52 protein-coding genes (2 of these 52 cut by a window edge) are annotated in these 57,671 nt (G+C 59.0%); 44 read left to right on the top strand and 8 right to left on the bottom strand.

The window, feature by feature from the left end; genetic code table 11:
* From MHJ63_RS03095 to nadD, 8 genes are all read left to right on the top strand, one after another.
* Positions 1-363, top strand: the end of a protein-coding gene (locus tag MHJ63_RS03095) for an Rne/Rng family ribonuclease (protein ID WP_239446153.1). It extends 2,244 nt beyond the left edge of the window; the window shows 363 of its 2,607 coding nt (coding positions 2,245-2,607); its start codon lies beyond the left edge, outside the window; the stop codon is at positions 361-363.
* Between the two features lie 304 nt (positions 364-667).
* Positions 668-976 (top strand): 50S ribosomal protein L21, encoded by a 309-nt coding sequence (gene rplU / locus MHJ63_RS03090; RefSeq protein WP_035755090.1) that lies wholly within the window; start codon positions 668-670, stop codon positions 974-976.
* Between the two features lie 42 nt (positions 977-1,018).
* On the top strand, positions 1,019-1,270 hold the full coding sequence (gene rpmA, locus MHJ63_RS03085) for a 50S ribosomal protein L27 (protein WP_035755092.1): 252 nt from the start codon (positions 1,019-1,021) through the stop codon (positions 1,268-1,270).
* A 184-nt stretch (positions 1,271-1,454) separates the two neighbouring features.
* Positions 1,455-3,011 (top strand): GTPase ObgE, encoded by a 1,557-nt coding sequence (obgE, locus tag MHJ63_RS03080; protein ID WP_239446152.1) that lies wholly within the window; start codon positions 1,455-1,457, stop codon positions 3,009-3,011.
* Complete coding sequence (proB, locus tag MHJ63_RS03075) at positions 3,012-4,190, top strand: glutamate 5-kinase (protein ID WP_239446151.1); 1,179 nt, start codon at positions 3,012-3,014, stop codon at positions 4,188-4,190.
* Between the two features lie 27 nt (positions 4,191-4,217).
* Positions 4,218-5,489 carry a glutamate-5-semialdehyde dehydrogenase gene (locus tag MHJ63_RS03070; RefSeq protein WP_035755096.1) on the top strand — a complete coding sequence of 424 codons (1,272 nt, stop codon included), beginning with the start codon at positions 4,218-4,220 and terminating at the stop codon, positions 5,487-5,489.
* Positions 5,490-5,665: 176 nt separating this feature from the next.
* Complete coding sequence (locus tag MHJ63_RS03065; RefSeq protein WP_035755098.1) at positions 5,666-5,890, top strand: hypothetical protein; 225 nt, start codon at positions 5,666-5,668, stop codon at positions 5,888-5,890.
* A 3-nt stretch (positions 5,891-5,893) separates the two neighbouring features.
* A complete protein-coding gene (gene nadD, locus MHJ63_RS03060) occupies positions 5,894-6,535 on the top strand; it encodes a nicotinate-nucleotide adenylyltransferase (protein WP_256276357.1) in 642 nt (213 codons plus the stop codon).
* Positions 6,536-6,648: 113 nt separating this feature from the next.
* Here the strand turns inward: nadD and MHJ63_RS03055 are convergent, their stop codons facing one another.
* Positions 6,649-7,287, bottom strand: coding sequence for a hypothetical protein (locus tag MHJ63_RS03055; RefSeq protein ID WP_239446149.1), 639 nt, complete (start codon positions 7,285-7,287; stop codon positions 6,649-6,651).
* Here MHJ63_RS03055 and MHJ63_RS03050 point away from each other — a divergent pair.
* The 8 genes from MHJ63_RS03050 to MHJ63_RS03015 all read left to right on the top strand — a co-directional run bounded on the left by MHJ63_RS03050 (position 7,251) and on the right by MHJ63_RS03015 (position 15,144).
* Positions 7,251-8,180 (top strand): hypothetical protein, encoded by a 930-nt coding sequence (locus tag MHJ63_RS03050; RefSeq protein WP_239446148.1) that lies wholly within the window; start codon positions 7,251-7,253, stop codon positions 8,178-8,180. The two genes, MHJ63_RS03055 and MHJ63_RS03050, sit on opposite strands and share 37 nt — an antisense overlap.
* A gap of 37 nt (positions 8,181-8,217) precedes the next feature.
* Positions 8,218-8,595, top strand: coding sequence for a ribosome silencing factor (gene rsfS, locus MHJ63_RS03045; protein WP_035755105.1), 378 nt, complete (start codon positions 8,218-8,220; stop codon positions 8,593-8,595).
* A gap of 579 nt (positions 8,596-9,174) precedes the next feature.
* Positions 9,175-9,420: a glutaredoxin-like protein NrdH gene (nrdH, locus tag MHJ63_RS03040; protein WP_035755327.1), complete on the top strand. Its 246-nt coding sequence runs from the start codon at positions 9,175-9,177 to the stop codon at positions 9,418-9,420.
* A gap of 131 nt (positions 9,421-9,551) precedes the next feature.
* A complete protein-coding gene (nrdI, locus tag MHJ63_RS03035) occupies positions 9,552-10,031 on the top strand; it encodes a class Ib ribonucleoside-diphosphate reductase assembly flavoprotein NrdI (RefSeq protein ID WP_035755106.1) in 480 nt (159 codons plus the stop codon).
* A complete protein-coding gene (gene nrdE, locus MHJ63_RS03030; protein ID WP_035755108.1) occupies positions 10,028-12,175 on the top strand; it encodes a class 1b ribonucleoside-diphosphate reductase subunit alpha in 2,148 nt (715 codons plus the stop codon). Before nrdI ends, nrdE begins: the two co-directional genes overlap by 4 nt.
* 132 nt (positions 12,176-12,307) lie before the next feature.
* Positions 12,308-13,279, top strand: coding sequence for a class 1b ribonucleoside-diphosphate reductase subunit beta (gene nrdF / locus MHJ63_RS03025; protein WP_239446147.1), 972 nt, complete (start codon positions 12,308-12,310; stop codon positions 13,277-13,279).
* Between the two features lie 171 nt (positions 13,280-13,450).
* A complete protein-coding gene (locus tag MHJ63_RS03020) occupies positions 13,451-14,206 on the top strand; it encodes a lipoate--protein ligase family protein (RefSeq protein WP_232219250.1) in 756 nt (251 codons plus the stop codon).
* A 56-nt stretch (positions 14,207-14,262) separates the two neighbouring features.
* A complete protein-coding gene (locus tag MHJ63_RS03015) occupies positions 14,263-15,144 on the top strand; it encodes an SOS response-associated peptidase (protein WP_052048304.1) in 882 nt (293 codons plus the stop codon).
* 45 nt (positions 15,145-15,189) lie between these two features.
* Here MHJ63_RS03015 and relB read toward each other — a convergent pair whose 3' ends face one another.
* The 3 genes from relB to zapE form a co-directional block, all read right to left on the bottom strand.
* Positions 15,190-15,405 (bottom strand): type II toxin-antitoxin system RelB family antitoxin, encoded by a 216-nt coding sequence (relB, locus tag MHJ63_RS03010; protein ID WP_035755112.1) that lies wholly within the window; start codon positions 15,403-15,405, stop codon positions 15,190-15,192.
* 142 nt (positions 15,406-15,547) lie between these two features.
* Positions 15,548-17,746, bottom strand: coding sequence for a S9 family peptidase (locus MHJ63_RS03005; RefSeq protein ID WP_035755338.1), 2,199 nt, complete (start codon positions 17,744-17,746; stop codon positions 15,548-15,550).
* Between the two features lie 20 nt (positions 17,747-17,766).
* On the bottom strand, positions 17,767-18,948 hold the full coding sequence (gene zapE / locus MHJ63_RS03000) for an AFG1/ZapE family ATPase (protein ID WP_035755114.1): 1,182 nt from the start codon (positions 18,946-18,948) through the stop codon (positions 17,767-17,769).
* 215 nt (positions 18,949-19,163) lie between these two features.
* On the opposite strand from zapE, the gene MHJ63_RS02995 reads away from it, so the two are divergent.
* The 6 genes from MHJ63_RS02995 to pdxS all read left to right on the top strand — a co-directional run bounded on the left by MHJ63_RS02995 (position 19,164) and on the right by pdxS (position 27,432).
* Positions 19,164-19,484 (top strand): DUF6504 family protein, encoded by a 321-nt coding sequence (locus tag MHJ63_RS02995; protein ID WP_035755117.1) that lies wholly within the window; start codon positions 19,164-19,166, stop codon positions 19,482-19,484.
* A gap of 33 nt (positions 19,485-19,517) precedes the next feature.
* Positions 19,518-23,081, top strand: coding sequence for a DNA polymerase III subunit alpha (gene dnaE / locus MHJ63_RS02990; protein ID WP_239446146.1), 3,564 nt, complete (start codon positions 19,518-19,520; stop codon positions 23,079-23,081).
* Positions 23,082-23,186: 105 nt separating this feature from the next.
* Positions 23,187-25,208, top strand: a complete 2,022-nt coding sequence (thrS, locus tag MHJ63_RS02985; protein ID WP_035755119.1) for a threonine--tRNA ligase — start codon at positions 23,187-23,189, stop codon at positions 25,206-25,208.
* A complete protein-coding gene (locus tag MHJ63_RS02980; protein WP_035755121.1) occupies positions 25,201-25,797 on the top strand; it encodes an HIT family protein in 597 nt (198 codons plus the stop codon). Before thrS ends, MHJ63_RS02980 begins: the two co-directional genes overlap by 8 nt.
* 2 nt (positions 25,798-25,799) lie before the next feature.
* Positions 25,800-26,471 carry a phosphatidylinositol phosphate synthase gene (pgsA, locus tag MHJ63_RS02975; protein WP_035755123.1) on the top strand — a complete coding sequence of 224 codons (672 nt, stop codon included), beginning with the start codon at positions 25,800-25,802 and terminating at the stop codon, positions 26,469-26,471.
* A 67-nt stretch (positions 26,472-26,538) separates the two neighbouring features.
* A complete protein-coding gene (gene pdxS, locus MHJ63_RS02970; RefSeq protein ID WP_239446145.1) occupies positions 26,539-27,432 on the top strand; it encodes a pyridoxal 5'-phosphate synthase lyase subunit PdxS in 894 nt (297 codons plus the stop codon).
* 116 nt (positions 27,433-27,548) lie between these two features.
* Here the strand turns inward: pdxS and MHJ63_RS02965 are convergent, their stop codons facing one another.
* A complete protein-coding gene (locus MHJ63_RS02965) occupies positions 27,549-29,561 on the bottom strand; it encodes a M3 family metallopeptidase (RefSeq protein ID WP_239446144.1) in 2,013 nt (670 codons plus the stop codon).
* Between the two features lie 116 nt (positions 29,562-29,677).
* Between MHJ63_RS02965 and MHJ63_RS02960 the strand changes: the two genes are divergently transcribed.
* From MHJ63_RS02960 to MHJ63_RS02925, 8 genes are all read left to right on the top strand, one after another.
* Positions 29,678-30,439, top strand: coding sequence for a YebC/PmpR family DNA-binding transcriptional regulator (locus tag MHJ63_RS02960; protein WP_035755130.1), 762 nt, complete (start codon positions 29,678-29,680; stop codon positions 30,437-30,439).
* Positions 30,440-30,486: 47 nt separating this feature from the next.
* Positions 30,487-31,110 (top strand): crossover junction endodeoxyribonuclease RuvC, encoded by a 624-nt coding sequence (gene ruvC, locus MHJ63_RS02955; protein WP_052048306.1) that lies wholly within the window; start codon positions 30,487-30,489, stop codon positions 31,108-31,110.
* 171 nt (positions 31,111-31,281) lie between these two features.
* Positions 31,282-31,920 (top strand): Holliday junction branch migration protein RuvA, encoded by a 639-nt coding sequence (ruvA, locus tag MHJ63_RS02950; RefSeq protein WP_239446143.1) that lies wholly within the window; start codon positions 31,282-31,284, stop codon positions 31,918-31,920.
* A 59-nt stretch (positions 31,921-31,979) separates the two neighbouring features.
* Complete coding sequence (gene ruvB, locus MHJ63_RS02945) at positions 31,980-33,050, top strand: Holliday junction branch migration DNA helicase RuvB (RefSeq protein ID WP_052048307.1); 1,071 nt, start codon at positions 31,980-31,982, stop codon at positions 33,048-33,050.
* A gap of 205 nt (positions 33,051-33,255) precedes the next feature.
* Positions 33,256-33,642, top strand: coding sequence for a preprotein translocase subunit YajC (gene yajC / locus MHJ63_RS02940; protein ID WP_052048308.1), 387 nt, complete (start codon positions 33,256-33,258; stop codon positions 33,640-33,642).
* 97 nt (positions 33,643-33,739) lie between these two features.
* Positions 33,740-35,485: a protein translocase subunit SecD gene (secD, locus tag MHJ63_RS02935; RefSeq protein WP_239446142.1), complete on the top strand. Its 1,746-nt coding sequence runs from the start codon at positions 33,740-33,742 to the stop codon at positions 35,483-35,485.
* A gap of 1 nt (position 35,486) precedes the next feature.
* Positions 35,487-36,482, top strand: a complete 996-nt coding sequence (secF, locus tag MHJ63_RS02930) for a protein translocase subunit SecF (RefSeq protein WP_035755136.1) — start codon at positions 35,487-35,489, stop codon at positions 36,480-36,482.
* A 179-nt stretch (positions 36,483-36,661) separates the two neighbouring features.
* Positions 36,662-38,944 (top strand): RelA/SpoT family protein, encoded by a 2,283-nt coding sequence (locus MHJ63_RS02925; RefSeq protein WP_070508010.1) that lies wholly within the window; start codon positions 36,662-36,664, stop codon positions 38,942-38,944.
* Here the strand turns inward: MHJ63_RS02925 and MHJ63_RS02920 are convergent.
* Together MHJ63_RS02920 and MHJ63_RS02915 are read right to left on the bottom strand one after the other, a co-directional pair.
* Positions 38,904-39,704, bottom strand: coding sequence for a hypothetical protein (locus tag MHJ63_RS02920; protein ID WP_141739888.1), 801 nt, complete (start codon positions 39,702-39,704; stop codon positions 38,904-38,906). The two genes, MHJ63_RS02925 and MHJ63_RS02920, sit on opposite strands and share 41 nt — an antisense overlap.
* A gap of 126 nt (positions 39,705-39,830) precedes the next feature.
* Positions 39,831-41,309 (bottom strand): DUF349 domain-containing protein, encoded by a 1,479-nt coding sequence (locus MHJ63_RS02915; RefSeq protein WP_070492237.1) that lies wholly within the window; start codon positions 41,307-41,309, stop codon positions 39,831-39,833.
* A 330-nt stretch (positions 41,310-41,639) separates the two neighbouring features.
* On the opposite strand from MHJ63_RS02915, the gene hisS reads away from it, so the two are divergent.
* Positions 41,640-43,001 carry a histidine--tRNA ligase gene (hisS, locus tag MHJ63_RS02910; RefSeq protein WP_070492234.1) on the top strand — a complete coding sequence of 454 codons (1,362 nt, stop codon included), beginning with the start codon at positions 41,640-41,642 and terminating at the stop codon, positions 42,999-43,001.
* A 145-nt stretch (positions 43,002-43,146) separates the two neighbouring features.
* Positions 43,147-44,937: an aspartate--tRNA ligase gene (aspS, locus tag MHJ63_RS02905; RefSeq protein ID WP_035755147.1), complete on the top strand. Its 1,791-nt coding sequence runs from the start codon at positions 43,147-43,149 to the stop codon at positions 44,935-44,937.
* Positions 44,938-44,946: 9 nt separating this feature from the next.
* On the opposite strand, the gene dtd is transcribed toward aspS, so the two are convergent.
* On the bottom strand, positions 44,947-45,387 hold the full coding sequence (gene dtd, locus MHJ63_RS02900; RefSeq protein WP_070508012.1) for a D-aminoacyl-tRNA deacylase: 441 nt from the start codon (positions 45,385-45,387) through the stop codon (positions 44,947-44,949).
* 145 nt (positions 45,388-45,532) lie between these two features.
* Here dtd and MHJ63_RS02895 point away from each other — a divergent pair, with 145 nt between their 5' ends.
* From MHJ63_RS02895 to MHJ63_RS02840, 12 genes are all read left to right on the top strand, one after another.
* On the top strand, positions 45,533-46,942 hold the full coding sequence (locus tag MHJ63_RS02895; protein ID WP_070508014.1) for a replication-associated recombination protein A: 1,410 nt from the start codon (positions 45,533-45,535) through the stop codon (positions 46,940-46,942).
* Between the two features lie 235 nt (positions 46,943-47,177).
* Complete coding sequence (gene rpsD / locus MHJ63_RS02890; RefSeq protein ID WP_035755153.1) at positions 47,178-47,801, top strand: 30S ribosomal protein S4; 624 nt, start codon at positions 47,178-47,180, stop codon at positions 47,799-47,801.
* Positions 47,802-47,933: 132 nt separating this feature from the next.
* Entirely contained in the window at positions 47,934-48,281 is a 348-nt protein-coding gene (locus MHJ63_RS02885) for a DUF948 domain-containing protein (protein WP_035755155.1), read from the top strand.
* A gap of 98 nt (positions 48,282-48,379) precedes the next feature.
* Positions 48,380-48,619 carry a hypothetical protein gene (locus MHJ63_RS02880; protein WP_239446141.1) on the top strand — a complete coding sequence of 80 codons (240 nt, stop codon included), beginning with the start codon at positions 48,380-48,382 and terminating at the stop codon, positions 48,617-48,619.
* A gap of 109 nt (positions 48,620-48,728) precedes the next feature.
* On the top strand, positions 48,729-51,422 hold the full coding sequence (gene alaS, locus MHJ63_RS02875) for an alanine--tRNA ligase (RefSeq protein WP_239446140.1): 2,694 nt from the start codon (positions 48,729-48,731) through the stop codon (positions 51,420-51,422).
* A complete protein-coding gene (gene ruvX, locus MHJ63_RS02870; RefSeq protein WP_232219252.1) occupies positions 51,415-51,942 on the top strand; it encodes a Holliday junction resolvase RuvX in 528 nt (175 codons plus the stop codon). Before alaS ends, ruvX begins: the two co-directional genes overlap by 8 nt.
* Positions 51,943-52,056: 114 nt before the next feature.
* Entirely contained in the window at positions 52,057-53,661 is a 1,605-nt protein-coding gene (gene mltG, locus MHJ63_RS02865; protein WP_052048309.1) for an endolytic transglycosylase MltG, read from the top strand.
* Entirely contained in the window at positions 53,612-54,613 is a 1,002-nt protein-coding gene (locus tag MHJ63_RS02860; RefSeq protein ID WP_156961774.1) for a shikimate dehydrogenase family protein, read from the top strand. The genes mltG and MHJ63_RS02860 overlap by 50 nt, the downstream gene beginning before the upstream one ends.
* Before the next feature lie 7 nt (positions 54,614-54,620).
* Positions 54,621-55,850, top strand: a complete 1,230-nt coding sequence (gene aroC, locus MHJ63_RS02855; RefSeq protein WP_083285574.1) for a chorismate synthase — start codon at positions 54,621-54,623, stop codon at positions 55,848-55,850.
* Positions 55,834-56,463 (top strand): shikimate kinase, encoded by a 630-nt coding sequence (locus MHJ63_RS02850; RefSeq protein WP_239446138.1) that lies wholly within the window; start codon positions 55,834-55,836, stop codon positions 56,461-56,463. Before aroC ends, MHJ63_RS02850 begins: the two co-directional genes overlap by 17 nt.
* A gap of 14 nt (positions 56,464-56,477) precedes the next feature.
* Entirely contained in the window at positions 56,478-57,566 is a 1,089-nt protein-coding gene (gene aroB / locus MHJ63_RS02845) for a 3-dehydroquinate synthase (RefSeq protein ID WP_239446137.1), read from the top strand.
* On the top strand, positions 57,563-57,671 hold the 5' portion of the coding sequence (locus MHJ63_RS02840; RefSeq protein ID WP_035755164.1) for a tetratricopeptide repeat protein. The gene runs 434 nt beyond the window's last position; the window shows 109 of its 543 coding nt (coding positions 1-109); it begins with the start codon at positions 57,563-57,565; its stop codon lies off the right edge, out of view. The genes aroB and MHJ63_RS02840 overlap by 4 nt, the downstream gene beginning before the upstream one ends.

Below are 57,671 nucleotides of genomic sequence, written 5' to 3'. Positions count from 1 at the left end.
AACGTGCGCAGCGAAAACAACGGGTGCAGCAACGAGAAATCGGAAGCTGAAGCTAAGCCGGCGTCGAAATCGGCGAAACGCTCTGAAGCTGCCGAACAGAAAGCGGCAGCGACTACTCAGCTTGCCCAGAAGGCTTCGGGTAGCGATACAGACTCGACGCAAGCGCGCGCTGGCGGCCGGCGTCGTCGACGTGCTGCCGGTTCGGCACAAGGCTCTAGCACCACCTCAGCTGTCGAAGCGCGTGTGAACTCCGGTGCCCGTGTGAGCTCGAGTGATACCGCGAACAACACGCCAAAGCAAAAGGAGACAGAAGTCACGATGCTGGGTGTCGGTGTTTCCGCGGATCAGATTAAGCGCGGCTAATACACGGGACACATCCGTCTTGCTAAGAGCGGCTAGCAAACAAACAAGAGCAATTGCGCCACGCACGCAAGCGCCTATTTGCTTGTAACGCCGTCTAAACGTAAGATGGACTGTCGGTGCGTGTGCCCGGGTCAGGTCTTTATAGTGACCTCGAGTCGAGATCCGTTTGTGATTCAAGGATCGTGTTAGAGGCTCAAGGGTTGTTCTGGTCGGGTAGTGCACGTTTCGAACGTTCATGTGGATGAGCTGTATTGCAGCAGGGATCCACTTTGCATTGTCCAAAGTCGAGAGAAGTGAGTACCAAGTGGTCTACGCGATTGTTCGCGCTGGTGGGCGCCAGGAGAAGGTCGCTGTTGGCGACATCGTGACCCTCGACCGCGTCCGCGATGAGATCGGTGACACGATCGAGCTCCCCGCGGTGCTGCTGGTCGACGGCGACAACGTGACGTCGGATGCCGACAAGCTTGCCAAGGTCAAGGTTCAGGCTAAAGTCCTGGAGAACCTACGTGGCAAGAAGATTGTCATCCAGAAGTACAAGAACAAGACCGGCTACAAGAAGCGTCAGGGTTTCCGCGCTGCATTGTCGCGCGTCGAGATCACCTCGATCGCCTGATACCCGGAAAACCATAACCCTCAAGCTCTAAGGTAGGCAGAAATGGCATCAAAGAAGGGCGTTGGCTCGACTCGTAACGGTCGCGACTCCAACCCGCAGTACCTGGGCATCAAGCGCTTTGGCGGCCAGACCGTCAAGGCAGGCGAGATCCTGGTTCGCCAGCGTGGCACCCGTTACCACGCAGGCGCCAACGTTGGCCGCGGCAAGGACGACACGCTGTTCGCACTTGCCGCAGGCTCGGTTGAGTTCGGTACGCGTCGCGGTCGTAAGACCGTCAGCATTGTCGGCGAGTAATCCTCGTCGCATCAATATCTTTCACCGGAAGCGGGGGAGACCTACGGGTCTTCCCCGCTTTCTTTTCCAAGCGGCAATAGCATTGGTATATCCGGCAACCGCATTGCAGTTACAGCCGTAAAGCTTCCGGCTTGAACCGGTCAGTGCAGACAGCTGCCCACGAGGTGGGCAAAGGGAGGTCATCATGGCTACGTTCGTTGATCGCGTGACTGTCTTTGCGCGCGGTGGAAACGGAGGCCACGGCTGTGTTTCCGTGCATCGTGAAAAGTTCAAGCCTCTTGGCGGCCCGGATGGAGGCAACGGCGGTCACGGAGGCGACGTGATCGTGCGCGTGGATCCGCAAGTGAGCACACTGCTGTCTTTCCACCATGCTCCACACCAATCGGCTGAGAACGGTGAACCCGGGAAAGGGAGCCTGCGCCACGGCAAGCATGGCGAGCACCTGGTTCTTCCGGTGCCAGAGGGCACCGTGATCAAGAACGAATCAGGCGAGATCAAGGCTGACTTGATGCGGCCGGGGCAAGAGTACATCTTGTCTAAAGGCGGTCAGGGCGGCCTCGGCAACGCGGCTTTAGCCTCAACTAAGCGTAAAGCCCCGGGTTTCGCTCTTTTGGGGACGAAAGCCGAAGAAACCCGGCATGTTCTGGAGCTGAAGACCGTAGCAGATATTGCGTTGGTGGGCTACCCATCGGCTGGTAAGTCCTCGCTTATCGGTGCGCTTTCAGCTGCGAAACCGAAGATCGCTGACTATCCGTTCACAACCCTGGTGCCTAACCTCGGGGTGGTTCAAGCAGGGGATGTGCGGTACACGATTGCCGATGTCCCGGGCCTGATCGAAGGGGCAGCTGATGGCCGCGGGCTAGGGCTTGAGTTTTTGCGACACGTTGAACGGTGTGCCGCGCTGGTCCATGTGCTTGATTGCGCGTCCCTGGAAACGGACCGTGACCCTGTTTCTGATCTTGACATCATCTTGGCTGAGCTTGAACGGTATAAAGCTGATGCGGACTTCGAAGGAACCGAGTCCGGTGCGGTTCCATTGATTGACCGTCCCGCGATCATCGCTTTGAACAAGGTCGATGTCCCAGACGGTAAAGACATGGCTGAGATGATGCGGCCAGAGCTGGAAGCGCGCGGGTATAAGGTCTATGAAGTTTCGGCCGTGAGCCGTGAAGGACTCAAGGAACTGTCCTTTGCGATGGCCGAGTTGGTTGAGCAGGCTCGCGCTCAGGTAGTTCATGACGCCGATGTTGTTGACGTTCCACAGGTCGTGCGGCCTCGGGCGGTCAACGTTGAAGAGTTCACCATCAAGCGTGAGGAACGCTCAGGGGAGCCGTTGTATCGCATCCGTGGTGAGAAGCCTGAGCGTTGGGTAGAGCAGACGGACTTCCGAAACGATGAAGCGATCGGTTACCTCGCTGACCGTCTAGAGAAGCTAGGCATTGACAAAGCCTTGTTCGAAGAAGGCGCTGAACCAGGGGACGCGGTCGTCATCGGTGGTGATGGAGGCGTGATCTTCGATTGGGAGCCAACCATGACGACCGGCGCCGAGCTACTTGGTAACCGCGGTGAGGATCCACGCCTGGATACCAACGAGCGGCGCACCACAGCTGAGCGCCGAGCCCAGTATCAGGCGCGCAAGGACCGCCGTGCCGCTACCCGTGAAGCCATGGATGCTGAACGAAAGTCTGGTCTCTGGACCGATCATGAAGATTTTTCCGCGACTGTAGAAAGGGATCACTGAGTGTCTTCAGACAACATCGAACACGCCAAGGTTCAACAGCGCGCCGATATTCCACACGCTCATCGGATCGTTGTGAAGATTGGTTCATCTTCGTTGTCCGATATCAAAGGCGGGCTCAATACCCAGGCTGTTATCGACTTGGTGGATGCGCTGGGTGAGGTTATTCAACGCGGAAACCAGGTGGTTTTAGTTTCTTCAGGTGCTATTGCTGCTGGGTTGGCACCTATGGGACTGAGTTCGCGCCCTAAGGACCTTGCAACTCAGCAGGCCGCCGCTGCGGTGGGCCAGGTGGTTTTGGCTGCACAGTATTCGAAAGAGTTCGGCCGTTATGGTGAGACCGCGGCCCAGGTTCTCTTGACCGCTGATGACCTGATCCGCAGGGGACACTACGCGAACGCTTTTCGCTCCCTCTCCAGGCTACTTTCCTTAGGAATTGTGCCGATCGTGAATGAGAACGACGCTGTGGCGACCCGTGAGATCCGCTTTGGCGATAACGACCGGCTGGCCGCTTTGGTTGCCAACCTGGTTAAAGCTGACGCGTTGGTGTTGCTCTCTGACGTTGATGCGGTTTATACCGCTCACCCTGAGCGCGGCGGTAAAGCTATCGATTCGGTAAGGCACCCCAGCGATCTGGCCGGAGTTGAGCTAGGGTCTGCAGGTAGCGCGGGTGTGGGTACCGGTGGCATGCAGACCAAGGTAGCGGCAGCGACGATCGCCGCACAGTCCGGTATCCCAACGCTCGTGACATCGGCCGCCAACGCCTCGCGTGCACTCAGCGGCGAGGACGTCGGAACGTTCTTCGCGGCCCAACGCGGGCGCCGCTCACTCAAACGGTTGTGGCTCGAACACCTCGCTGAAGGTCGGGGTCGGCTTGTGCTCGACGATGGCGCCGTCACCGCGATCGCGAGCGGAACCAATTCACTCCTGGCGGCAGGCATCATCGACGTTCGCGGTGAGTTCATCGAAGGCGACCCCGTGGACATCACCAACAGCAACGATGTGGTGATTGCCCGCGGCTTCTCATCGTTCGCTTCCGATGAAATTCCGGACATGTTGGGGCTGACAAGCGAACAGTTACGCGAGAATCTAGGGGAACGCTTCGAACGCCCCGTAGTTCACGCCGATGAACTCGCAGTGTTCGGCTCAGTTTTCGCTAAAGCTAAACCCGAGACTGACTGAACCGCTGGAATGGACGGAGGAGAACATATGGCAACAGATGTTGATGCAACCGCCCTAGTGACCGAACGTGCTGATCAAGCGCGTAAGGCCTCACACGTCATGGCGAGCCTGCCGCGAGTTGCTAAAGATGAAGCACTACGAGCGATCGCTACAGCTATCGACGCGGCCCGCGCTGAGATCCTGGACGCCAACGCCGCCGACATGAAGGCCGGACAAGACAACGGCACCTCGAAAGCGCTACTGGACCGCACCAAGCTGGATGACTCCCGCATCGACGGGCTCATGAAAGCCTTGGAAGAGCTAGCGAACCAATCAGACCCCGTGGGCGAGGTCATCGGTGGCCGCTTGCTACCTAACGGAATGCGGCTTCGTCAGGTGCGCGTCCCGTTGGGCGTGGTCGGCGTGATCTATGAAGCTCGCCCGAACGTGACAGTGGACATCGCCGGCATCGCGATCCGTTCCGGTAACGCTGTTCTTCTGCGCGGGGGAAGTGCAGCGGCACACACGAACAAGGTGCTCGTACGCCTCATCCAGGAGGTCCTCGAGAAGCAAGGTCTTCCTGTTGCCGCAGTTCAGTCAGTCGATGACGGCGGACGGCCAGCGGCGACCGCGATGATGGAAGCAGTCGGCAAGATCGACATCCTGATTCCCCGCGGCGGTCGAAACCTGATCCAGTCTGTGGTCAACAACGCCAAAGTCCCGGTCATTCAAACCGGCGAAGGCAACGTGCACATCTTCCTTGACGCGAGCGCGCCAGCCGAGCAAGCAACAGAGATTGTGCTCAATGCCAAGACGCAACGCCCATCGGTATGTAACGCAGTTGAGACCCTGCTGATTCACACGGATGCTCTCGAAACGACTGGCAAGACAGTCCTTTCTGCCCTCTCAGCGGCTGGGGTGACGTTGCATGGTGATGAGCAGGTAGCGCGAGCTGTCGCCGAAGAGGTCATACCGGTGACTGAGGAAGACTTCACCGACGAATACCTCGACCTTGATATCGCGGTGAAAATCGTCGACTCGCTTGATGAAGCCCTCGAGCACATCGAACGCTACAGCACCGGACACACCGACGCGATCATCACTGAATCCGTTTCAAGCCAACAGGCATTCCTGGAGAAGGTGAATTCCGCAGTCGTGGTCGTGAACGCGTCCACACGCTTCACCGATGGCGGAGAGTTCGGGCTGGGCGCGGAAGTGGGCATCTCCACACAGAAGATGCACGCCCGCGGCCCGATGGGAGCCGCCGCTTTGACCTCGTGGAAATGGATCATCGAAGGCGACTACAACATACGTAACTAGAAGGCTAGCGACTCAGGATAGGGTTGCTCGATAACAATAATTTAGGAAGCAATGCCTGAACTCTGCGCGCTACCGGATAGACTGGCTGTGAACACTTCCGTGTTAACAAATTCATCACGCGAGCGGAACCGGCGAGGAACCGCTAAACACCCTTTACGAGCCCAAGGAGCGTCTACGTGCTGACCCTGGCGAATAACCTCATGTTGCTAGCTGAGAACGTTGCAGAAACTTCAGAGCACAGCTTGGTCATGCCGCTGATCATCGGCGGCAGCATCATGCTGACCTTCCTGATCCTCCTGCTGATCACCGCATCGTTCTCCAACAACCACACCATGGGTAAAGAGGACATCGAGCTGATCGATCCGAACCGTCAGGTTGGTTCCCTCGGAGCGGGCCGCTAAGCCGTGCCACAGCCGCAAACACAACGTCAACGAATCGGCGTGATGGGTGGGACATTCGATCCGATCCATCACGGCCACCTCGTTGCCGCGAGTGAAGTTGCGGCGAAATTTGAGCTCGACGAGGTAGTTTTCGTTCCTACGGGAAGACCATGGCAGAAGCTTCAGGACCCGAAGGATCACGTTACCGATTCCGAGCATCGGTACTTGATGACCGTTGTTGCAACCGCTTCGAACCCGCGGTTCACCGTATCCCGAGTGGACATCGACCGCCCCGGGTACACATACACGATTGACACGTTGCGTGATCTGCATGCACAACGCCCAGACGCCGAACTGTTCTTCATCACTGGGGCGGACGCACTCGCGAAAATCATGACGTGGAAAGATATCGACGAGTTGCAATCCCTCGCCTCATTTATTGGTGTGACACGCCCTGGGCACATACTTCAGGACAACGGGCTTGAAAGACTTGAACTCCTCGAAGTTCCTGCGATGGCCATTTCATCGACTGACTGTCGAGAACGCGTAGCTCGCGGCGAACCGGTCTGGTATTTAGTTCCAGACGGAGTCGTACAGTACATCAATAAATATGAACTTTACGTCGATCGATCGATATCACTAAGGGAGGCGAAAGACCATGGCTGAAGACCAGAATCCGACATCGCGTCCCTTGACGCGCCGTGAACTCCGCGAAAGAGAGCGCGCAGCTTCGCAGCGTCGAGCAGAAGCCCAGAGGGATTCGTCCACTGAGACTCTGTTCATGCGCCTATCTGACGTAGAGGAGGCTGAAGCCGGCTCGGCTGGTGCGCAACAGGCACCAACAGCGCGACCGCAGACCCCGCGGCAACAGCCGGCGCCGCGCCAAACACAGACGCCACGCCAGCCACAGACGCCACGCCAGCCACAGACGCCGCGGCAGCAGCAGAACCCACGGCAATCGCAGGGGCAGCGCCAACAGCAAGGGCGCACGCAGGCTTCGCATCAGCCGCAGACCTCGCGCCAGCCACAGGTTCGGCCGCAGTCGCAGCAATATTCACAGTCGCAGCCGTATTCGCGGCCGCAGTCACAAACGCGGAGCTCGGAATCCAGCTGGCAAACGACATCCGCGCAGCCGTATTCGCAGCACCGGCCTCAGCCACAGCAACGTAGCTGGCAGGAACGCAATAACGATCAACCCGGGTCGCGGCACCACGATCTACCCGCGTCGCGGGACAATGATCAACTTGAGTCGAGGCAGGAGAATTCAACGCCGCCGTGGCGGCAGTCCGAGCCGCAATCCCAAGGGCGCTCGCAACAGTATTCGCGGCGTCAGTCGCAGCCGCAGTCCCGTCAGTCTGCAGGGGATTCCGCCCGCGAACCGTTGCGTGATCGCTACGAATCTCGTACGGGCTCGACACCAGCTCAAAGCTACCGCGCAGAGCCGTACCCTGCAGATTCGTACCGTGCTGAACCGCGCCGCACCAAGCAGCGCCTCACTGAACAGCACCGAACTGAACAGCGTCGAACTGAGCAGCGTCGAACTGAGCCGCGCCGAAGTGAACCGCGCAGGGCCGAGCCGTACAGGGCTGATGCGTATCGCGCGGAACCTTACCGGGGCGAGGCGGCCTACAAGGTTGATCCGGAAGCCTCGACAGGGGAGCAGCCCAGGTATCCAAGCCGCCGTGATGCACGCCGTCCACAACGCGACGAGAACAACCAGGGGATTGGTGGCGAGGCACAAGCGCCTGGCGGCCAACCGCAGGATTCGCGGGGGCAACGCACACGCCGTGCACTTTCGACGCCTGTCTCTTCCGGTTTGCGTGGGCAATTCGATGACGAAGTGGCCCTCGAAGAGTATGAGTCCGAGCGTGTTGAGAAGCTACGCGCGGCGTTGGAGGACGCACGCATTGAGGCTTCACCTAGTTTCAACGATGTCCTCGGCATTGCCCCTGAAGAACAGTGGGATGCCCAACGCAAGCTTGAGACTACGGGCGTGATCAGCCCAGTGACGCGCAACGTGCGTTTCGTTGTGCCTCAGCCGTCCCTGGCGGATGAAGAAGAATTCTACGGCGCCGGTAGCGACGCCTTCAGGCAACAACCAGAGCCGATATCTGCTCCCGGGATGGGGCGTGTGGAGGATAACCAACACCACGTGGATGGTGAGCCGGTCTCCGCTATTGCCGCACACGGTCTAGATCCTTTGACCTATCAGGAAGGCGGAGGTCGTCCACGCATCCTCGCTATGGGCGTGGTGGGTGGCTCTGCAGTCATCGCAGTCTCCGCTGCCCTCTTTACATTGTTGTCCAAGTAGTCGGCAGATCGTATAACCCATCGTTTCTTGGAGGACCGTGAACGTTCCGAGCATTGTCACAGATCGCCTCAACGCTGCCGCACGTGCAGCCAGCGTCAAGGGCGGGGAAGAGATCTCCGCGATCTATGTGGGGGAGCGCCTCGGGTTAGCTGATGCGTTTTTGATTGTTAGTGGATCTTCGGAACGGCAGGTGGAAGCTATCGCTGAAGCCGTTGAAGATGAGCTGCGGATCAATCATGAGGACCAGCCGTTGCGGCGTGAAGGTCGCGGCAGCGGGCGCTGGGTTTTGCTGGATTATGGTGACATCGTGATTCATGTTCAGCACGAAGAAGACCGGGATTTCTATGGTTTGGACCGCGTCTGGGCGGACGCGCCAGCGATTGAGCTAGCTGAGCGGCAACCTCAGGAACTCTAGACGCAGCAACTGCAGGCGCAGGAAACCGTGCGGCGGGTCTTTAGGACTTTGGCGGGTCTTTAGTACGAGGACCGCGGTACGGGGACCGCATGCCCCGTCTAGCGGTGGCCGTGCCTGTTGGAGAGGGCTAGAAGGGCGAGACGTCGAATAGTCGATGTCTCGCCCTTTTCGTTCAATCTGTCAGGGGAACAGGCCACACTGAAGGTGTCATTGCAGGGGAGCGCAACACGCCCAAAACACGGTGAGTAAAAATTAATTTTTCCCTCTTTTTCTGTGCACATGGATGGGGACTATGAACCGCACACGCTGTGGACAACTGGGTGTGAGCCGCGGAATCTCGCACTTCCAGCCGTGAACATCTCCACAGAAGCTGTGGACGAGCGCCTGTGAAATCACATCGATGTAAGACAGGATATGGTGGTCTAGGTTCCTGCTGTACACAATATGTAGTGGTGGGGGGTAGTATGGAACCCATAACCGCTGGAAGTGCACAGTAGTTTCTAAGGAAATCGAAAGTTTCGAGGAAGCTCAAAGCTGGGACGCTTCTGAACAGAAGTGGCTCAGGAAGGAAAGAAAATCATGGCAGTAACCGTCTACACCAAGCCAGCATGCGTTCAGTGCAACGCGACCTACCGCGCGCTCGATAAGAAGGGCATCGAATACGACGTTGTCGATATGTCGCAGGACGCTGACGCTCTTGAGCGTGTACGCTCCATGGGCTTCATGCAGGCGCCAGTCGTTGTGACGGAAACCGATTCCTGGGCAGGCTTCCGCCCAGACAAGATCAGCGAACTGGAGAACTCGCTCAAGGCTTCCGTAGCCTAACGGCGGCCTAGCGATTCATATATCCCCTCCGGTTCGTGGCTGATGGCTGACCACACGGTGAGGGAGAGCCGTTAGGGGCAGATGTAGTCTCATCAGCCGTTATCACGACGCCTTGGTCGGGGAGAGGGAGCATGGCAACAACATTGGTCCCAGAGCAGGCAGAGTCTGCGCCGGAAAAGGAAATAGAAAAAACCCGTGAACGGTTGATCTACTATTCATCCGCTTCAGGTAACACGCACCGCTTCGTCACGAAGCTCAACCGTCGAGCAGCTCGCATCCCTATGCACCGCTCAGAGCCGGATCTTGTTGCAGAGACTGACTACGTGTTGCTCGTGCCAACATACGGCGGCACCAAGGGGGAGCGGTCGATCTTGCCGCAGATTCTGAACTTTCTGAGGGAACCTCAGAACCGGAAGTATCTGCGTGGAGTCATGGGAGCTGGGAACTCCAACTTCGGTGCGCAATACAACATCGCAGCGCACAAGATCGCTGCGAAGTTGGACGTACCACTGCTATACACATTCGAAATCATGGGCACGGAAGAAGACGTGGCCCGCGTTAACGAAGGACTGGACGAGTTTTGGACACACCTCTCGCTGAATCCTCAGTGAAAACCAGCTTCAAGGAAATCCCTGAACAGTACCAAGGGTTGAGCTATCACGAGCTCAACGCGATGCTGAACCTGTATGGCGCTGACGGGAAGATTCAGTTCGACGCTGACCGCTACGCTGCCCGTCAGTACTTCTTGGACCACGTCAACAACAACACCGTCTTCTTCCACGATCTCGATGAGAAACTCAACTACCTCGTGGAGAAGAAGTACTACGAGCCTGAGACCCTTGAACAGTACTCGCGCGAGTTCATCAAGGAGCTCTACGACTTCGCGTACTCCAAGAAGTTCCGGTTCGAAACGTTCCTGGGTGCATATAAGTTCTATACCTCCTATGCGCTGAAGACCTTCGACGGGGCCCGCTACCTTGAACGCTTTGAGGACCGCGTGTGCATGGTGGCTCTCCACCTTGCCCGCGGCGATGAGAAACTCGCGACGTCCCTGGTGGATGAAATCATTGAGGGCCGCTTCCAGCCGGCAACGCCAACGTTCCTCAACGCTGGTAAGGCTCAGCGCGGTGAGTTGGTCTCCTGCTTCTTGCTCCGTGTTGAAGACAACATGGAATCCATCGCCCGTGGCGTGAACTCGTCGCTGCAGCTGTCCAAGCGTGGCGGCGGTGTAGCGCTCAACCTCACCAACCTGCGTGAGCACGGTGCACCGATCAAGAAGATCGAAAACCAGTCTTCGGGCGTCATCCCAGTCATGAAGCTACTCGAGGACTCCTTCTCCTATGCCAACCAGCTCGGCGCACGTCAGGGTGCCGGCGCGGTCTATCTGCACGCACATCACCCAGATATTTATCGCTTCCTTGATACCAAGCGTGAAAACGCTGACGAGAAGATCCGTATCAAGACCTTGTCTCTGGGTGTTGTGATCCCGGATATCACGTTCCACCTCGCTAAGCGCAACGAAGACATGTACTTGTTCTCGCCGTACGACGTCGAGCGCGTCTACGGTGAGCCGTTCTCTGAAATCAGCGTCTCTGAGAAGTACTACGAGATGGTTGATGACAAGCGGATCCGCAAGTACAAGATCAATGCGCGTGAGTTCTTCCAGACGCTGGCTGAGCTGCAGTTCGAATCGGGTTACCCATACATCGTGTATGAAGACACGGTGAACAAGGCTAACCCGATCAAGGGCAAGATCACGATGTCTAACCTGTGCTCGGAGATCCTCCAGGTCTCTGAAGCCTCGACCTATAACGCTGACTTGAGCTACGCGCACGTCGGTAAGGACATCTCGTGCAACCTCGGCTCGATGAATATCGCTAAGACGATGGACTCCCCGGACTTCGGTAAGTCCGTTGAGGTTGCGATCCGGGCTCTATCCGCGGTGTCTGAGATGAGCGATATCCAGTCGGTTCCATCGATCGCCAAGGGCAACGCCAAGACTCACGCGATTGGCCTTGGCCAGATGAACCTGCACGGATACCTAGCCCGCGAACGCATCTTCTACGGTTCGGAAGAAGGGTTGGATTTCACTAACATCTACTTCTACACGGTGCTGTACCACGCTCTGCGTGTATCGAATCAACTTGCGATCGAGAAGCAGCAGGCTTTCGATGGTTTCGAGGAGTCGAAGTACGCAAGCGGTGAATTCTTCGATAAGTACACCGAGAAGGCATGGGTTCCGGAGACCCCTAAGGTCGCCCAGCTTTTCGAAGACGCTCAGGTGCATATCCCGACCCAGCAGGACTGGGAAGAGCTTAAGGCTTCCGTCATGGAGCACGGCATCTTCAATCAGAACCTGCAGGCAGTCCCACCGACCGGTTCGATCTCCTACATCAACAACTCGACCAGCTCGATCCACCCGGTCGCATCGCAGATCGAGATCCGTAAAGAAGGCAAGATCGGCCGCGTCTACTACCCGGCACCGTACCTCACCAACGACAACCGTGAATACTACGAAGACGCGTACGAGATCGGATACAAGAAGGTCATCGACACCTACGCCGCTGCCACCCAGCACGTGGACCAGGGACTTTCGCTGACACTGTTCTTCCGTGACACCGCAACGACGCGTGACGTCAACCGTGCACAGATCTACGCGTGGACTCAAGGCATCAAGACCATCTACTACATCCGCTTGCGTCAGATGGCGCTGGAAGGAACTGAAGTAGAGGGTTGCGTATCCTGCATGCTCTAAACACGGCAGTACTCCGGGCAACACGGCAGTACTGACAGTGGTGGGGCATCCAAGTAACAGTTGGGTGCCCCACCATATTCACGCCACTCAAGAATTCCCCACCCATGAGATCCTCTGAAAGGGAGAGGTGACATGACCACCGACGCAGGCAACCCGCTCGTTACCGCCATCAACTGGAACCGCATCGAAGACGATAAAGATGTTGAAGTCTGGAACCGTCTGACCAACAACTTCTGGCTCCCAGAGAAGGTCCCGGTATCTAATGACGTACAGTCTTGGGCGACGCTGACCGAAGCTGAACAGCTCATGACGATGCGGGTCTTCGTCGGGTTGACGTTGCTTGACACGCTGCAGGGCACGGTCGGTGCGGTATCCCTCATCCCGCACGCTCTCACCCCACATGAGGAAGCGGTGTACACGAACATCGCGTTCATGGAATCGGTGCACGCGAAGTCTTATTCGCAGATCTTCTCGACCCTGGCTTCGACCCGTCAGATCGATGATGCGTTCCGGTGGGCACACGAGAACCCTTACCTGCAGAAGAAGGCACAGATCATTCAGTCATATTATGACGGCGAAGATCCGCTCAAGCGCATGGTGGCTTCAACCCTGCTTGAATCCTTCATGTTCTATTCGGGTTTCTATTTGCCGCTGTACTGGTCGGTGCACGCGAAGCTCACGAACACCGCCGACATGATTCGCCTCATCATCCGTGACGAGGCAGTCCACGGCTACTACATCGGCTACAAGTATCAGAAGAACCTCGAAAAAGAGACCCAGGAACGCCGTGACGAACTCAAGGACTGGGTCTATGAGTTGCTTTTCGAGCTCTATGAGAACGAGGTCGCTTACACCCACGAAATCTATGACGAAGTGGGTCTTGCTGAGGACGTCAAGAAGTTCCTGAATTACAACGCCAACAAGGCGCTCATGAACCTCGGCTATGAGGCGATGTTCCCAAGCTCGGTCACCAACGTGAACCCGGCGATCCTCTCCGCGCTCTCACCGAACGCGGACGAGAACCACGACTTCTTCTCCGGCTCCGGCTCCTCCTACGTGATCGGTAAAGCCGTCAACACCGAAGACGAGGACTGGGACTTCTAAGAACACGGGACTTCTTGACAGGCTCCCATCACGTTGAGCCTCGGCCCTGTTCGACCTGCACCCGGTGTGGGAGGAACAGGGCCGAGCGCGTTACTGACGTCCGGGTAGGTTGGCTTGCGGAATAACGCCCCAGCGTCCTTGCAAGCGCTAAGCGGGCTAAACTAAGGCTCCGTGAGCACTGCGATCCCCGAACAGCAGCCGACAGCCGGAATACTTTTACGTGAGGAACCTTCCGGTGACCCCGCGGCGGATCTTGACCGCGGCATCGAACTGTTGCGAGAGGTCGCACAAGGCAAACGTGGGCCGCTGCTGCGCATCTACCGTCCCGCTCCGACCCTGGCCTTCGGCCAACGCGACACCCGAGCACCCGGCTACGAGGCTGCCGCCCAAGCAGGCCGCGACGCCGGATTCGCCCCACTCATCCGCAAAGCAGGGGGCCGGGCAATGGCCTATCATCCAGGAAGCTGGGTCATCGACCACATCCAACCCGAAAAAGACGCGATGCTCACACACCAGCACCGCTTCGAACACTTCGCAAACCTCTTCGTCGAAGTATTCACACGCCTCGGCATTCCGTCCGCAGTGGGGGAGCTACCCGGAGAATACTGCCCTGGTGAATACTCGGTTCACGGGATCGCAACCGGGCACGGACGCTTCGGGCGAGGACGCAAAGTAAAGCTCGTCGGGACGGCTCAGCGCGTGGTTCAAGGGGCGTGGCTGTTCTCATCGGCCGTCATACTCGAAGACACCGACCCCATCGCCGCCGTAACCGAATCCGTCTACGAGGCGATGGGGCTGGAACTGGATCCCAACACCATCGGATCCGTGCAAGACCTCGTCGCTGAATCCATCACGCATGAACACTTCATCGAGACACTCCTAGAGGTCTGGGGCGAGCACGGCTATACGTTCGACGAGCGCGGGTAGGTAGTTGCTCTCCGCGCCTGCCTCATCGTGCGGGTTGCGTGTGCCACGATGGATACATGTGTGGACGCTATGTGATCGCCCGGGCTGCCGGAGACCTCATGGACGCGCTCGGCATCAAAATGCCCGATGCGGACGGCACCGAAGACGCTTATGAACAGCTAGAACTTCGGCCCGACTACAACGTCGCACCCACCAAGGACGTCCCGATCGTGCTGGAACGGCTCATCGAGCCGGGTGACCGTGCCGGCGGGGTTGAGAACAGTAGCGGGGCCGCGGGGTATCGTCGTGAACTGCATGTAGCTCGCTGGGGTCTGGTTCCGATCTGGGCGAAAGACCTCTCGTTCTCCTCCCGAGCGTTCAATGCACGCTCTGAAACCGTGACGTCGAAGCCGACGTTCAGGTCAGCTGTGAAAGCTCGACGCTGCGCGATCCCTGTGGATGGCTATTACGAGTGGCTCGCACCGGAGAAGCCAGGCGGACGCAAAAGGCCGTTCTTCGTGCACCGTAAAGACGGCGCCCCGATCGTCTTCGCGGGCCTGTATGAATGGTGGAAGGACCCCAACCCGAAGCAAGACTCAGCCCCGCACGTAGCTGGAGACTCGAACACAGGCGACAGTGGCGAGGAGAATCCGTGGGTGCTTTCGTGCACGATACTGACGTGCGCATCGCCATCACACGAAGCCCCAGGGATGGCGGGTGAACTTGGACTGCTCCATGACCGTTTGCCGGTTCCGCTCGGGGACGAAGCCGCGCTGAGCGCATGGCTGGATCCGGAAAGCCAGGACGCTGCAACGCTCGTCGCTGAAGCTGTAGCCCACGCTTACGATTCGCTTGGGGAGTGGGAGATGCACGAAGTCGGCCCGGCTGTAGGCAATGTGCGGAACAACGGCCCAGAACTCATCACGCCTATCGACAACACCGACCCGCCACTGTTTTAGCTTCTTGTACGGTCAATTCGACGCGGTACAGGGTAAGTTGCATGGTCATCGGCCGAGGTCGTCTAGGATCTCCTCGATGGTGAAGCGTTCACCGGAATCCTGCGCCATGGCTTCACGTAGCTCCGCCAAATCGTACGAATCCTCGACCTTCTCTAGGATCGCTGCACGGGCGAAATCGGAGATGGCGAGCCCCTCGAATTTGGCGAACTTGCGGACGAGCTCAGCGTCTTGCTCGTTCATACGGATGGCTATGGTGCTCATGGTTACCCCCTACGGACGTTGTGAATACAGTGTATTCACGGGTGCGTTCTGAAGTAAGAGCCGACGCTGCTCTAGTTTTGTTGCATCGTTCTGGCCGGCTAACCACCAACGGCTAGGCGGCCAGAACGTTGCTCAATAACGGCTATCCGAGCGAGAGCGGCTTCTCAGGTCCCTCGCCGAGCACATGCTCTTGCAGGAAGCCGATGAACGTGCGGTACCAGACCTCAGCATTCCCGCGGGACTCGATCCAGTGACCCTCATCCGGGAAGTAGAGGTAGCGGTGGGGAAGCGACCCGTCCGCAGCACGTGGTGTGGACGCATGCACATGGAGTGCGTGCCACAGCTCGAGCCCCTGACCGATCGGAACACGGTAGTCTTTATCGCCGTGGATCACGAGCATCGGGGCTGTGATCTTCTCCGCGAAGAGATGCGGCGAATACTCCGCTCCCTGCTCCCGCATCGCACGGTCCCAGGACGCGTTGTCGGTGCTGCGGCCCATCGAGGTCGTATTCCATAGCGAGGCGTGGGTCACGATGGCTTTGAACCGGTCGCCCGTATGCCCGGCAACCCAGTTAGCCATGAAGCCGCCGTAGGAACCGCCAGCGAACGCCTGCTTGGTTTCGTCGATGTCTGCCCGCTGGATGGTGGCGTCAGTGAGCGCCATGATGTCCGTGTACGGGGTTCCGCCGAGCTGCTGCTGGCCACGGTCGATCATCGCCTGGCCATAGCCGGTCGAGATAGCCGGGTCCGGCAGAAGGACCGCGAAGCCCGCGGCGACAAACGGTGCCGGGTTCCAGCGGTAGGTGAACGCGTTCCACGAACCCCACGGTCCGCCGTGTGCGAACACGACGAGCGGGTGAGGGCCGCTACCTTCCGGCAACCGTAGCCACGCGCGGATCTCGGTTCCGTCCTCCGCTGTTGCCGTGATGTTTTCTGTACGGCCCGGCTGATCCGTTGCATCAGCTGGGTTAGCGAGTTCCTCGACCGTGACCTCAGCCGTGTTTTCTGCTGCTCCGGCGTCGCTCGGTAGCCCGATGCGCACCGGATGCGGTGCAACAGAGATCCCGTTACGCAATGAAATCAAGGCGGGCGCTTCATCCCCGCTTACCGAGCGGTCCGCGGCACCCACACGTGCCAGGCCAGTGAAAACCTCGCCGGTACCTGGGCCGCCGGCGATGCGCTGCGGCGCGGCATCGGTCGCCGAACCGAACCATACGGAACCGCTACCGGCGTCATCGCTCGTTGCCGCGAGCTCGGAATTCGTGACCCAGATCGGAGCGACCCAGTGGTCCAGCTCCGGCCACAGCTCGGTGCGCTCACCGGTCGCGATATCCATGATGTGGGAGGTCGATCTCAGCGACTGCTGCGGGGTCCAATCACGGGCGCAGTTGAGAACAACCTTGGCTGAATCAGGAGAAATATCGACCAGGCTGAGGTGATGACCAGGAACCGTGTCGACGTCGGTAAGCATGGTCTTCTCACCCGTAGCGACATCGATGCGCCACAACTGCGTGCCCGTGATGAGATCAGCGACGTTGACCTCGATCGCTGCGAGAATGAACGAGGCATCCGGGGCCGCCTTCCACGAAAGCAATCGCCCCTTCGGCATCCGTACAACACGCCAGGAGAGCAGCGAATCCGCTCCCTCAGCGGCGTCGTTGTTCTCGCTAGTGTCGTTGCCCTTGCTATCCGCCTCGCTGTCTTCGCCAGCGGTGTCCTTGCTGACAGCGTCCTTGCTAGCCGCCTCGGCGGCTTTCTTGAGGCGAGCGTTCTTCTCATGTTCAGAGGCGGCTGCCTCGATGTTTTCGGGCAACTCAGCCACCAGGATCACGTCCGTTGCAGGCCCAAGATCGCTCGCCCAATAACGCGAAGGGAACGCGGAATGAAGGATCCCGGACACATGCATCGTGGAGCGGCTACGCGAATACTCTGCGTGCTCCGCTTCAGTGCTCGCCTGCGAATGCATACCCGCTTGAGCGAACAGTGTGCTCTTACTGACCTGCAAGCTACGGAACCCACCCGGACGCGAGCCAAGCAACAATGGGGAAGCAGACGCCTGCGGAAGGTGCCATATGCAACTGCCGGCCTTCGCGCCCTCAGGGTTGGACGCCATATAAAACAAGCGACCCCGCGCATCCAAGACGGGGCTTGATGCGCCCTTCTCGTGGCGGGTCAAAGTACGGGGTTGTGTTGAACCCTTCGGGAGTTCAACGATCTGGCTCTGCCAGCCGGTGCCATCGGCATCCAGCTGTTGGACGGTGGCGACGACGCGTCCGTTAGCGCTGGCTTCAAGGCCCGTGACGCGTGTTGCGTTGAGAAGTGTCTGAAGGGTTTGATTCATAGTTTCGAGGCTACCGCGCATCAAGGGCGCGTGTCAGCAACCGGTGTCAGCAGCTGCAGGCGCGAAAACATGCGTTCGGGATAGACCGGCCCGCGGGGTGCGCGGGCAAGCTCCTCCGGTGGGACCGGGGCATAGACGTGTAGCGGGATGTCCGCATCGGCTAACACATCGACCATGTGCGCGAACCGCTGTATCGCGTTGCGCGTCATACTTTCAGGCGCGGGGACCTCCCGGAGGACCCAGGTCGAATAGTCATCGGCGAGCGCGAGCAGATCTGCTGGGGAAATGCTGCCTTCGCATAAGTATTCCCAGGTTGTGTCTAGTGTGGCGTTTTCTGAGTCCGTGCTGTCTAGGCTGGTGGGGTTGACGGTCAGGGTGCGTGCAGTCCCGGGTAGCGGGATGGTTGCGCTGCTTGTTGTGGTGTTGCCTGTTGTGGTGCCGGTGGCTGGGGATGAGGCGGGGCTGTTGACGATGGTCCAGGTGCCCGCTGCGAAGCCGGTAGCTTGGTGCGGGCTTGGCTGGTGCTGGTTTGGGTGAGGCGGGATTGTGTGGTGTTGGAGCGCGCGGTAGTCCTGTGGATGCGTGAGGGTTAGGACCTCGAGGTTTTCATGGATGTGGCGTGCTGCGGGGCCGAGCGCGTCAGCGATCATGGGGTCGTCGTGACCGTTACCGGGCGCGGCGTTGGATGTTGTGAAGAGTGCGATGTCGTGCTCGGCGAGGATGCTGAGTGCGCGGCGCAGCATGACGGCGTCGGCGACATCGTGGACGTGGAATTCATCGATGAAGATCACGGTGTTGGCTGCTACGACGTCGGTGACGGCTTGCGCGAAGGCGTGCCCGTTGGTGTGCATGCTGTGGGTTAACGCGCGGAAGAACGCGGTCAAATGCATCCGCAGGGTTGCTGCGGGGGCGTTGCGGAGGATGCTGTCGATGAGCCAGGTCTTACCGCGTCCGACCTCGCCCACAAGGTAGACCCCCGAACGGTGCGAGCCCAGGATTGTGTGGGCTGCGCTTATCTGGTGTGGATCGAGTGCAACGCCACGGCTTTCAGATGCCCGGCTGGTCGCGGCGAGCGCGGCGTCGAGTGAGTCCCAGCCGAGACGTTCGTATAGAGGGCTCGGCGGGGCAGGCATGGTTTCTTGCTGAGAAGGGGTGTTGTCCGGAGAGGTCGGGGTAGCGCTATCGAGGGGTTGAAGGGGCATGGTCCCTATTGTCTCCGATGGGGCAGAACGTGTGTGTAACGCAAGCGCGCAGAGGTTAGGGCGGGTGTGCGGTTCAAACTGTCAGGGGGTATTCTTAAGGTCTTCCTATCGAACACATGTTCGAATCTCGTTGTGTGAGGTTCCGCTTCCCAGGCCCCGCACATCCAGCGTTGCGGCCGAGCCAGCTCACAGGCGGCCGGTGAGAAGTAGGAAACATGAGTATGTTCACCCAATCTGTGGAATTGCGTTGTGACGAGCAGGGCGCGCCGAGTGCCGTGCTGTGGCAAGGGCGCACATGGACGGTGTGCGCAGAGCCCGTGAAGTGGTTTGAGCGTAGGGCCTGGTGGGAGGAGGACCCTAGAGCCGTTAAAGGTTCTGGACCCGGGACTGTTGATCATTTGGTGTGGCAGTTGCAGGTGCAGTTGAATCCAAGTTCTGAGCCGCAGACAATGTATGTTTCTCAGCACTGCGCAACGGGCCGGTGGCGGCTGATCAATGTTGAACTGCCTTCGCAGCCTTTACAACGTAGCGCGTAGAGAAGGCAGTCGCTTAAGCGTATGAAGGGAAAAGTGGGTTTCCCGCATCTGCATGTTTCTACCGCGTATAGCGCCCACTACGGGGTTGACCGGCCAGAGAAGTTAGTGGAACAGGCTGCAGCTGATGGTGCTTGGGCTCTAGCGTGCACTGACCGCGACGGGCTATACGGGGCTATCAAACATGTTGCGGCGTGCATCGAGCATGGGGTCACCCCGATTCTGGGCGTAGATCTTGCTCTGCTCGAAAGCACGAGCGTTTCTGGCGCGAGCATCGCAGACGAAGAAAATATCGTAGGCGGGGCGAGCACCGCAGCTGGGGTGAACAGTGCCGGCGAGGTGAGCGTTGCAGGTCGGATTGTTGTGCTCGCCCGTGGTTCCTCGGAGGGGTATTCGGCGCTGGTTCGGCTCGTGTCGGTAGCGCATCAGCGGGGGAGAGAAGCCCACGGGATTGTGGGGGTGAGCCGGCTTGATGTGCGCCAAGCAGTACTCGGGCCCGATGGCTATGTACGCCTCAGTGTGCTCCTAGGGCCTGACTCGGATGTGGGCCATGCCGCGTATCGTCGCCGCTATGCGCACATGCGGCGCCGGCTTAAAGCATGGCAGGACACACTCCATACCGATGCGTTGTTTATAGAACTGGTGAGCCACATGTCCCGGCCCGGGCAGCGCTGTAGCCACGCGCATGCTCTACGGATGTGGAAAGCCGCCCGCGAAAGCCGTATGGAAGCGGTTGTGACGAACGCGGTGCGGTATGCGACCCCGGACGGCGCCGCCACCGCCGATGTTGTGGACGCGGTGCGCCTGATGAGCCCACTAGGTTCTGTTACCGCACCGAAAGGCACCGTTCCCGCGGTGAGCGCTGCCCGCGGTGAGAGCCCGCAAGTCAACGGGCAAGGATGGCTCAAGCCAAGCGCCCAGATGCACGAGGTGGCTGCCGAGCTGGCCTCGGCCGCGGGGCTAGGGTCCCAGGGGGCCGAGCAGTTGCTGCGCTCAACGCAACGGTGTGCGTCTCTGAGCGCGCTTGATCCGGTCAAACATATGGGCTGGGGAACCCCGGTTGTTCCTGAGGCGCACGTGATCGGGATTAGGCACAACCCGATGCTTGAATTACGGCAACGGTGCCTGGCGAGCCTCGAACGGTTATTCGCTCCAGGCGGCGAAGCTGTTCTGCATCATTCACCGGCGCGCGCTGAACGGATGCGTCAGCGTGCCCTGGACGTCCTGGAGCATGAACTGGGCATCATCGAAGAGCTCGGGTTTGCAAGCTATTTCCTCACCGTCGCCGCGGCTACCGACATCATCCACGGCATGGGGGTCAGGGCCGCCGCGCGAGGCTCAGGCGCATCGAGCCTTGTGGTGTACCTCTTAGGGATATCGCATGTGAACCCGCTTGAACATGACCTGATCTTTGAACGTTTCCTCTCACGGGAACGAGCAAACCTGCCGGATATCGATGTGGATGTTGAATCCGCTCAACGTCACGCGGTCTATAGGGAACTGTTCAAACGCTTCGGTGAAGACCGCACCACGCTCATGTCGATGCAGAACGCCTACAGGGCAAGGGGAGCGGTCCGCGATGCAGGCTATGCGCTCGGCATGGAAAGCGACGATATCGACCGAGCAGCTAAGAGCCTGTGGCGGCTGAACGCCTCGAACGTGCGGGACGCGGTTGCGAAAATGCCGGAGCTCGCCCCGCTCGCGCACCGGCTTGAAGCTGAACGCCAAACCGGTAACAACCGGTGGGACTTACTCGTCGATCTCACAGAGCGGCTTGACCGGTTGCCTCGCCACATCTCAATGCACCCGTGCGGGGTGATCCTTTCAGACAGTTCCTTATTAGACCGGACCCCGGTCCAGCCCTCCGGTATGGGGCTGGCTATGAGCCAATTCGATAAACACGACATGGACCACATGGGGCTCATCAAACTCGATGTGCTCGGGGTCCGGATGCAGTCAGCAATCGCCTACACCCTCGAAGAAATCAAACGGATACACGGGGTAACGGATTCGGTCTATTTAGACCGGATTCCGTTCGATGATGAAGCCACTTTCCAGATGATCCGGACAACCAACACGCTGGGGGTTTTCCAAATCGAATCCCCAGGCCAGCGGGAACTCATCGGGAAGCTCGCCCCGACTGAACTCAACGACCTCATCATCGACATTTCCCTGTTCCGTCCAGGCCCGATGCAATCAGACATGGTCAAACCGTTCCTGGAACAACGTCACGGATTCCGGCACACGGAAGTCCCGCACCCGGATCTCGCCCCGATCTTGAAAGAAACCCACGGGGTTGTGGTGTTCCACGAACAAGTCCTGCGCATCATCGACCTCATGACAGGGTGCGGGCTCGCACGTGCTGACGTGTACCGGCGCTGGATCGGCAACCCTGAGCGGGAACCGGTCTTCGAAAAAACGTTCAGGCGCGATGCGCTCACGAAAGGGTATTCGGTCGACGTCATCGATGAAGTATGGTCCATCCTGGCCGCTTTCGGCTCCTTCGGATTCTGCAAAGCCCACGGAGCCGCGTTCGCCATCCCCACATATCAATCCGCGTGGCTGAAAACCCACCACCCAGAAGCGTTCATGGCCGCACTATTCGAACACGACCCGGGCATGTACCCGCAAAGGCTGCTCATCGCAGAAGCCCGCCGGCTCGGTATCCCGCTACTCCCGCTGGATGTCAACGCCTCGAGTACATCCTTCAAGCTTGAACGCATCCCCGAACACGCCCAAACACCGAGTGAACCAGTACCCGGGTATCGGGTGCGCGGAGATCTTGGCATCCGCATGTCCTGGACACTGGTCAGCGGACTCAGCACCCCTGAAGCCCAACGCTTAAGCGCCAACGCCCCCTACACATCAGTCGCAGACGTTCGTTCCCGCGCCCGCATCACTAAAGCCAGCATGGTCCGGTTAGCCCAACTCGGAGCACTCGACCGTTTCCTGACACCCGGTAGAGGAGGCAGAGCCGACCTCATTCACCACCTCGAAACCCAACGCAACACACCACAACGCGCGCACAAAGACCGACCCATCCCAGGCCAAGGCGCACTCGATCTAGGGGTGGACCTTGAAACCGCGGCGCTAGCACCGGTTATCCCTGATCCGACACCAGCCCAAAACGTCCGAACCGAACTCGACCTCACCGCCGCTGACATCAGCGGCCACATCATGGACGCCCACGCCTCCTATCTCGAAGCCATCGGCGCAACCCCATCCAACCGGCTTCTGGAACTACGCTCAGGGACCCGAGTCCTCGTCGCTGGGGTGCGTGTGGCAACTCAAACCCCGCCGATGCGTTCAGGGGAGAGGGTCGTCTTCATTAGCCTCGATGACGGGCACGGTTGCGCCGATATTTCCTTCTTCACCCAAGCGCAAAACGATGCCGGCCCGATCGTTTTCTCATCACGACTCATGCTCGTAGAAGGCACCACACGCCGCACCGGCCCGAGAGCCGTGAGCATCCAAGCGATCCGTGCATGGGACCTCCAAGAACCCATCACACCCGAAACCCCACCCGAAAAACTCCCACCGCAACCCGGCTACCTCGAAAACACCGCATACACGAAACAAACATGCCGCGCTTCACACTGAATAAGGACATAGAAACTCAACAGTGCCATAGAATGAGACATTGGCTGGTCGTGGCCTCGGTATGCCACTCACCATAAAGCCATAGAACAAGAAAGGCGGGCCACCATGGCTGATTCCCTGAACCTCACGATCGACGGACAAGCGCGGGAGGTGGAACAGGGAACAACTGGACTCGACCTGTTCAAAGACCAGAAAACCACCGTAGTGATGCGCGTCAACGGTGAACTGTGGGACCTCCACCGCGAAGTGCCAGCCGACGCTGTCATCGAATCGGTGGACATCAGCAGCCCAGACGGACTCAACGTTCTACGCCACTCGACCGCCCACGTCATGGCTCAAGCCGTCCAGGAACTCTACCCGGAAGCTAAACTCGGCATCGGCCCCTACATCACCGACGGCTTCTACTTCGACTTCGACGTCGATGAACCCTTCACCCCGGAAGACCTCAAGGCTATTGAGAAGCGCATGCTGCGCATCGTGAACCAGACCCAGTCTTTCCGCCGCGAAACCGTCACCGCTGAACAAGCACGCGCAGCACTCAAAGACGAGCCATACAAGCTCATCCTGCTCTCCAAAGCCGATGAAGCCGCAACCTCGGGCGAAGGCATGAGCGTTGAGATCGGTGAAGGCGAAATCACCCTCTACGACAACATCGACCGCAAGACCGGCGAAGTCATCTGGCGAGACCTCTGCCGCGGCCCGCACCTGCCGAACACCAAGATCATCTCCAACGCATTCGCGCTAACCCGTAGCGCGGCAGCATATTGGCTCGGCAACGAAAACAACAAACAGCTGCAACGTATCTACGGCACGGCGTGGCCAACCAAGCAGGAACTCAAGGACTACCAAGAGCGCCTCGCAGAAGCCGAACGCCGCGACCACCGCCGCCTCGGAACCGAACTCGACCTGTTCTCCTTCCCGGATGAGCTCGGCTCCGGCCTGCCGGTGTTCCACGTCAAAGGCGGCATCATCAAACGCGAAATGGAAGACTACGTTCGCGACCGCCACGTGGCCGCAGGCTTCGATTACGTCGGCACCCCCCACATCTCACGTGCTGGCCTCTTCCACACCTCAGGGCATCTGCCGTACTACGCGGACACGATGTTCCCGCCGCTGACCGTGGACGCCGAGCACGATGACGACGGCAACGTGACCAAGCCGGGTCAGGAATACCGCCTCAAAGCGATGAACTGCCCGATGCACAACCTCATCTATAAGTCACGGGGCCGTTCCTACCGCGACCTGCCTCTGCGTCTGTTCGAGTTCGGGCACGTCTACCGGTACGAAAAGTCCGGCGTGATCCACGGGCTGACCCGCGTGCGCGGTTTCGCTCAAGACGACTCCCACTCCTACGTGACCAAGGAACAAGCACCGGAAGAGGTCCGCCACCTCATCGAATTCATGCTGTCCCTGCTACGGGACTTCGGTATGGATGATTACTATCTTGAGCTCTCAACCCGAGATGAGGACTCCGATAAGTTCATCGGTTCTCAAGAACAGTGGGAAGAAGCAACCCGCATCTTGGAGGAAGTCGCTGTCTCGACCGGTGTTGAGCTCGTCCCGGATCCAGGTGGGGCGGCGTTCTACGGGCCAAAGATCTCCGTCCAGGCGCGAGATGCGATCGGCCGCACATGGCAGATGGGCACGGTCCAGTACGATTTCAACCAGCCAGCCCGCTTCGAACTCGAATATCAGGCAGCTGACGGAACCCGGCAGGAACCAGTCATGATCCACGCCGCCAAATTCGGTTCGATTGAACGCTTCATGGGCGTGCTCACCGAGCACTACGCGGGTGCGTTCCCGGCATGGCTCGCCCCCGTTCAGGTGCGTGCGATCCCTGTTGCTGAGGTATTCAACGACTATCTCACCGAGATCGTCGAGCGTCTTAAAGCCGAGGGCATCCGCGCGGAACTCGATGACAGCCACGACAGGTTCCCCAAGAAGATCCGCAACGCGTCCAAGGAGAAGATCCCGTTCACCCTCATCGCAGGTGGGGAAGACCAAGAAGCCAACGCGGTCTCCTTCCGCTACCGTGACGGTTCGCAAGACAACCAGGTGCCTGTCGATGAAGCGATCGAACGCATCGTGAAGCACGTACGCGAACGGATCAACACCGATCATGCCTGAAACTGAGAACCCTCAATCAACCGCTCACACGGAAGCCGAGCACGATGCCGAGGTCACCGACGACTTCGAACTCGCTTCAGCACCAGACCGGCTGGGCCGGTTGTGGACCCCGTACCGTATGGCCTACGTCGAGAAGGGGCAGGACCAGGTCAAGGACGAGCACACGTGCCCGTTCTGTTCCGGGCCTCAACGCAGCGATGAAGACGCACTCATCGTCTATCGAGGCGAACATTGCTTCGTGAACCTCAACCTCTACCCATATAATCCGGGCCACATGATGGTGATCCCGTACCGCCACGTCCCGATGTACACCGACATCACAGCGGAAGAAACAGCTGAGATGGGCGAGCTTGCCCAGAAAGCGATGCGCGTGCTGGCCCACGTTTCGGGCCCTGACGGTTTTAATCTCGGCATGAATCAGGGCCAAGCCGGAGGTGCCGGTATCGCCGCGCACCTGCATCAGCACGTGATCCCGCGTTGGGGTGGGGACACGAACTTCTTCCCGATCATCGCTGAATCCAAAGCGATCCCAGTGGTGTTAGGGGATACGCTGCGGCTCATGAAGCAAGGCTGGGGCGAGGTCACCTAGGCATGTTGGACCGGTACGCGCGCGGGTTTTTCACGGCTCTGTTCCGTCCGCTCGTGAAAGTCCTAGCGCGGGTAGGCGCGACACCGAACCTGGTCACGGTACTGGGCTCGGTGGGCGCGGCCGTGTCCGCGGTCGCGCTCTACAGTTGGGGTCAACTGTTCTGGGGCACTGTTGCCATCACGTTGTTCATTTTCTCTGACATGGTCGATGGCCAACTCGCCCGGCACCTCGACAACCAAGCCGAATCTGGGGTAGGTCAGCCGCGCTCACACACCGAACGAGCGCTAGGGAACTTCCTCGATTCTTCCCTCGACCGGCTCGTGGATTTCACGATCTTCGGAACGCTCGCGTTCTGGTGGTTCACAGGTGGCGCGCGCCCGATGTTCGGCGCAGCAGCACTGACCCTTTTGAGCCTTGGTGGGCTCGTCTCTTATGTGCGGGCTAAGGCTGAATCGCTTGGTTTCGATGCTTCGGTCGGTTTCGTGGAGCGTTCGGAGCGTCTCGTTGTCGTGCTTGTCCTCACCGGTTTCACCGGCCTGGGATTGAATCCGTGGTGGTGGTTCGGGGGAGTCGTAGCTGTATGTATTGGCTCGGTCGTGACTCTTATTCAGCGTATTTCCAGATGTGTCGCAACCGCTCAGCGTGTGCACGGTGTGACAGATACGATGAACTAGGGTTTGGCCGATACCAGCCGTTGTTTTCCCTTCCACTCAATTTCGATGACCGAAAGGTATTGTTCGCGTGAACACTCAACCGTCCCAGCAGGCCTCCCGCGTCCGTCGTGGGCTTGCTGACCATCTGACTGGCGGCGTCATCATGGACGTCGTGACCCCTGAACAGGCTCGCATCGCTGAAGCCGCAGGCGCTAAGGCTGTCATGGCTTTGGAGCGTGTACCTGCCGATATCCGCGCTCAGGGCGGTATTTCTCGGGCATCGGATCCTGACATGATCGTTGGTATTCAGGAAGCCGTATCGATTCCAGTGATGGCGAAGGTACGCATCGGGCACTTCGTTGAGGCCCAGGTTCTTGAAGCCCTCGACATCGACTTCATCGACGAGTCCGAGGTTCTTTCCCCAGCTGACTACGAGAACCACGTGGACAAGTTCGCGTTCAAGGCACCATTCGTGTGTGGCGCGACGAACCTCGGTGAGGCTTTGCGCCGCATCAACGAGGGTGCTGCGATGATCCGCTCCAAAGGTGAAGCCGGAACCGGCGATGTCTCGAACGCGACCGGCCACATGCGTAAGATCCGCGCGGAAATCAACCGCCTGACTTCGATGGCTGAGGACGAACTGTTCGTTGCCGCGAAAGAACTGCAGGCGCCCTACGATCTCGTCGTTGAGGTCGCCCGCGAAGGAAAGCTGCCGGTGCCCTTGTTGACCGCAGGCGGTATCGCAACCCCAGCAGACGCAGCCATGATGATGCAGCTCGGTGCCGAAGGCGTGTTCGTTGGCTCCGGCATCTTCAAGTCCGGTAACCCTGAGGCTCGCGCCGCCGCTGTGGTCAAGGCGACCGACAACTACAACGACCCGAAGGTGATCGCTGACGTATCCCGTGGTCTCGGCGAAGCAATGGTCGGCCTCAACGTAGATGAGATCCCAGTGCACCACCGCCTCGAAGACCGCGGCTGGTAGCACACACACGCCAAGCGCGCCCTTCGTCATATCGAAATGGTGTGGGTGGATGAAGTTCGTAACGTTCTGCATCTACCCACACCATTCTTTGTTCTCGACTCTGGTCTAGCCGGCTTTTATGCCTTCAGCCCGCGGCGTTCAAGCAGAGGCTCGATGCGGGCATCGCGTCCACGGAATGCGCGATAGCTTTCCAGTGCGTCGCGCGTGTTACCGCGGCTCAAGAACTCCTCACGGAACAGCTGGCCAGCGGCACGGATGTCCTCTTGCTCCTTGAACCATTCGACCGCATCGGCGTCAAGGATCTCGGACCAGATGTAGCAGTAGTAACCTGCCGAATAACCGCCAGCGAAGATGTGCTGGAAGTAGCCGGTCTTGTAGCGAGACTCGATCGAGTCCGGGTTGAAGCCAGCATCACGCAATGCTGAGTCTTCGAACCCGGCCGGGTCAGCCTCGACGTCGGTACCGGTGCGCTGGTGCCACGCGAGGTCTAGAATCGATGCGGCGAGGTATTCGCTCGTCGAGAAGCCTTCGCCCCACGTGCTGGTCGCGGTGAGTTTTTCGATCTGATCGGCAGGAAGCGGTTCACCCGTATGTGCGTGCTTGGTGTAGTGCGGAAGAATCTTGGGGTGTACTGTCCACATCTCGTTGACCTGGGACGGGAACTCGACGATGTCGCGCCCAACGTTGGTGCCCGCCAAAGAAGGGTAGTGTGCGGCACTCAGCAGGCCGTGGAGCGCATGCCCGAACTCGTGGAATAGTGTGTTGACCTCATCCCACGTGCACAATGCAGGGTTCCCGCCGGTTGGCTTAGGGATGTTCAGCGTATTGCAGATGATCGGGCGTGAACCGGTTGCGGTAGCACCTTGGGCAAGCTCATTCATCCATGCCCCACCACGCTTGGTGTCGCGGGCGAAGAAATCGCCCACGAACAGCCCGACGGCATCCCCGTTCTCCTCGAAAACTTCCCAAATCCGGGCATCCGGGTGAGGAAGCGGAAGGTCGTGGCGTTCCGTGAACCTCAGCCCATAGACCAATCCAGCGGCACGGAAAACGCCTTCAGTCAGAACTGTGTCGAGTTCAAGGTGCTGTTGCAACAGTTCCGCGTCGACCCCATCGGACTGCGAGCCAACAAGACTCAGCCCGCGTGCGCGATCCCACGGTGCCACAGGAGCCTCGGGGGACAGAGGCTCGAGGCCGAGCGCTTCAGCGATCCGCGCATCCTCGGCGGCCGCGTTCGCGAGCGCAGGCTTAGCCAACTGCGCCAACAGATCGTTGATAGCCGAAACCGAGGTTTCCGACCGCAGAGACAGAATCTCTTCTGCATGCGTCTCAAAACCGAGCAAGCGTGCGCGCTCTACGCGCAATGCCGCGATCTGCGCGGCGATCGCAGAGCTCTTGCCGTCAGATGCACGCTGAGACGATGCCTCGTGCAACTTCTTGCGGCCTTCAGCGGTGGTCAGGATCGCTTCATCAGGTTGAACGGTTGGCAACACGAGCGAGATACGGTGGCCTTCCGCTCCCGCGGCCTGAGCTGCGGCGCGGGTCGCTTCAAGTCGGGCAGGGGAGAGGCCCGTAGCTTCCGCCTCCGTGAGGGCAGGCGCTGCATCCACGAGGTTCTGCATCGCGAGGCGACCGAACTCTGTCTGTAAATCGGTGAGCTTCGCGTTCAAGGCCTTGAGCTTTTCCTGGCCCTCAGCGTCCAGTTCCGCGCCGCTCGCGCGGAAGGATCGCATCGTGACCTCAACGAGGCGTGCCTGTTCGCCTTCAAGCGCGCCCGCATCGACCTGCTGCATCCGGGCGTACAGGCCAGGGTAGAGCACCATCGCATCGTGATGCGCTGCGACCATAGCCGTAACTTCAGCCTCGATAGCCTGGATTTCTTCCGTGGCATCAGCTGAGAACAGGTGGAACGCGACCGCCGTTGCACGATCAAGGGCTTCGCTTGAGAGCTCAAAAGCCTCGAACGTGTTGGTGAAGTCCGCCTCGTGCGGATCATTGACAATGGCCGCGACGGCTTTCTCTTGAGCCTCGATTCCGGCACGCACCGAGCTGCGCAACAGATCCGGGGTCACGGTAGAGAAATCAGGGAAGTTGTAATCAAGCCCGCTAGGCTCCGTAAGACAAGTCATGAAAAGACTCTTTCACACTAAGTACATCGACGCCATGCCGAGTAACGGCGCTACGGTGAGGGCAGGCTATAGAATGGTCTGACGCTAGAACTAACTGACATAGGGACGGAAGAACTATGGCTGGCCACTCCAAATGGGCGACAACCAAGCACAAGAAAGCTGCGTTGGATGCGAAGCGTGCGAAAGCTTTCGCGCAGTTCATCAAGAAGATCGAGGTTGCCGCGCGTGCTGGTGGTCCGGACCTAGAAGGTAACCCGGCTCTTGAAGTCGCCGTGAACAAGGCGAAGAAGAACTCCGTTCCTAACGACAACATCGACCGTGCGATCAAGCGTGGTGCCGGGCTGACTGGTGAGGTCATTGACTACACCGAGATCATGTATGAGGCACGCGGTCCGCAGGGCTCGGCTCTCTTGGTGCACTGCCTGACCGATAACCGCAACCGCGCGGCCTCTGAGACTCGCGTGGCGATCACCCGTAACGGTGGCACGATCGCCGACCCGGGTTCGGTCAACTACCTTTTCAACCGTAAGGGTGTCGTGGTGGTCCCTGAGGCTGATCACACCGAGGATTCCCTCATGGAGGTTGTCCTCATGGCTGATGTTGATGCCGAGGAGATCACCAAGGTCGGCGATTCTTTCACCATCGTTTCGGAGCCTTCGGAGCTGCAGTCAGTTGCTCACGCCCTGGATGAAGCCGGTGTCGAATACAGCTCTGATGAAGTCGAGTACGTGCCGACGATGAAGGTTGAGCTGGATGTGGATGCGGCCCGCACGTTCGTCAAACTTGAGGAAGCGCTCGAGGAGCTCGATGACGTGCAGGCCGTGTACTCGAATGTCGATATGACGCCTGAGGTCATTGAGGCGCTAGGCGAGGAGTAGAGACTGTTGCATTCGGTTCGCGTAACGGCTTCCGAGGTGGTTGGTGCGTGCGCGTAGCAGGAGTTGATCCAGGGCTGACCCGTTGCGGGTTGGCCCTGGTTTCTGTTGGTACTGACCGCACAGCAACGCTCGAGGACGTGCGGGTGATCGGTTCCCCGTCTGAGGTTGCCTTGGACCACCGTCTGCTCACGATTTCTGAGCGGATTGATGAGTGGCTGGATGAATTCCGGCCTGATGCTTTGGCGATTGAGCGCGTCTTCACTTACACGAACGTCTCTACGGTGATGGGGACCGCCCAGGCGATGGGCGTGATCATTGCCGCTGCCGCGCGCCGCGGCATTCCGGTTGCCTTGCACACCCCGACTGAGGTCAAAGCCGCTGTGACCGGTAGCGGCCAGGCTGATAAACAGCAAGTGGGGCGGATGGTGACCAAGATTCTGCGCCTAGCGGCCGCCCCGAAACCAGCCGATGCGGCCGATGCGATAGCGATCGCTCTGGCTCACGGGTGGCGTGGGGCTGACCCGGCATCCAAGGCGGCGGCTTCAGCATCGAATCAAAGTGGTGTGGCCCCAGCACAGCGAGCCTGGCTCAAGGCGCAGGCTCAGGCCGCTAATAATGCGGCGCGTGCGGAGTCTGCTTTGCGGGCGCGTGCACGTAAGCCGCGTGGTTGACCGTGCTGGCTCGTGAGCGCTGTGACACGGGGCGTATCTAACACACATACGGATAGTTCGAAGATATATTCGGATAGACTTCTCGTATCACTCTCCGTGTTTGTGGTGCTCTCTTATGTGTGAGGCGTGCCGTCGGCGCGCTGTTATGTCCGTGAAAGGTTGTTCGTACCCATGATTTCTCAGCTTCGAGGCACCGTTACGACGTTGAACCTGAACTCGGTGGTTCTTGATGTGGGCGGAGTGGGCTACCTCGTCAACGCGGTTCCGCGGACGTTAGGGGAACTCACGGTAGGTCAAGAAGCCACTCTTCCAACGAGTTTGGTGGTGCGTGAAGATTCGATGACTCTCTACGGTTTCACTAGTGCACGTGACCGGGACGTTTTCGACATCATCACGAGCGTTTCAGGGATCGGCCCGAAACTGGGTTTAGCTATTTTGGCGGTTCACTCTGCAGAAGAGCTCGCCGCGGCTGTTCAGAACGAAGACACGAAAGCGCTGACCCGCGTTTCGGGTGTGGGCCCTAAATCGGCAAGCCGAATTATCCTTGAACTCAAGGGCAAGCTGACGCTCTCGGCGGATGCTACTGCCACTGCCGCCCCGGCCGCCCAGACCGAAGCCGAAGCGTTGGCTCAAGCCGCCGAGGCCCAAGTGGTCGAGGGTCTCACAGGCCTGGGGTGGACTGAGAAGGAAGCTAAGAAGGTTCTTGCAGCCACGCTCAAGGCACAACCGGAATTGGCCGGGGCCTCGGTTCCAGAGCTGTTGCGCGCTGCATTGCGGGGCGTAGTGGCCGGGACCGGAGTGCGCTCGTGAGCATGCCGGAACGGTCTTGAAACTACTGTTGAGAAGCTAGGGGAGAGGAACGTAGCAAGATGGCATCAGATTCCTCGCGCGGTCTGGTGGATGCCTCCGGAGAGCCGGAGGAACGCGCGCTCGAGGCTGCGATGCGGCCCAAGAACTTCGATGAATTCGTGGGCCAAGCACGTGTTCGCGAGCAACTTTCCCTCGTACTTGAATCCTCGAAGCTGCGTGAACGGGTTGCCGATCACGTTCTGCTCTCCGGGCCTCCAGGCTTGGGCAAGACGACGCTAGCCATGATCGTTGCCGCGGAGATGCAAGCACCGCTACGCATCAGCTCCGGTCCAGCGATCCAAAACGCAGGGGACCTGGCTGCGATCCTCTCTTCGCTATCTGAAGGCGAAGTTTTATTCCTGGATGAGATCCACCGTCTAGCCCGCCCAGCAGAGGAAATGCTCTACCTTGCGATGGAAGACTTTCGCGTCGACATCGTGGTCGGCAAGGGTGCTGGTGCCACAGCTATCCCATTGGATCTTCCTCCGTTCACTCTGGTGGGTGCGACCACGCGTGCCGGTCTTTTGCCAGGACCTCTGCGTGACCGATTCGGGTTCACCGGCCACCTGGACTTCTATTCGGTTGAAGAACTTGAAATGGTTCTGCGGCGCTCGGCAGTCATGCTTGATGTGAGCTTGACCGATGACGGCTATCAGCAGATCGCTTCACGTTCACGCGGAACCCCGCGTATCGCTAACCGGCTCCTACGCCGTGTCAGGGACTGGTCGCTTGTACACCGCATCGAGCGGATCGATGCGGTTCAAGCCGCAGCGGCCCTGGACATGTATGACGTCGATGAACGTGGACTGGATCGGCTCGACCGTTCAGTTTTGCAAGCGTTGTGCACCAAATTCGGTGGCGGGCCCGTCGGCTTATCAACACTTGCGATCTCGGTGGGGGAGGAAACCGAAACTGTCGAGGAAGTAGCTGAGCCCTATCTTGTGCGCGAAGGCCTCCTCGGCCGAACCGCACGCGGACGAATAGCAACCCCAGCGGCATGGGTGCACCTAGGCCTGACTCCGCCGGAGGGTGCTCCTGGCGCCCTACCTTCGGGGGAGCAGGATCCCGGCGGGACTGCCCGCCTCATCTGAAGAATCGACCGAGCTGGAGAAAGCATTGGCCTATCTATTTCTGTCTTCCAGCAACCGATAGTGCCGTCCCAGAGTTACGGCGTGAGCTTGCAGTTACTACTTCTGCTTGCCGGGGTAGGTTAGGCTAGATCGGTGTTTTCCTTGCGCCTGCAATGCGCGCGCGAGGGTGTGCAGCGATATCGATAATGTGAATTGAGGATGCCACGTGATCTCCGCGCAGCAGATTTTGGCTGAAGGTCAGCAAGGACAGGCCGGGGGTATTAGCCCTCTTCTTTTGATCATGGGCCTCATGGTCATTTTCTTGGTCTTCACGATGTTCCGTAACCGCAAGCGGATGCAGCAAGCTCAGCAGGAACGTGAGACTAAGCTCGTCCCGGGTGCAGAAGTTATGACGACCGCCGGTATCTTCGGCACGGTCGTTGACACCTTCAAAGACGAGAACAAGGTGCTCTTGGAACTATCTCCAGGTAACCGTGTCATGTTCCACGTCCAAGCGATCGCTCAGTTCCCAGAAGACAACTCGACCCATGAGGCTTCGCAAGAGGACAACCAGGGTGACCTCGACGGTTCGGAAGGCCCAGATAAGCGCTAAGAACCAGCAGCCCAGCGTTGCGAACCGATGCACTTCACACGCTGAGGCAGATACCTAGTCTTTATTCATTCATTGCTCACGTGTGAGAGAAACCTTTATGTCAACAACTAGCCCCAAGCGGCAGGCTCGTAGCGCACTGATCTGGCTCGCGGTGATCCACCTCGTGCTGATCGGTGTGCTCATCGGTGGTGTTGTCGCAGGAAAAACTGGTGCGCTTCCTAAGCTTGCGCTGGACCTTGAGGGCGGTACCGAGATGGTGCTGACCCCTAAACTGGATGACCCGAACAAGCAGGTCACTTCCGAGCAGCTTCAGCAAGCGGTCGAGATCATTCGTCAACGCGTTGATGGCACTGGTGTTGCTGAAGCTGAGGTCACCACGCAGAACAACCAGAACATCGTGGTTGCTATGCCTGGCATCCCAGATGAGAAGACACGTAACCTCATCAAGTCTTCCGCGCAGATGCAGTTCCGGCCAGTGATCGCGGCAAACCAAGACATCACGGCGACGCCAAAGAAGGACCTCACACCGATCAAGGACATCCCAAAGCCTGAGGGTAAACCGCAGAACGGTTCTGATGATCGGTGGGTCACCCCTGAGCTTTTGCGTAAGTTCCAGGCGTGGGATTGTGCCGCTGAGCTCAATAAGAAAGACCGCACGACGTTCAAGGCTGAAGAGCCAGCTATTGCGTGTGAGATGGACCCGCCGTTGCAGGCTAAGTACCTCTTGGGTCCGGTTGAGGTTTCCGGCTCTGACATCACCGATGCCGAGGCACGTCCTGAACAGAACTCGCAGGGCTTCACGACCGGTGGCTGGGAAGTTGCGTTGACGTTCAACAGCAAGGGCGCTGAGGCGTTCAAGACGGTCACCCAGCGTTTGACGTCAGCTCAGCCGCCTAAGAACCAGTTCGCGATCGTGTTGGATGGCCGCGTGGTTTCGGCTCCGCAGTCGCTGGCCGTCATTTCCGATGGCCGCTCTTCGATCACCGGTAACTTCACTCAGGAATCGGCTCAAGAACTCGCCGAGCAGCTGCGTTACGGTGCCTTGCCGATGAGCTTCAACATCCCGACCGAAACCCAGGTTTCGGCCAAGCTCGGTGCTGATCAGCTCAAGTCCGGTATGATCGCTGGCTTGATCGGCCTGGTCTTGGTGGCTGTTTACTCCTTCTTCCAGTACCGGGTTTTGGGTCTGGTGACGATGGCCTCGCTCATCATCATGGGTACGCTGACCTATCTCGCGATTGTCTTGTTGGGTTGGGGCGCGAACTATCGGTTGTCTCTGGCTGGTGTTGCCGGCTTGATTGTCTCGATTGGTCTGACAGCTGACTCGTTCATCGTCTACTTTGAACGTATCCGTGATGAGTTGCGTGAAGGCCGCAGGCTCCAGCAGGCGATCGAAACCGGTTGGAAGCGTGCTCGCCGAACCATTCTGGCTTCTAAAGCGGTCAACATTCTGGCAGCCGTTGTTCTGTACTTTGTTGCTGTGGGTAACGTCAAGGGCTTCGCGTTCACCCTGGGCCTGACAGCTGTTGCGGATATTTTCGTGGTGTTCTTGTTCACGCACCCGATGTTGCAGTTGCTCAGCCGTATGACTTTCTTCTCTGACGGTCACAGGCTTTCCGGTCTGGATCCGCGCCTTTTGGGCGCTGAGCCGCTGTATGCCGGGGCGGGCCGAGTGCGTGTGCGCCGGCAGAGCGGTGAAGCGAAGCAGGCCGGCAAGCACGGCGGCGGGGCTAACCGTGAGGCTCAGCGTCGCATGACGATCGCTGAGCGGCGCCGGGCTGAAGAGCTTGCTGCGCGCGAGAGCGGTAGGAACGCAGATACACGCAAGGTAGAGGAGAACTGACGTGGCGAAGTTGGCAACGTGGGGTAACGAGCTCTACTCCGGTAAGCGTTCGTATCCATTCATCGGCAAGCGCAAACTCTGGTTTGCTATCGCGCTCGTTCTGATCGTGCTTTCGGTCTTGGTTCCGGTTGTGCGTGGCGGTTTCAACCTGGGTATCGATTTCCGTGGTGGCAACGAGTTCCAGGTGGCCGAGGCCCACAAGACTGACCCTAAGCTCGGTGACGACGCCGCCGGCGAGGTCGTGCCGGATAAGAACGCACGGACGACGCATCTGGCTGCGACCACGATGCGCGTCCAGACTGACCCGCTCACCGGTCAGCAAGCCGACGACTTGAAGGAAGCACTCGCGAAAGCATACGAGACGGATGCTTCGAAGGTCTCTGTCTCAGCGATTGGCCCGACATGGGGCGCTGATGTCTCGCGCCAAGCGGCGATCGGTTTGGTCGTGTTCATGGTCTTGGTTGCTTTGCTGATGGCGGTGTACTTCCGGACCTGGAAGATGTCGCTTGCCGCAATCGGCGGCCTGATCGTCGTCATGATCGTTACTGCCGGGATCTATGCTGCAGTCGGTTTCGAAGTGACACCGAGTGCGGTCATCGGTTTCTTGACGATTCTTAGCTACTGTCTCTATGACACCGTGGTGGTCTTCGACAAGATCCGTGAGAATACCTCTGACGCCTCCCTCAAGTACGTCATGACCTTCGAGGAGAAGGTCAACCGTGCTGTGAACCAGACCCTGGTTCGCTCGATCAACACCTCGGTCGTTGCGATCCTGCCAGTCGGCTCGATTCTGTTCATCGGTTATTGGTTGCTCGGCGCGGGCACGCTCGGTGACCTCGCGCTTGCGTTGTTCGTCGGCATCATCGTCTCGACGTTGTCCACCCTCTTCATCCAGGCACCGCTGTACTATCAGCTGCGCAAGAACGATGAAGAGATCAAGGAGCTCGACGCTGAGGTCCATGACAACCGCAAAGATTCAGAGGCAGCGCTGGCCTGATACGCGTATTCACCACTAGCTGGGAACGGTGCCGAACGCACCGCGTGACGGAACACCTCGTGAGACTCACCGGTTCACGAGGTGTTCCGTTTCTGTTCTGTGGTCTAAACTGACCCAATCACCGTATTGTGTACATACAGCCAGGCCTTGCGCTTGGTAGCAGAGGAGGAATCGCTGCCATGGCGCAACAGCGAGTGGGTGAACAGCAACCAAGGCGGGGAAGGTCGCTTTCGCGTCTGATCCGTTTTTCAGGCCGGTCAACGTTTCCGGCGGCCCCTCCCATCCTTGAGCCCCTGCTACGTACCGTGCGTGCGCAACATCCGGAAGAAGATCTTTCACTCATTACACGCGCCTACGATGTGGCTGCACGTTGGCACGAAGGCGTGAAGCGGAAATCCGGGGATCCCTACATCACCCACCCTGTGGCGGTCGCAACGATCCTTGCGGAGATGGGGCTCACTGGCCCTACGCTGGCGGCGGCGCTGTTGCATGACACGGTCGAGGACACCGAATATTCGCTTGAAGCACTGCGCAAGGACTTCGGCGATGAGATCGCTCTGCTCGTGGACGGGGTCACCAAACTCGATAAGGTCACCTACGGCGAGGCCGCTCAGGCAGAGACGGTCCGGAAGATGATCGTCGCGATGTCCCAAGACATCCGTGTACTCATGATCAAGCTTGCCGACCGAATGCATAACGCCCGCACATGGCGTTACGTCAACCCTGAATCGGCGTCCCGTAAAGCCCGGGAAACCCTCGAGATATACGCTCCGTTGGCCCACCGTTTGGGGATGAACACCGTCAAGTGGGAGCTTGAGGATCTTTCTTTCGCGGTTTTGCACCCGAAAGTGTATGAAGAGATCGTGCGCATGGTGGGCGCCCGCACGCCTGAACGTGAACGGTATCTTTCCGAAGTTCGGCAAGCGATCGAGGCGAATCTCTCTGAAGAGAAGATCAACGCGGTCATCACGGGCCGGCCTAAACACTATTACTCGGTCTATCACAAGATGGTAGTCCGGAAGAAAGAATTCAACGAGATCCACGACCTCATGGGTGTTCGGATCCTGGTTGACTCCGTCAAAGACTGCTACGCGGTCTTGGGCATCATCCATTCGCATTGGAACCCGCTTCCCGGCAGGTTCAAGGACTACATTGCGATGCCTAAGTTCAACATGTATCAGTCCTTGCATACCTCCGTGATCGGTCCCGGCGGCCGGCCTGTCGAGGTGCAGATCCGCACCCACGAAATGCATAAGCGTGCCGAATACGGTGTAGCCGCACACTGGAAATACAAGCAAGGCTCTGCAGAGAACGATAAAGAAACCAACATCAACTGGCTCAACCGGTTGGTGGCCTGGCAGAAAGACACTGAGGATCCAGATGAGTTCCTCGATTCCTTGCGTTATGTCATCAACTCCGCTGAAGTCTATGTCTTCACCCCGGCCGGTGAGGTGCGTTCGCTGCCACTGGGTTCCACACCCGTGGATTTCGCCTACGCGGTCCACACGGATGTGGGGCACAGGGCCGTTGGCGCTAAAGTCAATGGGAAACTTGTTCCGTTGCATACACCGCTCAACAATGGCGATCAGGTTGAAATACTGACCTCGAAGGCAGAAAACGCCGGCCCGTCACGCCATTGGCAAGACTTTGTCGCCTCACCACGAGCCCGCACCAAGATTCGGCAATGGTTCTCCAAGGAGCGCCGCGAGGAAGCGATAGAAAAAGGCCAGGATCTGCTCTCTAAAGCGATTCGTAAGGCTGGGCTCCCGCTCCAGAAGCTCATGACGGCAGAGATCCTCACAGCGGTTGCGAAAGAGCTTCACTACAACGACATCACTGGTCTGTACGCGGGCCTGGGCGAAGGCCACGTCTCTTCCAAGAACGTGATGGAGCACATCACGAGCCTGACGGGAGAACCCGAGGTAGCTCAGCCTGAACCAGGCATGAACTTCACCTCGGACCAAAACCAGACGCGCGGCTCACAGCCGAGCTCTTCCGGGGTTATCGTCCAGGGCTCACGTGATGTTGTGGCTAAGCTGGGCCCGTGTTGCTCGCCGGTGCCACCGGATGCGATCAAAGGCTTTGTAACACGCGGCTCGGGCGTCACGGTACACCGTTCAGCGTGCCCGAACATCGCTAATCTGAGCGGTCCTGAAGCCGAGCGGATTGTCGATGTCGCGTGGGATCCTCGTTCCCACACCGTATTCACGGTAGAGATCCAGGTTGAGGCACTCGACCGGCACTCGCTTTTGAGCGACGTCACCAAAGTGCTCTCGGAGAACCACGTCAATATCTTGTCTGCGAACCTGTGGACCACCAAGGACCGGACCGCGATTTCACGTTTCCGTTTCCAGCTGGGGGAGCCGGACTTCATGAGCCATATCTTCGCTGCAATCCGCCGGATTGAAGGCGTCTATGATGTCAGCCGGGTGCTAGGTGGGGCCTCAGAAGAGCGGCGCTAATCTCCCGCAACCGCCGCCGCACGAGGGTCTGACGCTTTGTACCTAAACGAGCGAATCGATCGCTACCGTCCAACAAGCGGTCCATATCGACTGGCTTGATGTCTTCTAGCTCGAGAGTTTGTGTTACCTGATCCCCAACCGTTGGATTGGGATCCTTCAGGGTTCGTTGCCAGCCCATCGCGATACGTTCTGGAATATCACTGAGTAACCGAGCGACTCGAGGCGCTGGCACATCAGCATCGCGCGCAATCGCAGCCGTTAACTCGACAGCGACCGTCAACGGTGTCACGACCCTGACCCCTTCAACATATGCGATGTCTCGTTGGCTGAGGTTCAACGGATCGATATAAATATTGAGCCCACCAATGTTCCTGAAGCGTCTACTGTGCACGCGCGCCCGCACGTTGAGGCTCGTTGGCGGCTTGCCACCGAGCCACGCCCACAACGCAGTCTGGTGATCGAAGACCGTATTCTTGATGCCGTCTTCAGCCAAGGCCACTTGGAAACGGTAGAGTGCGGCCCACCGCACCATCGGACGGTGGCTGACCGATAAACGGGCATAGAGCGGGCCCACAACGTGGCGGATTAGGTCATCACGAAGAGCCGCCGCAAGCTCGGCTTCAGTGAGGTTCTCACGCATCGCATCCCATAAGGGAACCTCGCAGAGCCGGCTACGCGTGGCAGGTAGCGGTAGAAGATCTTTGCGAGGCGGTGGAAGATCAGGAAGAGGCAGGTCGCGATCATTCTGGGTTGGCGTCATGCATTCATGGTGCGTTCCAGCGTCCAGATACGACAAGGGCCCGGCGCTGTCCTGTGGACAACTCCAGGCCCTTGCGCTAGCGGAGATCTACCGGGGTAGGGAATCTCGAGCTACCTCAACATTTTCTTAGCCCAGTTCGGCGGCTGAACGCTTCACGGTCTCAAGCCACGCACGGCGTGCATCGAGCGCTTCCTGAGCCTTAGCGACCTTCCGCTGATCACCGCTTGCCTGGGCGCGCTCGAGGTCAGATTCCAAATCAGCGATCGCGTCTTCAAGCTGCTGCAACATCGAGTTCGAGCGAGCCTTCGTCTCCGGGTCAGTGCGGCGCCATTCATCTTGCTCAGCTGAGCGAACAGCGTCTTCAACCTGGCGCAGGCCGGCTTCGATGCGGTGCATATCGGAACGTGGAACCTTGCCGGCAGCTTCCCAGCGGTCGCGGATCGAACCAAGTGCACGCTGTGCCTGCTTGAGGTCCTTCACTGGAAGGATCGCACGGGCCTCCTCCAGGAGGGCTTCCTTAACCTTGAGGTTTTCGGCGTACTCGGCGTCAATCTTATCGTTAGCCTTCTTACGTGCATTGAAGAACACGTCTTGGGCGGCACGGAAACGGGTCCACAACGCGTCATCGTCCTTACGCGATGCACGCGGTGCAGCCTTCCACTCGGACATGAGCTTGCGGTACTCGGCTGAGGTAGCACCCCAGTCAGTCGAGTTCTGCATGCTTTCGGCGCGGCTGATCAAGTCTTCCTTGATGCGCTTAGCTTCAGCATTGCGGTCATCGAGCTTGGAGAAGAAGGTGCGGCGGTTCTTATCGAATTTATTGCGTGCAGAGCGGAAACGCTTCCACAACTCGTCCTCGGTAGCGCGAGGCAAGCGGTGGCCGTTCTTCTGTGCGGCCTTCCACTCGTCGAAGAGTTCAGCCATGCGCTGCGATGCGCTCTTCCACTGAACCTGCTCGGCCGGTTTAGCGGCAAGGTCTTCGGCTTCTGAAACGATCTTCTCGCGGGCGGCTGTGGCTTCAGCGCGCAGCTGCTCAGCGTTGGCACGCTCGTGCTGGCGCAGGTTCTCGATCGCTACACGCAGGTTCTCGACACGGGACTCCAGCATCGCGATGTCGCCCACGACGTCGCGAGCTTTGACGCGCTCATCGATCGCGTTGAGGGCCTTCGGCATCTCAGCGGTTGGGGCTTTGGCTACAACGCGCTGTTCAAGCAACATGATCTCGCCCAGCAGCTCGTCGTATTTGCGTACAAAGTAGGCGAGTGCTTCATCTCCAGTCGCGTCAGGATATTGGCCCACTGCATGCTCATTGCCGTCAACGATCACGAACACATGACCGTCATCGGTGACTCGCGCAAACTTTCGTGCCTCTTCCAAGCTAGTGGCTGGCACCTGTGGGGCTGGGATCACCGTGTCCTTAGCGGTTTCCTTCCCTGCGATCATCGAAGGCGTAGGGGCCTTCGGGGTCGCTGGGGTGGGGGTGCTGCTTGGGGCTGGGTTCTGCTGTGCAGGCTGCGCATCTGTTGCGGATGCCTTCTCCGTGGCTTGCTGGGAGGTGTTCTCCTGTGCCGCGGTTTCCTGGGAGTGAGGCTGCTGTTCAGTCAACGGTCAACACTTTCGCTCAAGTTTTGAGACTGCCACGCCCACCGGGCCGTTGATGCCGGTGCATGGGAACGGTCCAGGGGAGAGGCACACACGTACGCACCAGATTCTACCCGGGTTTTAGCCTTGTGACATTAGTTCTGACGCAGTTGAGTGTGGACACTGAATTCTGGTGCGTTGCGCAACGCGCGTGCTCCCAGGTTCTTCCAGCTGGCTGCTGGCTTTAGAATGAGAGGCGTCTTGTGCACAGTCGTGCACGTGTGAGAGTTGCTTCCGCTGGTCAGTGCGTGAGCTGGTCAGTGCGCGAGTTTTGTTGTGAGGAGTCACGAGATCATGTCCCGTAAGTTGTCCCTAACTGGTTTTCCTGAATGGCTTCCGCAGGAGCGGATTGTGGAGAACCATGTTCTGGATACCTTGCGGGAAGTGTTTGAGCTTCACGGCTTCTCCAATATTGAAACCCGCGCTGTGGAGACGGTCGGGACGCTGCTGAACAAGGGTGAGATCGACAAAGAGGTCTATGGTGTCTCGCGTCTTGCTGACGAGTCACCTGCCAGCGTGAATGACCCGAACGCGCTTGCCCTGCACTTTGACCTGACGGTCCCGTTTGCCCGTTACGTTACGGATAACGCTGGCTACCTCACGTTTCCGTTCCGCCGCTATCAGATCCAGAAGGTGTGGCGTGGTGAACGGCCTCAGGATGGTCGTTTCCGTGAGTTCACTCAGGCGGATGTCGATGTTGTGGGCGATGGCGAACTCCCGTTGACCTATGACCTCGAGTTGGCGTTGGTGATGGCCGATGCGCTTGAGCGTTTGGAGCTGGGTGACTTCGAGGTGCGGGTCAACAACCGCAAGCTTTCCGAGGGCTTCTACCGCGGCATCGGCGTCGAGGATCCAGCGGCGGTATTGCGCGAGATCGACAAGCTCGAAAAGATCGGCGCTCAGAAGGTTCATGAGGCACTCACTGCTCAAGGGTTGAACGATGACCAGGCGCAGAAGGCGTTGAAGCTTGCCTCGATCAAGTCCGCGGACGCTTCTTTCGCCCACGAGGTTGAAGCCCTCGGGGTTGAACACGAGCTGTTGAACGAGGGACTTGCTGAGCTGAAGTCGTTGATCGAGGTCGCATCCAAGATCAAGCCTCACCGCATCGTCGCTGATCTCTCTATTGCCCGCGGCCTGGACTACTACACGGGCACTGTCTATGAGACGACATTGATCGGGCACGAATCCCTCGGTTCGATCTGCTCCGGTGGCCGCTACGAATCCCTAGCCACCAAGGGTAAGAAGAACTATCCAGGCGTTGGGCTCTCGATCGGGGTTTCCCGCCTTGTATCGCGTCTGCTTGCCACTGAGCATCTGGTGGCGCACCGTGCCGTCCCTACCGCGGTGCTCATGGCACTTCCAAGCGAGGATGATTTCGCTGAAGCCGTCGAAATCGCTGAAATGCTGCGCTCACGAGCAGTGGCGACCGAGATCATGGGTAAACCCGAGAAGTTCGGTAAACAGATCCGTCACGCTGACCGCCGAGGTATCCCGTACGTGTGGTTCATGTCCAAAGATGCTTCCGGCAACCGTGTGCACGAAGTCAAAGACATCCGTTCAGGTGAGCAGGTTACCGCCGACCCACACACCTGGATGCCGGCGCAAGTTGATCTTCGGCCCACGGTAGGCCCGAGCGCCGATGCCAGCTCGCGCTGATCAGCCATTAGACTGATTCGTAGTTAATTCATCACTGCCGACTAGGTTTCTCTGTAGACAACCGGCCCACCCCAGCGTGTACGTCGCCTAACACCGTGACGAGTGAACGTATAGCAAGGTGGACCGCTGAAAGGATTTCATCACCGTGCTCCGTACTCATGACGCCGGTTCCCTCAACGCCTCGCTCGTGGGGCAGACCGTGACGCTTGCTGGTTGGGTTGCTCGTCGCCGTGACCACGGCGGTGTCGCGTTCCTCGATCTGCGTGACGCCTCCGGTATTGCTCAGGTGGTTGTTCACGATGAGGAGACGTTCTCGCCACTGCGTAACGAGTTCGTTGTGAAAGTCACCGGTGAAGTCAAGGCACGCCCCGAGGGATCCGAGAACCCGAACCTCGCCTCCGGTGAGATCGAAGTTCATGCTGACACTCTTGAGGTTTTGAACGCTTCAGCAGCGTTGCCGTTCCAGGTTGACGAACACGTCGAGGTCGGCGAAGAGACCCGCCTGCAGTACCGCTACCTGGATTTGCGCCGCCCCAAGCCAGCCGCGAACTTGCGTTTGCGTTCCGAGGCCAATAAGGCTGCTCGTCGTGTGCTCGAGGAACGCAACTTCCTCGAGGTAGAGACCCCAACGATGACCCGTTCGACCCCAGAGGGAGCGCGCGACTTCATCGTTCCTGCGCGCCTTGCTCCAGGTAAGTGGTACGCGTTGCCGCAGTCGCCTCAGCTGTTCAAACAGCTACTGCAGGTCGGTGGCGTGGAGCGCTACTATCAGCTGGCGCGTTGCTACCGTGACGAAGATTTCCGTGCAGACCGCCAGCCTGAGTTCACCCAGCTGGACATCGAAGCATCCTTCGTTGACCAAGAAGACATCATCGCTTTGGGTGAGGCGATCGTGAAAGAACTGTGGAAGCTCATCGGCGTTGAAATTCAAACCCCGATCCCACGCATGACCTATCAGGAAGCGATGACCAAGTACGGCTCCGATAAGCCAGACTTGCGCTTCGATAACCCGATCACCGAACTCAAGGAGTTCTTCAAAGACACCGAATTCCGGGTGTTCCAGCAAGAATACGTCGGGGCCGTGGTCATGCCGGGTGGGGCGTCCCAGCCGCGCCGTCAGCTCGATGGCTGGCAAGAGTGGGCCAAGCAGCACGGCGGCAAAGGCCTAGCTTATGTATTGGTTCAAGAAGACGGTGAGCTCACTGGCCCCGTGGCTAAGAACCTCACCGACTTTGAGCGTGAGAACCTTGCTGCGAAGGTCGGCGCGAACCCTGGAGACTGCATTTTCTTCGGGGCTGGCCCAACCAACTCGACCCGTCAGCTTCTGGGGCAAGCCCGCGTCGAAATCGCGCACCGGACCGGCATGATCAAGGACGGCGACTGGGCGTTCGTCTGGGTTGTTGATGCCCCAATGTTCATGTCCACCGCTGAAGCTGTCGCTGAGGGCGATGTCGCGGTCGGCGAGGGTTCCTGGACCGCGGTCCACCACGCTTTCACTGCACCGAAGCCTGAGTTCCTCGACACGTTTGACACCGACCCAGGCTCGGCACTGACTAACGCATACGACATCGTGTGCAACGGCAACGAGATTGGCGGCGGATCGATCCGTATCCACCGCCGTGACGTTCAAGAACGCGTGTTCAAGGTCATGGGTGTGGATGAGAAAACACAGCAGGAGCAGTTCGGCTTCCTGCTGGAGGGGTTCAAGTACGGTGCGCCCCCACACGGCGGTATCGCTTTCGGTTGGGACCGCGTGGTCTCACTGCTAGCAGGTGAAACCTCGATCCGTGAAGTCATCGCGTTCCCGAAGACCGGCGGCGGATTCGATCCACTCACGGCAGCACCGGCGGAGATCACGCCTCAGCAGCGTAAAGAAGCCGGCGTGGACGCCAAGCCTGAAAAACAGAAGAAGGGCGCTACTGAGTCTGGTCAGTAAGTGTTGCCACTAGAGAGCGAGCTCGGCTGAGTCGATGATCAAGGTGACCGGTCCGTCGTTGGTGAGGTTGACCTCCATCTCGGCCCCGAACACGCCGGTTCCGACCTCTAAACCGAAACCACGAAGGGTAGCGGCGACCTCTTCATAGAGATCCACAGCAGCCTCAGGGCGGGCGGCCTTCGACCATGAAGGCCGCCTGCCCTTTCGCACATCCCCGTAGAGGGTGAAGTTACTGACCACGATGACCGGCGCCTGCGCGGTGACCGCGGACTTTTCGGCCTCCAGAATGCGAAGGTGCGCGATCTTCGAAGCGACAGCTGCGGCTTCGGCGTGTCCGTCATCGACCGCAACCCCGAGCAGAACCACAAGCCCCTGGCCTTCAAACTCGGCCACCACATGGCCCTCAACCACAACGCTTGCGTTCTTGACCCGCTGCACAACCGCGCGCATATCCAACCTCTCTACATCTCTTCGATAGAGCCCCGCCGTGAAGCAGCGGCGCCTTCAATACCTTGCCCTAAGCGTAACGGGACTGAGAACCGTAGTAGGCCTGTGAAGCGTAACGGCCCTAAGCCCGGGGCTAGGCTTGATAGCGATGGATCTTTTCTCTTCTGCCGACGATGACACCGATGATGACCGCGACCGTGATGAGGACCGCCCGCGCCCGCGTCCGCCTCTGGCTGTCCGGATGCGTCCTAAAACGATCGACGAGGTAGCGGGGCAGAAGCATTTGTTAGAGCCGGGCTCTCCGTTGCGTCAGCTTGCACAAAGCGATGGGGGCGGTCCCGCCGGGCTGAGCTCGCTCATCTTGTATGGACCTCCAGGGGTTGGTAAGACGACCTTGGCACATGTGATCGCCAACGGTCCGCATCGCACCTTCGTTGAGGTCTCAGCTATTTCTGCTGGGGTCAAAGATGTTCGGCAGGTGATGGATCAGGCTCGTGCTGACCGTTCGATGCGCGGCACCACGACAGTGCTGTTCCTCGATGAGATCCACCGTTTCAATAAGGCACAGCAAGATGCGTTGCTGCCCGGGGTTGAGAACGGTTGGGTCGTTTTGGTGGCCGCGACCACGGAGAACCCTTCATTCTCGGTCATCTCGCCGCTTTTATCTCGGTCCCTCCTGCTCAAACTCAAGCCGCTGGAGCGAGACGATGTGCGCCGTCTCTTGTTGCGGGCGCTTGAGAACCCTCGCGGGCTCGGGAACTCTGTTGAGTTACCCGAGGATGTCATGGATCAGCTCATCGACCTATCCGGCGGAGATGCTCGCCGTGCTCTGACAAGCCTTGAGGCGGCGGCCGCGGTTGCGCTGGAACGCGCCCGCCACGAAACGCAAGACTCCGACCAACAAGCAAACACGGTGCCTGTTGTGACCCGGGAAGACGCTGAACGCGCAGTCGATACCGCTCTGCGACGCTACGACAAACAAGGGGATAACCACTACGACACCGCGAGTGCTCTCATCAAGTCGATCCGCGGTTCCGACGTCGATGCGGCCTTGCACTATGCCGCGGTCATGATGGAGGCGGGGGAGGACCCACGCTTCCTCGCCCGCAGACTCGTGATCTCTGCATCGGAAGATATTGGGATGGCCGACCCAACAGCGTTGCAAACAGCTGTTGCCGCGGCGAACGCCGTACAGCTGATAGGCATGCCGGAGGCGCGCATCGTTCTCGCCCAAGCCGTGGTTCACTTAGCGAGCGCACCGAAATCAAATGCCGCCTACCGCGCGATCGATCGCGCTATCGCCGATGTGCGCGCAGGCAAGGGAAGCGGTGTTCCGGCGCACTTGCGCGACGCCCACTATTCAGGTGCTAAAGCGCTTGGTCACGGCAAAGGTTACGTGTACCCCCACGATCACGAACTCGGGGTTGTCCCGCAACAGTATGCGCCGGATGACCTGCAAGGTATCGACTATTACGAGCCGACCCAGCACGGATTCGAGCGAACCGTATCCCAGCGCATCGACTCGATTCGTTCAATCCTGCGCAACAACGGAGCATAGATTCAGTCTGGGCTGAGTTCGAATCGGAGCAGAGATCTTCTCATGACTTAAGTTCTGGTACTTAAGATCTGATAAGCTAGACCGTTGGCTGGCAAGCCGTCCATGTGAGCGTGCCCGATGGGGCCCACTCGGTACGTGAGGCGGTTGCAGATTCGAGGAAGCGGGTTCCCTCATCTCTCCACGTGACCGGAGGCCAGAACCATGAGCTCGCAGACATACGAAAGAGGACACATTCGTGGCCAATAATCGTCAACGCAACACCGTGCGTTTGTCCCGTGCCCTCGGCATCGCTTTGACGCCGAAGGCAGAGAAGTACATGGAGCGCCGTCCGTACGGCCCAGGTCAGCACGGCCGCGCGCGCCGCCGCCAGGACTCTGACTACGCAGTTCGCCTTCGTGAGAAGCAGCGCCTGCGTGCACAGTACGGCATTCGCGAAGCCCAGATGACCCGCGTCTTCGACGAGGCTCGCCGCGAGGCTGGCCTGACCGGTGAGAACCTGATTGAGCTGCTGGAAATGCGCCTCGATGCCCTGGTTCTGCGCGCTGGTTTCGCACGCACCATCCAGCAGGCACGCCAGCTGGTTGTTCACCGCCACATCCTGGTCAACGGCCAGATTGTTGACCGCCCATCCTTCCGCGTGAAGGAAGGCCAGCTCATCCACGTGAAGGAGCGCTCTGAGAAGACCGTTCCATTCCAGATGGCTGCCCAGGGTGAACACGCCGCCGTTCTGCCGGCTGTCCCTGAGTACCTGGACGTCAAGCTGGATCAGCTGCAGGCTAAGCTCGTGCGCCGCCCTAAGCGCGCTGAGGTCCCTGTTCAGTGTGAAGAGCAGCTCGTCGTTGAGTACTACGCTCGCTAATCTTTAGTAGCCGATGCCGCGGTTCCGTTATCAACGGGACCGCGGCATCGTTCTTATCTGCTGGTCATCTTTGCGGCCAACGTTCGGTAGGCTTGACTGGCAGACACCTGCGCACACACTCGAGGAGAGAACATGAGCATTGGCGACATCGCCGGTTTGATCGCTGCAGGATTCTTCGCGATCCTCGTCATTCTTTTGGCTGTACCGATCATCAAGCTGGGGAAAGTTTTCGACGAATTGCGGCATTCGGTCAAAGACCTCACGGAGGAGACCACGCCGATCCTGCAAGAGACCGCAACTACGGTACGTAACGGTAACCAGCAGCTTGAACGCGTTGATGCGATCACCTCGAATGTTCAGGACGCAACCGCCAACGTCGCCTCGGTGACCTCGCTGACCGCCGCCGTTGTGGGCCGTCCACTGATCCGCGCGGCATCGTTCACTGCGGGTGTGCGCGCCGCATTCTCGCGTCGCCGCTAGCAGTCGATATTTGCCCTTGCCTTCGGTTGTAGCTTCAACCGGACGCTAACCGTTTATGCGCTCATGAATGGCGCCCCAAAGACTCGTTAAGGAAGACCATGAAGAAGCTTTTTTGGCTGATCCTCGGCGTCTCCATCGGTGTGATGGCTAGCCGCCAGTTGCAACGCATCCGCACACAGGGTGTGCGTTCGAGCGCAGACTCAGTCCTGGACCGCACCGCGAGCGTTGTCGAGTCCACGATCGCGGCCTTCAAGGAAGGCTCTGCCGAGCGGGAAGCTGAGCTGCGTTCCGCCCTCGGAGTTGACAAGGCTCCATCCGGGCGCCGCGCTGCACGCTAAACCCAACCCATATTAAGGAGCCCACTCATAGTTGGGCTTTATTCAATGTAGGGCGTCTTCGCCCATTTCAATACAGGGCGTCTACGCCCATTCGGAGAATCCAAACCTCATGAAATCTCAGGAAATCGCACAGCGGTGGATCGACTTTTTCGTCAAGCGCGGTCACACGCATGTTCCTAGCGCATCGTTGGTTTCCAACGACCCGTCGCTACTGTTCACCGTTGCGGGCATGGTTCCGTTTATCCCGTACCTCACGGCTGTTGAGCCGGCTCCGTATCCTCGGGCGGTCTCGGTCCAGAAATGTATTCGCACCGCGGATATTGAAGAGGTTGGCAAGACGGCCCGCCACGGTACGTTCTTCCAGATGAACGGTAACTTCTCGTTCGGTGATTACTTCAAGGAAGAAGCAATCACGTGGGCGTGGGACCTGCTCACCACGTCAACCGCCGATGGCGGTTATGGTTTGGATCCTGAACGCTTGTGGGTCACGGTGTATGAAGACGGCGATGACCGCGATGCCGAGGCCCGCCGCATCTGGGAAGAGAAGGTCGGTGTCCCGCGTGAACGGGTCATCGGCACGGGTAAGTCCGATAACTACTGGAACACCGGCCAGCCTGGGCCTGGTGGTCCATGCTCTGAGATCTATTATGACCGTGGTCCCGAATACGGCGAGGAAGGCGGGCCGGCGGTTGATGAGACACGCTACATTGAGATCTGGAACCTTGTGTTCATGCAGTACCGTCTCTCCGCGGTACGCTCCAAGACCGATTTCGATGTCGCTGGTGAACTTCCACAACGCAACATCGATACGGGCCTTGGGCTTGAGCGTCTTGCGATGATTCTGCAGGGCGTTGAGAACATGTATGAGACCGATCAGGTCCGCCCTGTTCTTGACCGGGCAGCTGAGCTTTCCGGTAAAACCTATTCTTCGACTGAGGATCCTGAGGATCCAAGCTACGCAGACGATGTTCGTCTGCGGGTGGTGGCTGACCATGTGCGCTCAGCGCTCATGCTCATCAGCGATGGGGTGACTCCATCGAATGAGGGCCGCGGCTATGTTTTGCGGCGCCTGATTCGCCGTGCGGTGCGTGCGATGCGCCTCATGGGTGTCACTGAACCGGTGCTACCTGAGCTGTTGCCGGTCTCCCGGGATGCGATGGCTGGGGTGTATCCGGAAGTTGCTGAGGATTATGAGCGGATCTCCCGCATCGCCTATGCCGAGGAGCGTGCGTTCCGCCGCACGATCGCATCCGGTACTGCGCGGTTGGATGAAGCGATATCGGAGGCCAAAGGCCACGGCGCGAACCTCTCGGGTGAGGACGCGTTCCAGTTGCACGACACATACGGTTTCCCGATTGACCTGACTCTGGAGATCGCCGAGGAAGCTGGCTTATCGGTTGATACTGAGAAGTTCCGGGCTTTGATGGCTGAGCAGCGTGAACGCGCTAAGGCTGACGCTAAAAAGAAGAAGTCAGGCCACTCCGATATCGCGATTTATCACGAGCTGGTAGAAGAAGGAAATACGCATTTCACCGGTTATGACGAGCTTGTCACCGAATCGCGTGTGCGCGGGCTGATTCGCGATGGTGTTCGTGTTCCTGTTGCCGAGCAGGGTAGCACGGTTGAGCTCGTCCTGGATGAAACCCCGTTCTATGCCGAAGCCGGCGGTCAGGCCCCTGACACCGGTGTGATCACCGGCGATGGTTTCGTTCTTGAAGTCACCGATGTTCAGGCGCCGGTGAAGGGCTTGTCGGTCCATACGGTGACGGTGCGTGAGGGTGAACTACCGGAGAACGCTGTGGTGCGTGCCGCGGTGGATGCCCAACGCCGCCACGCGGGCGAAGAGGCGCACACCGCGACCCACTTAGTTCACGCGGCTTTGCACGAGGTGCTTGGCCCGGAGGCGTTGCAGTCCGGTTCCTTCAACAAGGAAGGCTATTTGCGCTTCGACTTCACGTGGGCTGAGGCACTCTCGCGTGCAACCCAGTCTGAGATTGAAGAGGTCACCAACAAGGCGATCGACCGGGACTTCGAGGTCATCACGCGCGTGATGAAGAAGGACGAAGCCCTTGCGCTGGGTGCCACGAGCCTCTTTGGTGAGAAGTACGGCGATACGGTGCGTGTGGTTGAGATCGATGGCGCTTGGTCGCGTGAATTCTGTGGTGGCACCCACGTTGCACGTACTGCAAAGGTCGGTACGCTCTCTCTGCTCGGTGAGGCTTCAGTGGGTGCGGGTAACCGACGTGTCGAGGCGCTCGTGGGTATGAATGCTTTCCGTCACAACGCCGCTGAGCGTGCGCTGGTCTCTGACCTCACGGAGATGCTGCGCGTGCCTGCTGATCAGTTGCGTGAACGCATCGACCAGACGGTTCAGCGCTTGCGTGCTGCCGAGAAGGAGATCGAGAAGTTGCGGCGTGAACAGCTACAAGCCGCATCGGCCGCGCTGGTTGATACCGCCGAAGACGTAGGTGGGGTCCGCTTGATTGTCCACGACGCAGGCCACGTCGAATCCGCGGATGACTTGCGTTCGCTCGCGTTGCCTTTGCGTGACCGTTTGGGCTCAGACGCTGCCGTTGTCGCAGTGATCGGTGTTGCTAAGGGCAAGCCTATGGTTCTGGTGGCCACGAATGAGGCAGCTCGTTCTGAAGGCATCAAGGCTGGTCAGTTGGTCCGTTCTGCTGCGAAGACTCTTGGCGGTGGCGGCGGCGGTAAGGACGATGTCGCTCAGGGCGGTGGCCAGAACGCTGAGGCGGTCCCGGAGGCATTGGCAGGTATCCGCCGCGAGGTAGCTGAGCGTGGCTGATTCTTTGGCGCCGGAGGCTGATTCCGAGGGCGGGGGCCACGTTTTCGTTGAACGTGGCCCCCGCATCGGGGTCGACGTCGGCAAAGCTCGCGTGGGGGTAGCCAAAAGCGATCCTGACCGGGTCATGGCTAACCCTGTGGCAACATTGCCACGCGATAAGAAGCAGCGCACTGACTTGCGGTTCATCGCTGATCTAGCACGCGAGTATGAGGCGGTGTGCGTCTATGTTGGGTTGCCGGTGAATCTGGGTGGGGAACACACTCCGTCCACGAAGGACGCTGTACGGTTCGCCCGCGGCTTGGAGCGCATGCTTGATGGGATCCGTGTCCGTTTGGTTGACGAACGGCTCAGCACGGTTTCGGCGCAGCGCCAATTGCATCAGGCAGGCCGTAGCGTGAAGTCCTCACGGTCAGTGATTGACCAGGCCGCGGCAGTTGAGATCCTCGAGAATGCTTTGGATGCAGAGAAACGGCTCGATAGCTGGGCAGGTAAGACCATCGCCGAGGCTATAACGGGTTGATTGTCTGAGAGATAGCTCCAAGAATTCACTGGTTGGGGCTTTTGCTCGTCTTTTCGATAAGCTCGTTGTGCGTTATGGTTTCGTTATCTGCAGATGACACGTAAGGATTACTCAGTGACATACATACCACCAGAGGGTTATTCCTCGCGTCGAGCGCGCCGCCGTGCCGAATCGACGCGCTCTCATGGTGCTTCGCGTTTCACCGGTGTGGGGCGTCACTGCCGGGTCACTGATGCGGTCATCGAGATGCATTTGGCGGCACAGCTTGAGCCGGTGGCTCCCTTAGATACCCGCCTGGACGAACCTTTAGAAGCTGACTTCTCAGACGAATACGATCTGCAGGACACTCCTTCTTTTGAGAACCACGTTGATGACGAGCTCGATTTAGCTCCAGGTGGGACTTCGACTCTCGCTGTGGTTCCGGGTGCCGCACCAGCAGGCGCAGCGTCTAGCTCGCATGCTGCTTTTTCTTCCCGGCCAGAACCTGACGCTGATTTTGATGAGCGTGAATGGCTTTCACAGGCCGATGCTGAAGCTGCTGAACACGACACTGAAGATGTTGGGTTCGCGGGCGCGTTAGCTCGTCATTTCGACGATGTGCCGGCGGGCTATCTTCCGGCCGAGGATTTCTTCTCTGAATCCGAGGCTGATCTCACCGAGCGCCGCCGCCGCCGTAAACGCCGCCGCTTCAACCTCGTGGCGGTCGTTTTAGTTTTGATCTTGGTTGTCGGTGGGGCTGGTTTCTTCCTGCATCGCGAGCTGAATAAACCGGATCCTGACTATGTAGGAAGTGGTCAGGGGCAGGTTGATGTCTCGATCGAGCAGGGGTGGACCACCCGCCAGATTGCCGCTCACCTTCAAGACCGTGGCGTTGTGATGGACGCATCCACGTTTGTGAAGAAGGTGGGTGCGAGTTCACCAACACCGGTCTTCCAGCCTGGCGAATACAAGTTGCGTAAAGAGATGTCCTCTGACGCGGCAATCAAGATGTTGACTGACCGTGAGGCAGTCACGTATTTCGCACTACCTGCCAATGTGCGCCTGGATGCTGCTTTGCAAGCGATAGCTGAAGGAACCGATATTCCAAGAGCCACATTGGAAGAACTAGCTAACGACCCGGAACGCTTCGGCCTGCCTGAGGAAGCGAAGAACATTGAGGGTTATCTGCATCCGGGGGACTACCGCTTCCCGTTGAAGACTAAACCTGAACAGGTCCTTCAGACCCTGATTGATAAGACCAAGGAAGAACTCAAGAAGAACGGCGTGACGGACCCGGCTGAGCAGTACCGTGTGCTCAAGATCGCCTCGATCATCGCAGGCGAGGCTCCGCGGGATGACTACCCGCACGTTGCAGGGATCATCGAGAACCGCCTGCACAAGGACAACCGAGAGACCGGCGGATACCTCCAGCTGGACTCGACAGTGGCCTACGGCCTGGATAAAACTACGGTCCACTTGACCCAATCCGAGTTGGAAGACAAGAAGAACAAGTACAACACCTACACCCATCAAGGCTTGCCCCCAACCCCGATCGGTTCCCCTGGCCCTGTCGCGATCGCTGGCGCTGCGAAGCCTGATGAGAGCGGCGACTATTACTGGGTTACGGTCAACCTGACCACGGGTGAGACGAAGTATTCGGATAACCTCGAGCAGCACGAACGCTACGTGCGTGAGTACCGCAAGTGGTGTGCTGATCATCCGGATGAATGCAATGCCTGATGTTCCGCTGGAGCGTTCATTGGAGGCTCCTGCAGGGGTGTTCCGGGCTGCTGTGATCGGTGACCCTATCGATCATTCGCGTTCCCCTCAGCTTCATACCGCGATGGCGAAACTGCGTAACGCTGTAGCGAGCGATGTAGCAGCTGAGGTCGTCGAGTTGCATTATTCCCGTATCCAGGCCCAGCCGGAGGATGCCCAACACTTAGCTTCGATGCTTCGTAGCGAACCTGGCTGGGTGGGGTTATCGGTGACGATGCCGATGAAGAAAGCCATGGTCCCGTTCATGGATTCGGTATCGGAACGGGTTAAGCTCACGGGTGCGCTGAACACCGTGACGGTCAGGCACACACCCGATGGCGAACTCGCCTTGGTGGGGGATAACACTGACGTCGATGGCATCAAGCAGGCGTTAATGAGAGCAGGTTTTGAGCCTGAGCGTCTTCGCAACGAACCCGCGGCGATTTTAGGCGGTGGTGGCACAAGCGTTGCCGCTATCGCTGCCCTCATGGAGTGGGGAGCATCCAGGGTCGTGGTAGCAGTCAGGGATCCGCAGAAAGCCCGCGACGAACTCTCCGGCGTGATAGCAGCCTATGGCTTGCACATTGAACTGTGTGAGCTGAGATCACTGACTAGTTCGCTGTTGAAACCAGCTGTCTTGATCTCTACGCTTCCTGCGCCAGCTATCCAACAGTGGAGCGAACAAGCAGCCCACCTTGTCTCACCGGATTCTTACCTGTTGGATGTCGCCTATGCCGGTTGGCCATCGGCACTTGTCGAGCTGTGGCGCGAAGGCGGCGGGGTAGCGGTCCATGGTCTCGCGATGCTTGTTCACCAGGCCGTTGAACAGGGCCGCAGATTCATCGGCTTTGAGCCACGCGAAGCATCGTTGGCAACGCTTTGTGACGTAGTGGGCATCACACCAGACGGTACGGACACGGTGGTTGTGGGATGATGGCACAATGTTGCGTTGGCTTACAGCAGGTGAATCCCACGGTAAAGCGCTGGTCGGCATCCTTGAAGGCTTGCCCGCCGGTGTAGAGATCACGACGCCTGAGGTTCAGGCGGCCTTGGCTCGCAGGCGGCTCGGTTATGGCCGCGGCGCTCGGATGAAGTTCGAGCAAGATGAGGTCACGATGCTGGGCGGTGTCCGCCATGGCGTGACGATGGGTGGGCCTGTTGCTATCGAGGTGGGTAACACCGAGTGGCCCAAGTGGCAGGATGTCATGAACCCGGACCCGGTCGATCCTTCGGTTCTGGAGGGTAAAGCCCGCAACGCGGCCCTGACGCGCCCTCGTCCGGGGCACGCTGATCTAGCCGGTATGCAGAAGTACGGTTACGCAGAGGCCCGCCCGGCACTTGAGCGCGCGAGCGCCCGCGAAACAGCCACACGCGTGGCTTTGGGGGCAGTCGCGTCGAAGTTCTTAGCCAGCCTCGGCATCGAACTCGTTTCGCATACCACCGCGATCGGCGAGGTCGCCTCCCCAGCTGACGCGTTGCTGCCTACCAAAGCCGATGTTGAGGTACTTGATGCTGATCCGTTGCGGTGCTTTGACCCTGAAACTTCCCAGCGGATGGTCGCTGAGGTCGATGCGGCACATTCCGAGGGCGAAACCCTCGGTGGTGTGGTTGAGGTCATCGCTACCGGTTGCCCGGTTGGTTTGGGTTCTTTCGTGCACTGGGATCGTCGGCTGGATTCTCGCCTTGCCGGAGCGCTCATGGGGATCCAAGCGATTAAGGGTGTCGAGGTCGGCGATGGTTTCGAGACCGCTCGCCGCCGCGGGTCCCAGGCCCACGACGAGATTTCCCTCGACGCTGAAGGCCACGCGGTGCGCTTGAGCAATCGCGCTGGTGGTATTGAAGGCGGCATGACCAACGGCGAGCCGGTGCGTGTGCGTGCGGCCATGAAGCCGATCGCCACGGTTCCGCGGGCGCTGAGCACCATCAACGTGGCTACCGGCGAGCCTGCCAAAGCGCATCATCAACGCTCGGATGTGTGCGCAGTTCCAGCAGCCGGTGTGGTTGCCGAAGCGATGGTCGCGTTGGTTCTTGCTGACGCGGTCCTTGAGAAGTTCGGTGGCGACTCTGTTGAAGAGGTCCGCGCCAACATCGAAAACTACCGCGAGACTGCTGATGACATTTCGGCTCGCGCATCTGATCCTGACACATCTGCCGATGACGCAACACACTGAACCACCTGCCGGTGGGCGTAGTGAACCGGTCCTGAACTGCGCAGCTTCTGCGAGTTCACAGCCTGCAGCCCTTTCCCGGCATATCGTCTTGATCGGTCCGATGTGTTCGGGTAAGTCCGCGGCGGCGCGGTCCTTCGCTGAGCTACTGGGCTGCGCTTGGACGGATCTGGATGATGAGTTCGTCACAGAGCACGGCCCGATCCCGGCATACATTGAACAACACGGGATGGACGCGTTTCGTGTAGCGGAATCAGTGATTTTCGCGCGTGCTTTGGCACGCAAGAAGCCACAGATTATCGCGACCGGCGGCGGTGTGGTGCTCGCCGCGAAGAACCGTGAACTCCTGCAAGATCAGGTGACTTTCTGGCTCGATGTTTCCCCGCACGTCGCCCTCAGCCGTATGCGCGGGGGAACCGGAAGACCCCTTCTGGCAGGGGATGACCCGTTCGCGCGCTGGCAAGCGATTAGAACCGAACGCGAACCGCTGTATCGCGAATGCGGCATCGGCCCGATCGACACTTCCACAATGCGTCCGGGAGAAGTCGCGCAAACCCTGCAAGGTATGCTCGATGCCGCATCCAGCACTCATTCCGTATCCACCCGCAATCCTTAGAGGAGTACACCGCTATGACTGAGCGCGTGAGCACCGTCCGCGTCGACCATTCGGATGGAACTGGTTACGATGTGGTGATTGGCCGTGGCCTCTTAAACCGTTTGCGTCCCATGTTGGGTGAGAAGGTCCAGAAGGTCCTCATCATCCATCCGCGTGCTTTGCGCGCCACAGGCGAAGCCGTACGTGAGTTCTTGCTTCAAGACAACGTCGAAGCCCTTTCGGCTGAGATCCCCGATGCGGAAGAAGGCAAACGGGTCGAGGTTGCGTCTTTCTGCTGGCAGGTCATGGGGCAGGCGGATTTCACACGCACCGACGCGGTGGTATCGGTCGGTGGAGGCGCGGTGACTGACCTGGCTGGTTTCGTTGCCGCAACCTGGTTGCGTGGTGTCCGTGTTGTACATATCCCAACCACATACTTGGGCATGGTGGATGCTGCGGTGGGCGGTAAGACTGGTATCAACACCGCTGAAGGCAAGAACCTCGTGGGTGCTTTCCACCCGCCGGCAGGCGTTCTTGCGGACCTCGATGCGTTGCAGACCTTGCCGCGAAACGAGCTCGTGACCGGAATGGCTGAAACCGTGAAATCTGGTTTCATTGCCGACCCTCGGATTCTGGAGCTCATCGAAGAAGACGTTGACGAAGCCACCGATCCGGCAAGTGAACGCCTCTTCGAACTGATTGAGCGCACCATCAAGGTCAAAGCGGACATCGTGTCTCAGGACCTCAAGGAAGCGGGCCGTCGTGAGTTCCTCAACTACGGCCATACGCTCGGGCACTCGATCGAGCATGCCGAGCGTTATCAGTGGCGCCACGGAGCGGCGGTGTCCGTGGGGCTTGTCTTCGCAGCGGAACTGGGCCGGCTCGTCGGCCGGCTCGATGATGCGACAGCGGACCGCCACCGCGAAATCCTCACTTCGTTGGGGTTACCTGTAAACTACCGGGGAGACCGCTGGCAAAGCTTGTTAGAAACCATGCGACGTGATAAAAAAGCGCGCGGTCGCTTGCTGCGCTTCGTCGTGCTGGACGGTCTTGCGCGACCGGGCATCCTTGAAGGCCCGGAGGATCACCTATTGTTTACAGCATTCCAGGAGGTTGCTGCGTGAGGAAGACGGAAAGCATTAGCACGGGCATCCCGGGTGTTGAGTTCCGCCTACCCGACTTGCGGCCCATCGTCGTGGACGAGCAGCTGGCTCAAGAGACCGCGCAGA

The sequence above is a fragment of the Pseudoglutamicibacter albus genome (genome assembly GCF_022346425.1).
Taxonomy (GTDB): Bacteria; Actinomycetota; Actinomycetes; order Actinomycetales; family Micrococcaceae; genus Pseudoglutamicibacter; species Pseudoglutamicibacter albus.
The sequence above is the reverse complement of the archived record's forward strand: the minus strand, read 5'-3'. Positions and strand labels throughout refer to the sequence as shown.

What these genes read in the sequence shown, in the direction of transcription:
- rpmA (WP_035755092.1), top strand. Translation starts at nt 1,019, where the DNA reads ATGGCATCAAAGAAGGGCGTTGGCTCGACTCGTAACGGTCGCGACTCC.
- obgE (WP_239446152.1), top strand. Translation starts at nt 1,455, where the DNA reads ATGGCTACGTTCGTTGATCGCGTGACTGTCTTTGCGCGCGGTGGAAAC.
- MHJ63_RS03070 (WP_035755096.1), top strand. Translation starts at nt 4,218, where the DNA reads ATGGCAACAGATGTTGATGCAACCGCCCTAGTGACCGAACGTGCTGAT.
- nrdH (WP_035755327.1), top strand. Translation starts at nt 9,175, where the DNA reads ATGGCAGTAACCGTCTACACCAAGCCAGCATGCGTTCAGTGCAACGCG.
- nrdI (WP_035755106.1), top strand. Translation starts at nt 9,552, where the DNA reads ATGGCAACAACATTGGTCCCAGAGCAGGCAGAGTCTGCGCCGGAAAAG.
- nrdF (WP_239446147.1), top strand. Translation starts at nt 12,308, where the DNA reads ATGACCACCGACGCAGGCAACCCGCTCGTTACCGCCATCAACTGGAAC.
- MHJ63_RS03015 (WP_052048304.1), top strand. Translation starts at nt 14,263, where the DNA reads ATGTGTGGACGCTATGTGATCGCCCGGGCTGCCGGAGACCTCATGGAC.
- relB (WP_035755112.1), bottom strand. Translation starts at nt 15,405, where the DNA reads ATGAGCACCATAGCCATCCGTATGAACGAGCAAGACGCTGAGCTCGTC.
- MHJ63_RS03005 (WP_035755338.1), bottom strand. Translation starts at nt 17,746, where the DNA reads ATGAATCAAACCCTTCAGACACTTCTCAACGCAACACGCGTCACGGGC.
- zapE (WP_035755114.1), bottom strand. Translation starts at nt 18,948, where the DNA reads ATGCCCCTTCAACCCCTCGATAGCGCTACCCCGACCTCTCCGGACAAC.
- MHJ63_RS02995 (WP_035755117.1), top strand. Translation starts at nt 19,164, where the DNA reads ATGAGTATGTTCACCCAATCTGTGGAATTGCGTTGTGACGAGCAGGGC.
- thrS (WP_035755119.1), top strand. Translation starts at nt 23,187, where the DNA reads ATGGCTGATTCCCTGAACCTCACGATCGACGGACAAGCGCGGGAGGTG.
- MHJ63_RS02980 (WP_035755121.1), top strand. Translation starts at nt 25,201, where the DNA reads ATGCCTGAAACTGAGAACCCTCAATCAACCGCTCACACGGAAGCCGAG.
- pgsA (WP_035755123.1), top strand. Translation starts at nt 25,800, where the DNA reads ATGTTGGACCGGTACGCGCGCGGGTTTTTCACGGCTCTGTTCCGTCCG.
- MHJ63_RS02965 (WP_239446144.1), bottom strand. Translation starts at nt 29,561, where the DNA reads ATGACTTGTCTTACGGAGCCTAGCGGGCTTGATTACAACTTCCCTGAT.
- MHJ63_RS02960 (WP_035755130.1), top strand. Translation starts at nt 29,678, where the DNA reads ATGGCTGGCCACTCCAAATGGGCGACAACCAAGCACAAGAAAGCTGCG.
- ruvA (WP_239446143.1), top strand. Translation starts at nt 31,282, where the DNA reads ATGATTTCTCAGCTTCGAGGCACCGTTACGACGTTGAACCTGAACTCG.
- ruvB (WP_052048307.1), top strand. Translation starts at nt 31,980, where the DNA reads ATGGCATCAGATTCCTCGCGCGGTCTGGTGGATGCCTCCGGAGAGCCG.
- secD (WP_239446142.1), top strand. Translation starts at nt 33,740, where the DNA reads ATGTCAACAACTAGCCCCAAGCGGCAGGCTCGTAGCGCACTGATCTGG.
- MHJ63_RS02925 (WP_070508010.1), top strand. Translation starts at nt 36,662, where the DNA reads ATGGCGCAACAGCGAGTGGGTGAACAGCAACCAAGGCGGGGAAGGTCG.
- MHJ63_RS02920 (WP_141739888.1), bottom strand. Translation starts at nt 39,704, where the DNA reads ATGACGCCAACCCAGAATGATCGCGACCTGCCTCTTCCTGATCTTCCA.
- hisS (WP_070492234.1), top strand. Translation starts at nt 41,640, where the DNA reads ATGTCCCGTAAGTTGTCCCTAACTGGTTTTCCTGAATGGCTTCCGCAG.
- dtd (WP_070508012.1), bottom strand. Translation starts at nt 45,387, where the DNA reads ATGCGCGCGGTTGTGCAGCGGGTCAAGAACGCAAGCGTTGTGGTTGAG.
- MHJ63_RS02895 (WP_070508014.1), top strand. Translation starts at nt 45,533, where the DNA reads ATGGATCTTTTCTCTTCTGCCGACGATGACACCGATGATGACCGCGAC.
- MHJ63_RS02885 (WP_035755155.1), top strand. Translation starts at nt 47,934, where the DNA reads ATGAGCATTGGCGACATCGCCGGTTTGATCGCTGCAGGATTCTTCGCG.
- MHJ63_RS02880 (WP_239446141.1), top strand. Translation starts at nt 48,380, where the DNA reads ATGAAGAAGCTTTTTTGGCTGATCCTCGGCGTCTCCATCGGTGTGATG.
- alaS (WP_239446140.1), top strand. Translation starts at nt 48,729, where the DNA reads ATGAAATCTCAGGAAATCGCACAGCGGTGGATCGACTTTTTCGTCAAG.
- aroC (WP_083285574.1), top strand. Translation starts at nt 54,621, where the DNA reads ATGTTGCGTTGGCTTACAGCAGGTGAATCCCACGGTAAAGCGCTGGTC.
- MHJ63_RS02850 (WP_239446138.1), top strand. Translation starts at nt 55,834, where the DNA reads ATGACGCAACACACTGAACCACCTGCCGGTGGGCGTAGTGAACCGGTC.
- aroB (WP_239446137.1), top strand. Translation starts at nt 56,478, where the DNA reads ATGACTGAGCGCGTGAGCACCGTCCGCGTCGACCATTCGGATGGAACT.